We start from the raw sequence: 57671 nt of genomic DNA on the forward strand, positions 1-57671 counted from the left end.
GTACTTTGGAAAATAAATGACTAAGTGAGATCATAAAAAAAGAATTTCATGCTTTAAATGGAATTTACGGTTCTAGAAGAATGACTCTTCTTATCAATCGAAAGTATCAAAAACAATATAACTTCAAACGTATTCGTCGCAAACGCCGAGGTTGTACTCGTTCAGAACATTTAAACTACGAAGAAAATACTTTAGGTCGTGATTTTTCCGCTACTGGACCTAATCAAAAGTGGGTGACTGATGTCACTTATTTAGAGTATGGCTTAGGACAAAAAGCTTATTTAAGTGCGATCAAAGATCTATACGATGGATCTATCATAAGTTTTGAAATTAGTAAAAGAAATGATAATCGGCTTGTCATGAAGACTTTGGAAAAAGCATTCACGCATTTAAATGAAGCTGATCTACTTCTTCACAGTGACCGTGGATTTCAATATACTTCAAGAGAATATCTCCGGTTGACCTCAAGGCATGGTGTTACAAAAAGTATGTCTCGAGTGGGAAAATGTATCGATAATGCACCAATGGAAAGTTTTTGGAGTCATTTCAAGACAGAATGTTATTATTGGCTAAAATGTGAAACATATGGAGAACTTGTAGAAATGATCGAAAACTATATCAAGTTCTACAATACCCAACGTTACCAAATAAAACTAAACAGCCTGACCCCAGAAGAATACCGGAATCAGGCTGCCTAGAATTTTAATTATTTAGTTGTTCACTTGACGGGACTCAGATCATCAAGTAGGCTTCTTTTTTTACTAAAATTTAGAGGGGAAGAGTACAAATGCTCGAAATAAAAGGTTTGACCAAAAATCCAGGGGTGACGGCGTTAGTGAACCTAAGTGAGTAGCTTAGGTGCATTTTTAGTTATGTGTCAGTCGATCTTGGAGTGCCTTGATCTTGCGTCGGGAAAGCGGGCAAGTTAGTCCGTTTTTTAAATAGATCAACTTCTCTGACTTATTGATGCTCTCAATATTATCTACGTTGACCAGAAAACTTTGATGGACTCTAAAGAAGCGTGGATCGGTCTGTTCGATTTCATGAAGATTTTTAGAGATCTGGAGCGAGCGATTATCTGATAATCGAAGGATAGAGGCATGACTATTAGTTAGATCTGATTCGAAAAAATCGATATTGGCGAATGCAATATTCAAAAAGCATTTGCCATATGATAAAGTATACATATCTTGGGCGGTATTTCTAGCATGAGTCATCACGTATTTAAAATCGTTTAAAAGATCTTCTTTAAGTGTAGGACTATCTTTTACAATGAAGTCTAAAGCAAGAACTTTGTAATTATGAATCAATGATAGAAGGTCTTCATGATTGGTAAAGAAGATAATTGATGCGTAAGCGTCTTGTTCTCTAATTATCTGACCTAGTCTAAAACCAACCTCTGGATTACCGTTTATTTCAAGATCAAGTAAGTAAATATTTTGGTTACTAGGAATAAAAAGCTTTTTTTCTATCTCTGCTACATATCGGTAATTTACGACATTTGGTTGTGGAATCATGAGTTGTTTTGATATTTGGTAGACCAATTTAATTAAATTGAATTGATGGACATGATTATCTGTAAGAATTGCAACGTTCATTATTTAATTTTCCCCTCTTAAAATTAATTCCCCTTTTAAGTAATTGTAACATTTAATATAGAAGGTATTAAAGTGATTGATCTTGAATTATAATTTATATAGTAAAAATAATTAAAAAGATGCCAAATGCTGAAATAAAGATGAGTTTACTGAATATATATTGTTAAGGAACTATATATAGATTTACTATTGAATCGTAGAAAGGAGAAAGGCAAATGGAACATACAAAAGATTTCAGAGAATTAAACAACGAGGAATTGTTTATGGTAGTAGGTGGTGGACTTTCGCCGTGGTCAGTTGCAATGTCATTGGCGTGGAACGTTGCTAAATCTGGGTATAAGCATCGTAATGATATTATGCGTGGGTTTGAAAAGGGGTTTAAATAGGAGGTTTTAAAATGACGGGAAATGTAAGCGTTATCTCGAATGAGGAAGAGTTAAAATTAATTTTAGGTGGTAGTGATTTCGAGAAGAAGGCCTGGTATGGATATGGATATCAACTAGGTTGGAGGAGTAAGTGGAATCTCAACCATCCATATTTTCCACTATAATATAAAATGTAGCAGAAGGTTTGTGGGGTAGTTGTCTTGTATAGGAAGAGTGTCTTAAAATTTCTAATTCTGAAATTTAAGACACTTTTTATTTGGATTGTTGCCACATAACTAATTCTATTTATGTATGGAAATTTACAGTCTTAACTAGTCCGATTAATTATGAATTAATAAGGAATTATCAAAATAGCCGAATATTGAGGAAAAGTACTATTTAGTGAAATATTATTGTTGTAGTTTTTATTAGTATTAATATTGAAACGAGAGTATAAATATCAACTATTTGTTAAGGGGGAAGATAAAGTGAAACGATTCTACAGATACTACATTCCACAAGTTGATGAAATGGATTGTGGAGTGGCTGCCTTGGCAATGCTCTTAAAAAAGTATGGTTCAACGATCTCCTTGGCACAATTAAGAAATCTTGCCAAGACTGATTTAGAGGGGACGACGGCTTATGGTTTGATCAAAGCAGCTCAAACTTTGAATTTTGAAACGAAAGCTATTCAAGCAGATATGTCGCTATTTGAAATTAAAGAGCTGACCTATCCATTTATCGTCCATGTTGTAAAGAATGAAACACTACTTCATTACTATGTAGTAGTGAAGGCTACTAAAAACTATATTTTGATTGCTGATCCAGATCCATCAGTTGGAGTTACTAAAATGTCTAAGCGACATTTTGAAAAAGAGTGGAGTAAAATCGCAATTTTTATCACACCTAGTCTTTCATACGAGCCTATAAAAGAGAAACATCAGGGACTATTAGCTTTATTTGCTAAGCTATTTAAACAGACAAAGTTGATCGTAAACATCATTATAGCTGCGTTTCTTATAACGTTAATAAGTATCATAGGATCTTATTTTTTGCAAGCGATCATTGATACATATATTCCAAATGGAATGGATAAAACCTTGATGTTGGTCACCTTGGGATTAGTTATTATTTATATCTTTAATGCGCTTTTCTCCTATACACGTGACTTTTTATTAGCTATTTTAGGGCAACGCTTATCGATAGAGATAATTCTAAGTTATATTCGTCATATTTTCGAATTACCGATGGAATTTTTCTCGACGCGAAAAACAGGTGAGATCATCTCACGCTTTAATGATGCTAGTAAGATCATTGATGCTTTAGCAAGCGCAGTCATCTCAATGTTTTTAGACGTGGGGATCGTTATTATTATGGGTGTTGTTTTAGCTCTTCAAAATATGACGCTCTTTTTATTGACATTAATATGTTTACCTTTATATATAGTGATTATTTTAGCTTTTACTAATAGCTTTGAACGTTTGAATCAAAAGCAAATGGAAAGTAATGCACTATTAAGTTCATCGATTATTGAGGACATTCAAGGGATCGAAACTGTTAAATCTCTAAATAGTGAAGAACAACGTTATAAAAAGATCGATAGTCAATTTGTTGATTTCTTGCGCAAGAGTTTAGCATACACAAAAGCAGATATTCTTCAACAATCAATAAAAGGATTTATTCAACATTCACTAAGTGTAGTTATTTTGTGGATCGGAGCTAAAGCTTGTCATTGAAAATCAATTTTCACTAGGACAGTTGATGGCGTACAATGCACTTTTAGTATATTTTACAGATCCGCTTCAAAATATCATCAATCTTCAGCCTAAATTACAAAGTGCACGCGTTGCTAATACGCGGTTGAATGAAATTTATCTTGTTGAAAGTGAATTTAAAGCTAAACGAATGTCTTTTAATAAAGAACAACTTCAAGGTCCTATATTGTTAACCGATGTGTCTTACCGTTATGGGTATGGAGCAGATACTTTGAAACAGATCAACCTTGAGATCAAATTACATGAAAAAGTAACGATTGTTGGTATGAGCGGTTCAGGTAAATCAACTTTGGTTAAATTATTAGTTGATTTTTTTGAGCCAAATGAAGGGGAAATTACTTTTAACAAGCATCAAACAAAAATGATCGACAAACATTGTTTACGTAGCTATGTCAATTATGTTCCACAAACACCTTATATATTTTCAGGTACGGTTATGGAAAATTTGACTTTAGGAAGTCGTCCTCAAATAACATTAGATGAGATTCAAAAAGCGTGCCAATTAGCTATGATCGCAGACGATATCGAACAAATGCCACTCCAATATGAAACCAAGCTTGATGAAAATGGAAGTGTTCTATCAGGTGGACAAAAGCAGCGGCTGACGATCGCAAGAGCCTTACTGTCGCCGGCGGAAGTATTAATATTCGATGAATCGACTAGTGGTTTAGATATGATTACTGAGAGAAAGCTGGTCGATAATTTGCTTTCACTTGATTCAAAAACGATTATTTTTATCGCTCATCGTTTATCGATCGCTAAAAGGACCAACAATATCGTTGTGCTAGACCATGGCATGATAGTCGAACAAGGCTCGCATGATAGGTTAATGGAAAAGAAAGGGTATTACTTCCGTTTAGTTAATACTTGAGGAAAAGAAGATGAAAACGAAATTTTTAGAGAGTAGTGAGTTTTATAATGCACGTTTCAAAAATTTTTCGACATTATTATTGATACCATGCGTACTTTTGCTATGTTTGGGAATTATTTTTTCGTTGTTTGGTTACAAACAGATCGTAGTTAAAGGGAGCGGAACGGTTGAACCGATTTCCAAAGTAGCTACGATCCAAACAACGGTCGCAGGAAAAATAATTGAAAAAAATCTTAGTGAAGGAAAAAGTGTAGATAAGGGAGATGTATTATTAAAACTCAATGATGTTAAATTATCACAAAAAATTGAAACGTTACAAAAGAAGAAAAATTTACTAGTAAAAAGGCAACAAGATGTTCAAACATTACAAAATGGAATTGCAGAATCTAAAGATACATTTTTGGAGAATAATAAATCTGATTATCATGATCGTTTATTGGGATATTTAGCTCAAAAAAATATATATCAAATTGAATTTGAAATGTCACGAGCAAAAATTCAAAATAGACAAGAGAAAAATAGACAATTAACGATAATTGTAAATGAACAAATTCAAAGAAATACTAGACAGTTGAAAGAATATATGGATATTTATCAAGCAATAAAAAGTGGAAAAAACTATCCATCAAGTGATCTAGGAAATTTATATCGAGAAAAATTGGCTAGAGCAGAACCAGAAATAAGAGAAGATATGAAGTTAGAGCTGTTATCTGAAGTTGAAAAGCAAATCGATACATTCAACGGACAACTAGAGGAGCTAAAGGTTCAGCAAATACAACAAGATAATGATAATTCACTTGAAGCTGAGAAGAAAAATTATGAAAATAAATTAGTAATATTCCGTTTGAATCAACTAGAAAGTACCAAGCAAATATTAGAAAAAATCACACAAGAACTACTAGATCTCAATGAAGAACTTCAGAATTTACAAGCACAACTAAAAGAATATACCATCAAAGCGCCGATTGCTGGTGTGATTCATATGGGCGAACAGTCTGATGAAGTAAATTATTTGAGCGGACAAACACAAGTAGCACAGATATATCCTAAGATCAATACTTTGACTCGAGTACGAGTCAAAACTTATATTAATACGGATGATATCGCTTCTCTCACAAAAGGTCAAAAATTGAGATTCAAGATTGAGAGAAATTTACCACGACCAATAATTTTATTTGGTAAAGTTACTAATATCTCAGTTGCGCCAAGTGAAGTAAATAAAAATAGTTATTATGCTGTAGAAGCACAAGTAGATGTACCACAAACAAAAAGAAAATATTTGAAATATGGAATGCCAGGAGAAGTTTCGATAATAACAGGACAAAAGACTTACTGGAATTATTTTAAAGAAAAAATATTTGATAAGTAAATAATGAAGTGCTTTAAAATTTTTGAAAATTAGTATTCATGTATTTAAAGCCGATATTAATAACCTAACAATCTAACAACTTTAATCAAAAATTGTCAGACGGTTAGGTTATTTTAAGTGTCTAAAAAGTTCTTTAAATATTAAGCTTAGCAGGATCAAAGATAGTAAAAGTGATACTAACGTAAAAAATAAATTAGTTTGTGGATCAAATAGCAGATATAAATCAAATGCAATGATAAACGGTAAATAAAGAGTAACAGGGACGGAACTGAAGAGTGAATAAAGGGTATCAAGTAGCAAGAGTAGATCAGGTTTAAAAACAAGAATTAGAACTGGCTGAAACACTCAAAAAACTTGATCAAAAAGCTAAACTGATCTTTATCACAGAAAATAGAGAGCTTGCCTTTGAACTCTTTGGGCGTCGTTTACCAGTTTTTGATTTTCTGATCAAGTTGCGCTCAAAGACGCTTGACTGAAATGTTGACCCTAGTCGTTGCAGAATTTAATAAGTACTATCTAGTAGAAAAAATACTTTTTTGTTATCGCAATGGGCGACAGATCTATAATATCGATATCGATGAGGTCGTTTGAACGTCCGCATCATCTCCGATCACATTTACTGGATAAAACGGTCGAGTTTACAGGAACGTTACATGAAGTCAGAAAACGCGCTAGTTTTTTAGCACCATTGTCATGTTCTTGTTTAGTCAATGTCAAAAATATCAGGCAGATCGATCTGAGAAAACGCGAAGTGATCTTTGTCACAGGGCAAAGCGAATCTTTTTCCAAACGAGCAAGCAAAAATATCTAAACTAGTTGATCTTTTAACGATAACTACAGCTGATCTCGCGGGAAAATGAGCCCTAATTTGAAATTTGTCATAAAATAGCGAGAATACCACCACTTCTATAAGTGGTGGATGAATTGTCCCATTCTGAAGCACTAAAAGTACGTCTTTTTCTTGATAATTTTAATTCAGATAATATAATAAAGGAATATAAATATGGAATTAGATAAAAATCAACATTCAAGATACTCTATTAACTATCATCTAGTAATGGTAGTTAAATATCGAAGAAAAATAATATCTGATGAAATTTCAGGCTATTTAAGAGCTACTTTTGAACAAATTGGAGTTCCTGAATTGAAAGAATGGGATCATGATAAAGACCGTGTTCACGCTCTGTTTAAATGCGATCCACAGATTGCTCCTGCGAAGTTTATTAATGCTTATAAATCAGCTAGTTCAAAAGACTGAAATTAAACAATATCTTTTGGATATATTGCTTAATTTCAACTGGTGGAGTGTCAATCGACGTAATTAAAAACTATATTGAAAGGCAAGGGCAAAAATAAATGGTTTTTAAAGCGTTCAAATTAAGATTGTATCCTAATAAAGCCCAACGCAATCAAATTCACGTTAATTTTGGTTGTGTTCGTTTTGTGTGGAATCAAATGCTTAATATGCACATTGAGCGCTATAAGAACAACAAGAAAGCACCATTTCAAAACGCCTTTGCTATGAATAATATGCTAAAAGCCATGAAACTAGAGTATCCTTGGTTAAAACAAGCAGAATCTACTTCATTACAAGTGTCTAATCGCGATTTAAATGACGCGTTTCAAAGATTTTTTGATCCGAGTCTACAAAATGGATTTCCTAGATTTAAATCAAAGAAGAATGCCAATCAAAGTTACACTTCTAAATTTGTTAACAATAATATTCAAGTTGTCGATAATCATCATATTAAACTGCCTAAGCTTGGCTTAATGTATTTTAGAGGTGGTAGAATTTTAGAAGGTAAAATCAAGGCGGTTACAATTAGTGTCAATTCAAGAAATCAATATGAAGCTAGTGTCTTAGTAGAAAACGAAAATCAAGTTTTCAAAAAAACTAAAAAAGTTGTCGGTATTGATTTAGGATTGAAGAACTTAAGTATTACTTCTGATGGTCAAAAAGAGGATATTCTTAAAATTAGTGATAAACTTAATAAGAAATTAAAAATCTGGGAACGCAAAAAGTCTAGACGCCTTGAAAATGCTAAAAAAGCTATGGCTTTTGACGAACATGAAAAAGTCTTGTTTCCTAGAACTGAATTAACCCAATTTCCTAGATACCAACAGGCTAAAAGAACGGTTGCCAAGATCAAGAAGATTGCTAACCGAAGAAAAGATAATCTCCATAAATTAACAACAAAGTTAGTTAAGGAATATGATGTAATTGTAGTTGAAGATCTAAGCGTTAAAAACATGATGAAAAATCACCATCTATCAGCTTCGATCGCTAATGCTTCTTGGGGTACTCTAGTTAGTCAATTAAAATACAAATGTGAATGGCATGGTAAACAATTGATCATTGTAGATCCTAAAAATACCAGCCGTATTTGTCATGAATGTAAACAAAAAAATCATGAATTTGATGATCTAACTCAAAATGAGTGGTTAAATACTCGTGAATGGGATTGTCCTAACTGTAATTCACATCTCGATCGAGATGTTAACGCAGCTAAAAATATCTTAGCTAGAGGATTAGAAACTCTATTCTGATAATAAAACGGTATGGAACGTACCATGGTAACAAAGCAGTGACCTCTACCGACTTAGTGAAAAGCTAAACTGGCAAGTTTACTGTGTTCCCAGAATCCCCAACTTCAAACCGTTAAGAAACGATAGTTTTAGGTTAAATTGGGGTAGTTCAAGTTACATTGGAAAATTTTGCTATAATTTAGCTCTCAATTGGTGTAAAATGCAAATGTTACTTTTAAAAAGAAGACAAATTTGCAAAAATTAAAGGAGAAATTTTTAATGTATCGGTATTTAAAAAGGTTATTGATCGGCCAACCGTTGAAAACGGTCGAAGAGGGCGGTCAATCACTGACGAAGTTCAAGGCGTTAGCCTTACTTTCCTCAGATGCGTTATCATCTGTTGCTTACGGGACTGAGCAGATCACAACTGCTTTGTTCGTTTTATCAGCCGCTGCGACTTGGTATGCTTTACCAGCCGCCGGGATCGTTTTGATCTTGTTATTTGCGATCACAATGTCATATCGTCAGATCATCAATGCCTACCCTTCTGGTGGGGGCGCGTATGTCGTGGCTACTAAAAACTGGGGCACGGGTGCTGGTTTAGTAGCAGGGGGCTCACTATTAGTCGACTATATGTTGACTGTGGCCGTTTCAGTCACTTCAGGGACCGAAGCGATCACGTCTGCGATCCCAAGTTTACGAGCTCACAGTGTTTTGATCTCGATCGTGATCGTGTTGTTTATCATGACGTTGAATCTGCGAGGGATGCGGGAATCAGCTTCATTTTTGACGATCCCAGTTTACTTTTTCGTGATCATGATCGTTTCGATGGTCGTTTGGGGACTTTTTAACATCATGACGGGAAATATCGAATATAATGCAGCGGCTCGAGTCGGTGATGCTGTGCCAGGCATGTCGCTCTTACTGTTCTTAAAAGCTTTCTCAGCTGGTTCTTCATCCCTGACTGGGGTCGAAGCCATCAGTAATGCAGTGCCAAATTTCAAAGAACCAAAGAAGAAAAATGCGGCTAATACATTAGCGATCATGTCATTGATCTTAGCGATCTTTTTCAGTGGGATCACTTTCTTGAGTTATTATTTAGGCGTTTTGCCAGACCCAAAACAAACTGTGCTTTCGCAGATCGCAGAAGCCGTCTTTGGACATGGTGTGCTATACTACTTACTCCAACTCTCAACTGCAATGATCTTGGCAGTGGCAGCCAATACTGGTTTCTCAGCTTTCCCGATCTTAGCTTATAATTTAGCAAAAGATAAGTTCATGCCACATATGTTTATGGATAAAGGGGATCGCTTAGGGTATTCGAACGGGATCATCGCGTTAGCTGTGGGTGCGATCATTTTGATCTTATTATTCAACGGGCAAACGAATCTTTTGATCCCGCTTTATGCAGTCGGGGTCTTCATACCTTTTACGTTATCACAATCAGGGATGTTAGTTCACTGGAAACGGCATAAAGGTAAACACTGGCTCTTAAATTCATGCTTTAACTTTTTAGGAGCTGTGATCTCATTTGCCTTAGTCGTCTTCTTGTTCTTCTTACATTTTGATAATGTTTGGCCTTACTTAGTGATCATGCCCGTCTTGCTCTTTGGTTTTTACAAAGTTCACAGCCACTATGTCATGGTCGCTGCTCAGTTACGGTTGAATGAAGAACAACAACTCCATGATTATGATGGTGCGACTGTGATCGTTTTAGTCAGTTCCGTGACACACGTGACGACTGGTGCGATCAATTATGCACGTTCGATCAGTGATAATGTGATCGCAATGCACGTCTCATTTGACACAAATCCACAAAAAGAACATGAGACAGCAGAAGAGTTCAAGTTAGCCTTCCCAGAAGTGCGCTTTGTCGATCTGCACTCTTCCTACCGCTCAGTCGTGCCACCAGTTTTGCGTTTTTGTGATGTGATCGCTAAAGATGCAGCTAAACGCAATTTCTCGTTGACTGTTTTAGTACCGCAATTTGTTCCCAAAAAACCATGGCAACATATTTTGCATAATCAGACTAACTTGCGCTTGCGTTCAGCCCTTGGATCACGTGAAAATATCATTGTTGCGACATATAGTTACCATTTGAAAAAATAATTTTCTTAGATAGACCGGCATTTTGTCGGTCTATTTTTAGATAGCAAATGACCGTAGTCTGATGTTATGGTAAAATAATAATGTATTTTGAGGCTTTAGGCCGAGAAGAGATCTAAGACAAACTTAGATCTGACGGAAAGAGGACGATCTATGTATAAAATCCTTACGTCACTGATCGCAACTTGTTTATTTGCGCTGATCTTAACGCCTTTAGTGCGGAGATTATCATTTAAGATCGGAGCTGTGGATGATCCTAATGCTCGCCGCGTCAATCGTGTTCCGATGCCGACGATGGGAGGCTTAGCGATCTTTGTTGCTTTTAATACGACAAATTTCTTTTTGCTACGCGATCAATATCCAGCTAAGCAATTATGGGCTTTGTTTATTGCACAATGTATCATTGTTTTAACAGGGATGATCGATGATATCTATGAATTAAAACCACGACAGAAAGTTTTAGGCATCACTTTAGCGGCTTTAGTCGTTTACTTTGTTGCTAACATAAAAATGACAACTTTGACACTCCCATTTTTAGGCGTCGTTCCTTTAGGCTGGTTGAGTTTACCGATCACTTTGATCTGGATCTTAGCGATCACCAATGCGATCAATTTGATCGATGGTTTAGACGGACTAGCGACTGGGGTGGCGATCATTGCCTTAGCGACTAGTGCCTTGACCGGTTATTTCTTTTTGAATGTGACCAATACGTTTGTTTCGATCTTGATGGCAACGTTAGTTTTTGCCCTATTAGGTTTTTTGCCGTATAATTTTCATCCGGCAAAGATCTATTTAGGCGATACAGGTTCACTGTTCATTGGTTTTATGATCTCGGTCTTTGCTTTATATGGTTTGAAAAATGCGACATTTATCACAGTGATCATCCCAGTGATCATCTTAGGTGTTCCGATCACTGATACAGTTTATGCGATCTTACGACGTTTACTCAATAAAAAACCGATCTCACAAGCTGATAAGCACCATTTGCATCACCGGCTGATGCAGATCGGTCTGACACATCGGCAAACAGTCTTAGTGATCTATGGGATCGCTTTGATCTTTTCTTTTATTGCACTGCTCTATCCGTTATCGAATTTTTGGGGCTCGGTCTTATTGACGATCGCCACATTATTTGGGTTAGAATTATTCGTTGAAGCGATCGGACTAGTAGGTGAGACGAGACGACCACTGTTAAATTGGATCAAGAAACTCGTCTTAGCTTTGAGCCATTCAGTCAATAAAAAAAGATAGTACATATGCAGCTCGTTTTTCGAGCTGTATTTTTTTAGAAAAAATTGTCGGCTTTGCGTATTTATAAAGCAAAGGAAGTGATCAGATGAGCGAAAAGAGATTATATGGACGCCAATTAGTAGAAAGTGAGTTGACTTTGGCTGAACAAGATCTGGCCTTGATCAAAAGACCAGCTTTGATCTTAACGAAACTGTTTTTAGTGTGCCAGCGATGTGGACAAAAAACACGCCTAAAAGACTGTCGTTTGCCAAATGGAAAGCATTATTGCCCACACTGTCTGCGATTTGGACGGTTGACTGAAGGAGATGTCTTATGTTCGTTAAAAGAGCCTAATGCATTTTTACCTGTAACATGTGGCTCGTTACCAAAGCTTTCTTTGTGGCAAGAAAAATGTGCCCAAGAATTAGTAGCCGCGCTACGACCAGCTAATAGACATTTATTGTGGGCTGTGACCGGTGCAGGTAAGACTGAGATGCTGTACCCGCTAATAGCAAAAGCCTTACAAAACAAGCTACGGATCTGTTTAGCAACGCCTCGGATCGATGTCTGTAATGAGCTTTATCCACGGCTATCAAAAGTTTTTCCAGAAGTTGAATCAGTTCTTCTATACGGGGCTAGTGTGCAAAAATATCGGTATACGCAAATAGTTTTGTGCACAGTTCATCAATTATTTCGCTTTTATCGGGCTTTTGATCTACTTATTTTGGATGAAACAGATGCCTATCCATTTATCGATAATGCAAGCTTGCATTACGCAGTAGCTAACGCTTGTAAACAAGAAGCAACACAGATCTATCTGACTGCTACTCCTGACGCAAAACTAAGAAAAGCTGTCCGGACTAAAAAAATGGGTCTGACGTATTTACCGCTGCGCTTTCATGAGCAACCGCTCCCCAGTCTCCAGATCAACTATATTAAAGATCTATCACAAAAGCTTCAACGCAAGCGTCCGTTTAAACAATTAGTTCTTCCTTTAAAACGGTGGAGCAAGAATAAAGAACCTTTTTTGATCTTTGTTCCTAAGTTAGCGCTGTTAGCCCCTGTTTTGCAGCTTGTGCAAACTTTAGTCCCGACTTTGAACGGAACGACTGTTCATGCCAGTGATCCTTTGCGTTTAGACAAGGTTCGCCTCCTTCGTCAAGAAAAATACCGTTATTTAGTTACGACGACGATCTTAGAGCGGGGGGTGACTTTGCCTAAACTAAATGTAATGGTTTTTTATGCCGAACTTTTCAAGGAGACGACTCTAGTTCAGATCGCCGGTCGGGTTGGTCGAAGTAAAAAACACCCAACCGGAGATGTTATTTTACTATGTCAAAAACATGCTGAAGTTATCAAAAGAGCTAGATGGCAGATCGATCATGCTAATAAACAAGCAAAGAAGATGCTACGTTATGGCTAAATGTCTTTTATGCGGAAAAACAAGTGATCAAACGCTTGGACTCAAAGAATTGCTATGTTTTGTTCCCTTATATGTGCCACCGATTTGTTTGACTTGTGAGCAAACTTTTGTAAAGCTTCAAGGTCCAGTTTGTCCTAACTGTGATAAACAACAAATGACGCATAAACTATGTAAAGATTGTCAAAAATGGCAGAGCCATTATGGATATTTGATCGCTAACAAAAGTTTTTATCGCTATGACACGCAAGCGATGAAAGATTACTTCGAACGGTATAAATTTTTAGGTGAGTATCGATTGTATCAAGTGTTTGCCCCACTTTTAGTGCAGTATGTCAAAACTTATTTGCGTCTGGGTTGGGGGCTAGTTGTGATCCCAAGTGATGAAGAGACTTTAAAAAAGCGTGGTTATGATCAGGTCAAGAGTTTTTACCAAGGCCTTGAATTTGAAGAGTATTTTTACCATAAGCAAAATTTTGGACGAAAAAAGCAATCACATAAAGCTCGAGCTGAGCGTTTGAGTTCTAACTGTCCTTTTATATATAAAGGTCCAGCCGATCTAAAGCAAAGATCATTTGTGATCGCAGACGACATTTATACGACAGGTAGTACGCTTTATCATGCTGCCTCGTTACTAAAAGCACATAATTGTGGAACGTTACGCTTTGTGACGTTGGCTCGGTAATTTATAAAAAAATCTAAATAATCTGAGTGTATTAATTGTTAATTTAACCGCTTTCCATTATACTAAAGATAGAGATCAGGAAGAGTTAAGAAACTTCCTTGGATCTTTTAAGCATGCTGAATGCTTAGTTGTGAAAGGAGAGGTTATCATGTTAAAGATTAATGTTCGTGGTGAAAATATTGAAGTTACAGGTGCAATTCGAGAATACGTTGAAAAGAAGCTTTCTAAGCTTGAAAAGTATTTCGAAGATACATCCAACTCAACGGCTCATGTAAATTTAAAAGTTTATTCAGATAAAAACAGTAAGGTCGAGGTCACGATCCCGTTACCATACTTAGTTTTAAGAGCTGAAGAAACTTCACCTGATATGTATGCAAGCATTGATCTGGTGACAGATAAGCTTGAGCGTCAGATCAGAAAATACAAAACAAAACTCAACCGTAAGTCGCGTGAACGTGGCTTCAAGAACTTAGGTTTCGTACCGACAGCTGATCCAAAACAAGCTGAGGCCGAAGATAAGAAGTTTGAAGTCGTTCGAACAAAGAACATCTCATTAAAACCGATGGATGTTGAAGAGGCGATCCTTCAAATGGATATGCTAGGGCATGACTTCTTTATCTATGAAGATGCTGAATCTGAAGGCACAAACATCGTATATCGCCGTAAAGACGGACGTTACGGTCTGATCGAAGCTAATAACTAAAAATGATAATCAACGTGATCGCTAGCCTAAAGGTTAGTCGGTCTAGTAATAAACTTTAAAGGTGTTTGCGAAGAGCTTCTTTGTCAAACACCTTTTTGTTGACTAAAAACTTAAGAAACACTTGCTTGGTGATTGTTTACTAATTAATAAAATGATAAAATAAGAAGAAGTATCTTTTTTCCAAAGTGACGCTCAATGTCAGGAATATTCAAAAAAGAATACAGGAAAAACTATTGGACACACTCGTATTGACCTTAAGTGGCTTAAGGGGGATACAAGTGTGTCCAAACAAGATAAATTAAGTGAAGAAAGGGATTATTGATCAAATGGCAAATATCCTCAAAAAATGGGTCGAAAGCGATAAACGTGAATTAAAACGTTTAGGTAAGATCGCTGATAAAGTCGAATCCTATGCTAGTGAGATGGAAGCTTTATCTGATGAAGAGCTACAAGCGAAAACCCCTGAATTTCAACAACGATATAAAGATGGTGAGAGTTTAGATGCGCTTTTACCAGAAGCTTTTGCGGTCGCTCGTGAAGGTGCTAAGCGTGTTTTAGGTCTCTATCCTTACCGAGTACAGATTATTGGGGGGATCGTTTTACATGAAGGTAACATCGCAGAGATGCGGACGGGTGAAGGAAAAACTTTAACAGCTACGATGCCGGTGTATTTAAATGCGATCTCTGGTGAAGGTGTGCATGTCGTAACTGTTAATGAATATCTTTCAGGGCGTGATGCGACTGAGATGGGTGAATTATATAATTGGTTAGGTTTATCTGTTGGGTTGAATATTGCAGATAAGACACCTGAAGAAAAACGAGCTGCTTATGCATGTGATATCACCTACTCGACTAATAGTGAACTTGGCTTTGACTACTTACGCGATAACATGGTCGTTTACCGCGAAGATATGGTCCAACGCCCATTGAACTTTGTTATTGTCGATGAGGTCGATTCGATCTTGATCGATGAAGCAAGAACCCCCTTGATCATTTCAGGACAGGCTACGACACCAACACAACTTTATACGCGTGCCGATCGCTTTGCTAAAACTTTAGTCAAAGATGAAGACTTCAAGATCGATCTAGAATCAAAAACAGTCGCTTTGACTGAAGACGGGATCCGCAAAGGTGAGAAATATTTTGGTTTGACGAACTTATTTGATCCTGATAATACAGCTTTGAACCATCATTTAGATAACGCTTTGCGGGCTAACTACATTATGTTACGGGATAAAGACTATGTGGTCCAAAATGATGAAGTTATGATCGTTGACCAATTTACAGGACGGATCATGGACGGACGTCGTTATTCTGATGGATTGCATCAAGCGATCGAAGCTAAAGAACATGTTAAGATCGAAGAAGAAACAAAGACGATGGCAAACATCACTTACCAAAACTTCTTTAGAATGTATAAAAAACTTGCTGGGATGACTGGGACGGCTAAAACAGAAGAAGAAGAGTTCCGTGAGATCTACAATATGGAGGTTATCACGATCCCGACAAACCGTCCGATCCAACGTGAAGATCGCCCAGATTTATTATATGGAACGCTAGAAGGTAAATTTAGAGCTGTCGTCCAAGATATCAAAGAACGCCACGCTAAAGGTCAACCAGTCTTAGTCGGGACCGTTGCAGTCGAGACTTCTGAACTTCTTTCGCATATGCTTGACCAAGAAAAGATCCCACATGCTGTTTTGAACGCTAAAAACCATGCCAAGGAAGCTGAGATCGTTGTGAATGCTGGTCAACGTGGAGCAGTTACGATCGCAACGAACATGGCTGGGCGTGGGACTGATATCAAACTGGGACCAGGTGTGCGTGAATTAGGTGGATTGGCGGTTATCGGAACAGAGCGCCACGAATCTCGCCGGATTGATAATCAGTTGCGCGGTCGTTCTGGACGCCAAGGTGATGTAGGGCTTACTCAATTTTATCTTTCACTGGAAGATGATCTGATGTTACGCTTTGGTTCTGAACGGATCAAGCGTTTCCTTGAATCGATGAATTACGAAGATGATGATGATGCATTAGTTCAATCAAAATTGATCACACGACAAGTTGAATCAGCTCAAAAACGGGTTGAAGGTAACAACTACGATACGCGGAAACAAGTTTTGCAATATGATGATGTGATGCGTGCTCAGCGTGAAGTCATCTATGATCAAAGACAACAAGTCATCATGGAAGAAAAGTCACTTAAAAATGTGATCATGCCAATGATCAAGCGGACAGTCGAGCATAACGTGCAAATGAATACGGCTGGTGACAAAAAAGATTGGAATTTAGATGGGATCGTTGATTTTGCGATCGGAGCAATGGTCAAAGAAGATAGTCTAAAGAAGAACGATCTTTTAGGCAAATCGGCGCAAGAGATCACAGATCTTTTGATGCAAAAGGCCGAAGAAAACTACGCTACAAAAGAATCTCAACTTGCAGATCAAGCTCAGATGCTCGAGTTTGAAAAAGTTGTGATCTTACGAGTTGTTGATGCACGCTGGACAGACCATATCGATGAGATGGACCAATTACGGCAATCGATCGGGTTGCGTGGTTATGGACAATTGAACCCGTTAGTCGAGTATCAAGCAGATGGTTTTAGAATGTTTGAACAAATGATCGGTGATATCGAATATGATGTGACGCGTCTCTTTATGAAAGCAGAGATCAGACAAAATATTAGCCGCTAAGCACCAATTTTAGGAGATTTTTATGGAATTTAGTGAATATAAGAAAGAGATCGAAATGATGGGAAATAAGATCTCGGACTTTAGGGGGTCTCTTTGACTTAGAAAGTCTAGAAGAGATCATTTCAGAAAATGAGATGAAGATGGCTGAACCAGGTTTTTGGGATGACCAAGAAGCTGCTCAAAAGATCATCAATGAAAATAATGAGCTCAAAGCTAAATATGATAATTTCCATCAATTAGCGACTGGTGTTGAGGAACTCGAGGTATTGCTCGAATTAGTACAAGAAACACCAGATGATCAAGATAGTTTAGCTGAATTAGCTCAAGTTTATGAAAAAACGACTAAACAGCTCGAAGCCTACGAACTATCCTTACTATTGAACGAACCATATGATAAAAATAATGCGATCTTAGAGATCCATCCCGGAGCTGGGGGGACAGAGTCGCAAGATTGGGGTTCGATGCTACTAAGAATGTATATTCGTTGGGCTGAACAACATAATTTTAAAGTAACGACAGAAGATTACCAACTAGGTGACGAAGCGGGGATCAAGTCAGTCACTTTGACGATCTCAGGACATAATGCATATGGCTATTTGCGTAGTGAAAAGGGTGTTCATCGGCTGGTGCGGATCTCGCCTTTTGACTCAGCTGGGAGAAGGCATACTTCATTTGCTTCTATCAATGTGATGCCTGAACTAGAAGACGATGTTTCGATCGAATTACGTCCAGAAGACATCAAAATGGAAGTCTTTCGGGCTAGCGGTGCTGGAGGACAACATATCAACAAGACTTCTTCGGCAGTTCGTTTGATCCATATCCCAACGGGGATCGTTGTTTCTAGTCAAGCGCAACGGTCGCAATTTCAAAACCGAGCAACGGCGGAAAAGATGCTACGGTCAAAACTCTATCAGATCGAATTAGAAGAGCAAGAAAAAAAACGTGCTGAGATCCAAGGTGAACAACTGGATATTGGGTGGGGCTCACAGATCCGTTCTTATGTCTTTCATCCTTATTCAATGGTCAAAGATCACCGCACAAATTATGAGACTGGGAATACTCAAGCGGTAATGGATGGAGACTTAGATGGATTCATCAACGCATATTTACAATGGAAATTACAACGGTCCAATCCAAGCTAAGCTAGATTGGGCAGAAGGGAGCAAAATTTTGATAGAATTTAAAGATGTTGTCAAAGAATATCCAAACGATACTTTGGCGACAGATCATATCTCACTTAAGATCGACCAAGGTGAGTTTGTTTATGTGGTTGGTCCTAGTGGTGCTGGTAAGTCGACTTTTATTAAGATGATGTATCGGGAAGAAGTTCCAACTTCCGGTCAGATCAAAGTCAATGACTATGAACTTGAGACGATGAAACATAATCAAGTGCCTTTTTTGCGACGTGAATTAGGCGTCGTTTTCCAAGATTTCAAACTTTTACCGCGGTTGACAGTCTTTGAAAATGTGGCTTATGCACTTCAAGTTATCGAAAAGACCCCTGATGAAGTCAAAGAACGGGTCGAGTATGTGCTTGAATTAGTTGGGTTAGCTGATAAACGCGATAGTTTCCCAGATGAATTATCTGGTGGGGAACAACAACGGGTCGCTATTGCTCGTGCGATCGCAAATAAGCCAAGTATCGTGATCGCTGATGAACCAACGGGAAATCTTGATCCAGATACAGCGCGTGAGATCATGGAGATCTTCGAAAAAGTCAACGCACAAGGAACAACGGTCGTTATGGCAACGCATAATAGTTTTATCGTTAACGGATACAAACATCGCGTGCTCGAGATCGCAAATGGAAAGATCGTCCGCGATCAAGAGAAAGGAGAATACAACGATGAAAGCAGTAACGGTTAAACGCCATCTGACTGAGAGTTTAAAGAGTTTAAAACGCAATGGTTGGATGTCTGTTGCCGCAGTCAGTGCTGTCACTGTGACGCTGATCTTAGTAGGGGTCTTACTTTCGATCCTTTTAAATATCAATAAAGTTGCGCATGACGTTGAAAATGACGTTCAAGTTCGCGTGATCATCGATCGTGGGACAAATAAAGATCAACAAGCTGAGTTAAAACAAAAATTACAAAAATTAACAGGTGTTAAAAGCGTTAAATACTCGAGTCGTAAAGACGAGTTGGATAATGTTGTTGGAACTTATGGAAAAGAATTTCAACTCTTCAAAGGTGATGACAACCCGCTTTACGACGTTTATATCGTAAATACGACTTCACCAGAACAAACGATCCAAGTTGCTAAAAAAGCTAAAAAATTGCAATATGTTTATGATGCTCGCTATGGGGGAGCTTCGGCTAAGAAACTCTTTAAAGTCGTAGCGTCGATCCAAAGCTGGGGACTTGTGATCAGCCTCTTGTTATTGTTTGTCGCAGTCTTTTTGATCTCAAACACGATCAGGATCACGATCTTATCACGTGAAAATGAGATCTCGATCATGCGTCTTGTTGGGGCAACGAATAGCTATATTCGCTGGCCGTTTATTTTAGAAGGTGCTTGGACTGGATTTTTTGGGGCTTTATTGCCGATCATTTTAGTTGACGTGGCTTATATTTGGCTCTACAACGTTATGACAGGTGCATTAGTAAGCACAAATTATCATCTGTTGACACCAGGGATGTTCTTATGGCAGATCGACCTTCTCTTAGCTGTGATCGGGATCGGGATCGGTGCGATCGGTGCAGGGCTTTCAATGAGTCGTTTCTTGAAGATCTAAATTATCAAGGTATTAGCTAAAATTATTTGGCTGATGCCTTTTTTATTTGAAAGGGTCAAAATGTGTTTCTCACTCAAAAAATTGGTATAATAGAAGCAAATTGTTTAGAAAGGAATTGAAGTTGTTGCAAGTTATCCAAACTCTAGGTCTATTTTTGATCCAACCACTTTTTTTGTTAGGCCTCTTTATGACAGTTGGAAGTTATTTTTTACGTTTGAAAAATGAACGTCAAAACTTCCGGATCGCGATCGATCGTGATTTTTATGAAGGTAGACATTTTATCAAACAAGGACTTTTATTTTTAGTATTTGGCTCGATCGCGACTTTGATCTTCCATTATACTTTACCACTAGAGATCTTTTATCTTTACCAAGCTTTAGCCTTAGTGGCTTTGTTATTGATAAATTTTTGTGACCTGAGTTTATGGGCTCTCCTTCTTTCGGGAGCAACACCCTTAGTTCTCCAAATATTTGCGATAAAGACAACAAATATGTTTATCCCAACCACGCTACCTACAAATTACGGGCTGATGCTTTTTTTGTTAGTTGCTTTACTGGCTTTGTTCCAAGCTCATTTGACACGTTTAGACCGTGCAGAATGGTTTAGCCCAAAGATCAGCCAAGGTAAACGTGGACGTCGGATCGTCGGCTATTTTTGGCGGACTTTCACGGTCTTTCCACTAGTGCTTTTTATGCCCCAAACTCCGTGGAGTGCTCTAGGAGATCTCAATAGTTATGGAACAAAGATCTTGATCGTCCCATTTTTGGTGGGCGCTGTTTGTCATATTTACAAGCAAGTTCCAGCAGCAGCGTTAAAATTTCGGCGAGGTCAAAGCCTAGTAATTGCAGGTTTAGCGTTGCTTTTAGGGGGGCTCAGTTACTTTTTACCTGAGACGACTCTATTCGGATTAGCTTTGCTAGGGGGCGTTTTACTTTGGCAAGCATTTAAACGACGTCAAGTCGACCGTCAAGCTAAACGGTGGTATGTTGAAACATCAGAAGGTGTTCGGATCGTAGCGATCAAGCCAGAGACACCTGCAGCGAAGATGAAGTTAGAAATTGGAGATATCATTTTAGAATGCAATGGGTCAAAAGTTGCAACGAGTGATGAATTATATAAAGCACTCCAAAAAGATCCAGCTTATTGCCGTTTAAAAGTCAAAAATTTTGAGGGTGAACTAAAATTAGCTGAAAGTGCGATCTACTCCGATTCACCACATGAGATCGGACTTGTGCTATTTGGCTAAAATGAAATTACAAGGGGGCCTATCTAGATAATGATAGGACAAGAACAGTGAAAAAAATATTAGTAGTTGAAGATGATGTGGCGATCCAATTGTTATTAAAGTATAATTTGACTCAAGCCGGTTATGAACCAACGATCATCGCAGATGGAAAAGAAGGTTATTTAGCGGCACTTAAAGGTAATTACGCACATATTTTACTTGATGTGATGTTACCTAATTTAGATGGCATCGAGATCACTAAAAAATTGCGTCAAGAAAAAGTTAAAACTCCGATCATGATCATCACTGCTAAAAATCAGGAGTATGATAAGATCATTGGTCTTGAGTTAGGCGCTGACGACTATTTGACGAAACCTTTTTCGCCTCGTGAAGTGATCGCTCGCTTAAAGGCCATCGAGCGTCGGATGGAACTTACTAAAGAAGAACAATATGTAGCGCCCAAAGAAGAGTTGAACAATGTCTATGTTTTCGAAGATTTTACACTTGATCTTGATCAAGTCAAAGTTTTAAAAGACGGTGTTGCAGTCAAATTGACCCCAAAAGAATTTGAACTGTTAGCATATTTCGTCAAACGCGCAGGTAAAGTTTTGAGTCGCGAAAAGCTCCTCAATGGTGTTTGGGGGTACGATTATGTTGGTCAAACCCGGATGGTCGACATGCACGTTAGCCATTTGCGTGAAAAGATCGAACCAGATCCAAAAGCTCCTCGCTATATTCAAACTTTACGCGGTTTTGGGTATCGTTTCAATGGAAAAGAAAAAACTTTGGTCTGATCATTTGTTCCGATATTTTTGGTATGCTTTAGCTGAATTGATGCTAGTCGTCACTATTTATGGCGTGATCTTTCATGAGCATTTTTGGGCGGTTTGGCGTAAAGAAGGCGTTGCTTGGATCTTACTTGCGATCGTTATCGTAAGTGGGGGTAATTTTTTGATTTTTGAATATCAAAAAAGAGAACGTCAAAAGAGTAGCCGATTATTGGAACAAAAATTAGAAGAATTGATCATAGGTCGACCTTCACGGCACGTTTTATTAAATCCAGCAGATGAATATTACGAATTAGCCAAGCAAGTCAACCGCCTGCAGTCGAAACAACGACAAAGGAATCGGCGTTTCGAGCAACAAGGTCGTGATTACTTGACTTTGCTCCATTCTTTGAAAGGTGGCGTGGCAGTTTTTGATCAAAATAAGCAGTTGAACTTGACAAACCATGTTTTTCGTAATGAACTCCAAAGTATGATCGAACCTTTAGGAAAACCATTTTATTTGATCTTTTTAGATGCTAAATTGATCGCTTTGACTGAAAAAGTTTATCAAACTAAGCAAGATCAGCACACTTTATGGTATGATCGTGGACGAGACTCTTGGTTTGATGTGCAATTTATCTATGTACCATTGAGTAGTTCTCATTATTCTGTGATGGTGATCTTTAATGATATTACGAATACTAAACGTTTAGAACAAAAGCAACGTGATTTTATGGCAAATGCAAGTCATGAGTTACGCACGCCTTTGACGGCGATCCAAGGTTTTAGTGAGACTTTGCTTGATGGAGCTTTGGCAGATGAAGCGACTGCGCGTGATTTTTTAGAGATCATTTTAGCGCAAAGCAACCATTTAAAAGAATTGATCGATGATATCTCGGCTTTGGCTAAAGATGACCCACAAGCTGAGTTGCAATTGACGCAGTTGCAGATCGCCGACCTCTGTCAGCAACTTTTGGCCGGCTATACTGCTCAGATCGAAGCAAAAAAATTAACAGTTATGTTAGAGATCGAACCTGGGCTCAAGGTTACGACCGATCGACGTTACTTACAACATATCATGACCAATCTTTTTCAAAATGCAATACGTTATAACACTTTGGGTGGTCAGATCAAGATCGTGGCTAAGAAGGCTGAGACAACTTGGTCGTTAGCAGTCACTAATACAGGTCCAGCGATCAAGGAAACTGATAAGGCTAAGATCTTTGATCGCTTTTATCGAGCTGAAAGCTCACATACGACGAAAGGCAGTGGCCTTGGACTTTCGATCGTCAAAGAATCTGTTCAGATATTAAGGGGCAAGATCACAGTTATGAGCGCTGAAAATAAGCCGACTTGCTTTGAAGTTACTTTGCCCCTAGACGAAAATTATCTTAAAATAAAGAAGGACAATGAATATTATGAAAAAGAAATTATATCGTTCAAATGATAGTGTGATCTGTGGTGTTTGTGGTGGGATCGCTGAATATTTTGGCCTTTCACCCTGGGTCGTACGGATCACATATTTAGTGGTCGCGATCTTATGTAAGTTCATTCCACTATTAGTTTACGTTCCGATCATTATTTATGCAGTGCTAGCTTTTACACTACCTAAAAAACCAGGTAAAAGTTATAATGATCTGATCACTTTACTTGAAAGCTGGAATAAAAAAGCTGATGGTGAGCGTAAAGAAGTGGTCGATGCTAAAGAAAGAGATGTCAAACAAAATAAAAATAAGTAAAGAAAGGAAAAGCTATCGTAGCACAACAGAATTTGAAAGTCAGTGCACAGGATAGTCGCAACAGAAAATGAATTTTTGGCAACGAACATTGATAAATGTATTGGTCTTTTTAGCAACAGCTGGTTTTTTCCCAGATTACTTCCATGTTTCTAGTGTTTGGGTCGCATTTATCGCCGCAGTTGTTTTAGGACTTTTAAATATGTTCGTCAAACCGTTATTAGTAGTATTGTCGTTACCGATAACGGTCATGACTTTGGGTGTTTTTTATCTTTTTATCAATGGATTTATGCTCGAGATGACTTCATTTTTAGTCGGGTCATCTTTTGAATTTTCGAGTTTTGGTTCTGCGTTGTTAGTTGCGATCATTTTAAGTGTCGTTAATTTGATCATTACAAATTATGCAACGCAAAATCGTATTTAAATAAGGAAGGTGTATCTGATGGAAAATGCAGTCAGTGTTAGAGAACTTGTATTAGAGACGAGTAATCTAGAAGTATATTCTGGAATGCAGTATTTGGATGAAAGAATGGTCACAACGGAAGATATCTCTCGTCCTGGACTTGAGTTGACAGGTTATTTCGATTATTATCCCGAAGAACGCATCCAACTTTTTGGAATGACTGAGATCTCATATGGAAATAAGATGTCAAAAGAGGATCGAAAAAAGATCATGGAACGTTTATGCGGTAAAGATACGCCTTGCTTTGTCGTTTCACGTTATTTGGTCGTTCCAGCCGAAATGAAAGAAGCTGCTGATGAACACCATATTCCGATCTTACGTTCAAAATTACCGACAACGCGGGTCTCTGCTAAGTTGACTGATTACTTGAGTGGACGGTTGGCACCTAAAAAATCTCTGCATGGGGTCTTGATGGATATTTACGGTCTGGGGGTCTTGATCACAGGTGATTCAGGTGTCGGTAAATCAGAAACAGCTTTAGATCTGATCAAACGTGGGCATCGCTTGATCGCAGATGATCGGGTCGAAGTCCACCAACAAGATGAACAAACTTTAGTCGGCGAAGCACCTAAGATCTTGCGCCATCTGTTAGAGATCCGAGGAGTCGGGATCATTGATGTGATGAATCTCTTTGGGGCTGGAGCAGTTCGAGCCAAAACAGATATTTCTTTGATCATTCACTTGGAAAATTGGGAAAAAGACAAGCAATTCGATCGCTTAGGCAACGGTGAACAAAAAGAGCTGATCTTTGATGTTGAGATACCTAAGATCTCGATCCCTGTTAAGGTCGGACGCAATATGGCGATCATCATTGAAGCGGCTGCGATGAATTATCGTGCTAAAACAATGGGATATGATGCCACAAAAGCTTTTGAACGTAATTTGAATGCTTTGATCGATGAAAACTCGAAACAAAAGAAGTAGAGGAAAGAGACAGTGAGTGAGATTTTAGGGGTGATCGATCCGATCGCCGTTCGATTTTTAGGAATAAAAGTTCATTGGTATGGAGTCATCATTGGGCTAGCGATCATGTTGGCGCTTTATCTAGCAGTGAGTGAGGGAAAGCGCCAAGGGCTTAGACCAGATGATTTCTATGACTATCTTCTTTATGCTTTGCCGATCGCTTTGATCTGTGCTCGGATCTATTACGTTATTTTTCAATGGGATTATTACAAGAAGTTTCCAGCTGAGATCTATCGCATTTGGGATGGAGGGATCGCGATCTATGGTGGCCTTTTAGGTGCTTTGCTTGTTTTAGTGATCTTTTGTAAAAAGCGTCAGCTCTCACCGTGGCTCTTTTTAGATGTGATCGCTCCAACCGTGATCTTAGCACAAGGGATCGGACGTTGGGGAAATTTTATCAACCAAGAAGCCCATGGTGAAGCAGTTAGTCGGATTTTCTTAGTCCAGATGCATTTACCCAACTTTATTATCGAACAGATGAATATCGGAGGCACATATTATCAACCGACCTTTTTATACGAATCTGTTTGGGATATTTTAGGTTTTTTAGTTTTGATCTTATTACGACATCGAAAAAAACTTTTTAAACAAGGTGAGATCTTTTTGACATATGTTGCTTGGTATTCTTTTGGACGTTTCTTTATCGAAGGGATGCGGACAGATAGTCTGATGCTTTTGGGCTTAAGAGTTTCGCAATGGCTCTCAGTCATATTGTTTATTGGAGCGCTTAGTACGATCATTTATCGTCGCTTAAATAACAAGCATCTCCCATGGTACTTAGTGGTACAAAAGGAAGATGATCAGGCATAGCTATTTAGAAGATGATTATTGCCGCTCTGATCTCAGATCTTATCTATGATTGGATAAAAGACCGGCACTAGATGAAAAATGCCACACTTGAAAAAGATCAAGTTGTGGCATTTTTCATTTTAGTAGGCCAAATTCTTCTGCTAGGAAGAAATTTTACCTGAAAATACTCGGCAAGTCAGTCAAATATACAGTCACAATTACACACTGAAGTCAAAATCATTGATAGATAAAGGATTTTTTAAGTGTCTTCGAATAGCGCAGTATTTTTTATTAAAAATAAATAGAAATCTGATATCATATTAAGAGAGAAAAATCTTGATATATAGTATACTGTACTTGATAGAGATAATTGAGGTGATATTAATGAGTTGGAAAGATACTTATAAGATCTGGAATGAACAAACAGAGCTTGATGCAGATGTTCGTGCTGATCTTGATCGTTTAGTTACTGATCAAACACAGCTTGAGGACGCTTTTTATGCTCCTCTTGAATTTGGAACGGCTGGAATGCGTGGAGTGATCGGCGCTGGGATCAACCGAATGAACATTTATACAGTTCGGCAAGCGACTGAAGGTCTAGCACGTTTGATGGATACTTTAGATGAAAAAACACGTTTACGTGGGGTAGCGATCAGTTATGATTCACGTCATAAGTCACAAGAGTTTGCTTTTGAAGCTGCGAAAGTTTTAGGTGCACACGGGATCCCAACTTTTGTATTTGAAAGTTTACGTCCAACGCCTGAGCTTTCCTTTGCAGTGCGTCATTTACACACTTATGCTGGGATCATGATCACAGCTAGCCATAATCCAAAACAATATAATGGCTATAAGATCTATGGTGAAGATGGGGCTCAGATGCCACCAAAAGAGTCAGATTTGATCACAGGTTACATTCGAGAAGTAACAGATCTTTTTGATGTTGCAGTTGAAACTAAAGAACACTTGATCGAAGCAGGACTTTTGAAGATCATCGGTTCTGAAGTTGATCAGGCCTACTTAGAAAATGCTAAAGAAGTTACGATCGATCGTGAATTGGTAGCTGAAGAAGGTAAGACGATGAAGCTCATCTTCACACCACTTCATGGGACTGGTGGGATGTTAGGTGAAAAAGCTTTGCGTCAAGCCGGCTTCGAAGATTTTACTTTAGTGCCAGAACAGGCGTTACCTGATCCTGATTTTTCAACAGTTGAGCATCCAAACCCAGAATTTACAGAAGCTTTTGATCTAGCCATTAAATTAGGTAAGGCTGAAAAAGCCGACCTATTAGTTGCGGTAGACCCAGATGCTGACCGTTTAGGTGCTGCTGTTCGTCAACCAGACGGTGAATATAAACTTTTAACGGGTAATCAGATCGCTGCTGTTATGTTGAATTACATTTTGACAGCACGCAAGAAAGCTGGTACTTTGCCTGCTAATGCTGCTGTTGTCAAATCGATCGTTTCGAGTGAATTTGCTACTAAAGTTGCAGAAGATTTTGGAGCAAGTGCGATCAATGTTTTGACAGGCTTCAAGTTTATTGCTGAACAGATCCAACACTTTGAAGAAACAAATGAACATACCTTTATGTTAGGTTTTGAAGAAAGTTATGGTTACTTAGTGCGTCCGTTCGTACGTGACAAAGATGCGATCCAATCATTAGTTTTACTAGCCGAAGTTGCTGCTTTCTACAAGAAACAAGGTAAGAACTTATATGATGGCCTGCAAGAGCTCTTTGAAAAGTATGGCTATTTTGCTGAAAAGACGATCGCTTTGACTTTTGATGGGGTCGAAGGTGCACAAGAGATCAAGAATCTGATGGTCAAATTCAGAGAAGATGCTCCAGCTGATTTTGCAGGACAAAAGGTCGTTGCTGTAGAAGATTATGCGTCATCAGAACGAAAAGTTACTGACGGACAAGTTGAAGAGATCAAACTGCCAAAATCAAATGTTTTGAAGTATATTTTAGCTGATGGAACATGGATCGCAGTTCGACCTTCAGGGACTGAACCAAAAATCAAGTTCTATATTGGAACTCAAGGCAAGACTTTAGCCGAAGCTAATGAAAAATGTCAAAGCTTTGAAGAGGCGATCAATGCCTTTATCAAAGGCTAATATCTAAACTATAAAAAGGATCTCTGTTTCAATTTGAAATGGAGGTCTTTTTTTTGCGAAAATATGTTCTTTTTTTGGGTGCAAAAATACGTTTGGTGTAGTATGATAGATAGAGCGAAATAAGTTTTTACACAAGGGGGTATAGATCAGATGATCGAACGTCAAGCTGATAAGGAGTTCAAATTAGTTTCAAAATATGAACCAACTGGAGATCAACCTACTGCGATCGCAAGTTTAGTTGATGGGATAAAAGCAGGAAAAAAAGAACAGATCTTACTTGGAGCGACTGGGACGGGGAAAACCTTTACCATCTCAAATGTGATCGCAAAAGTTAATAAACCGACGCTCGTTTTAGCTCATAATAAGACGCTTGCCGGTCAGCTCTATGGGGAATTCAAAGAATTCTTCCCAGAAAATGCAGTTGAGTATTTTGTTAGTTACTATGATTACTACCAACCAGAAGCTTACGTCCCCTCAAGTGATACGTACATTGAAAAAGATTCAAGTATAAATGACGAGATCGATAAATTGCGCCACTCAGCTACTAGTTCGTTGCTCGAACGAAATGATGTGATCGTAGTTGCTTCGGTCTCGTCGATCTTTGGTTTAGGTGATCCAAATGAATATCGCGATCAAGCTCTTTCTTTGCGTGTTGGGCAAGAACTTGAACGCGACAAATTATTACAACAATTGATCGAAGTTCAATTCGAACGAAATGATATCGATTTTCAACGGGGGCGTTTTCGTGTCCGAGGCGATGTAGTCGAGATCTTTCCAGCTTCACGAGATGAACAAGCATTGCGTATTGAATTTTTTGGCGACGAGATCGATCGGATCCGTGAAGTTGATCCTTTGACAGGCGAGATCTTAGGAGATCGCAGTCATGTTGTGATCTTCCCAGCGACCCACTTTTTAACGAGTGGTGAAAGGTTAGAAAGTTCGATCCAAAGTATTGAAGCTGAACTCAAAGAACGCTTAGAGGTTTTACGTGAAGAAGGTAAACTTTTAGAAGCTCAGCGACTTGAACAACGTACAACTTATGATATCGAGATGTTGCGTGAGATGGGATATTGTTCAGGGATCGAAAATTACTCTCGCCATATGGATGGACGCAAGCCAGGGCAAGCACCGTATACGCTACTTGATTTTTTCCCAGATGATTTTTTGATCGTTGTCGACGAATCACACGTGACGATGCCTCAAGTACGCGGGATGTATAATGGTGACCGCTCGCGCAAGCAAATGTTGGTCGATCATGGTTTCCGTTTGCCAAGTGCCTTAGATAATCGGCCGTTAAAATTAGCTGAATTTGAAGACCATGTCGATCAGATCGTCTATATGTCAGCTACTCCTGGTGAATATGAAAAAGAGCATACTGATGAAGTTGTGCAACAGATCATTCGTCCAACAGGGCTTTTAGATCCAGACGTTGAAGTTCGCCCGATCATGGGGCAAATGGACGATCTTGTTTGCGAGATCGAAAAACGAGTCAAACGAGATGAGCGTGTTTTTGTAACAACTTTGACCAAAAAGATGGCTGAAGACCTAACTGACTATTTCAAGGAAATGAGTATCAAAGTCAAATATCTACATTCGGATATCAAGACACTTGAACGAACAGAGATCGTTCGTGACTTACGTTTAGGTAAATTTGACGTCTTAGTTGGGATCAACTTATTGCGTGAAGGGATCGATGTGCCAGAAGTTTCCCTTGTTGCGATCTTAGATGCTGATAAAGAAGGATTTTTACGCAATGAACGCTCCTTGATCCAAACGATCGGGCGGGCAGCACGTAACGAAAATGGACATGTGATCATGTATGCTGATAAGGTGACAGATTCGATGCAAGCTGCGATAGATGAAACAAAGCGGCGGCGAACGCTCCAAATGCAATACAATGAGGAGCACCATATCAAACCAAAAACAGTCAAAAAAGCGATCCGTGATGTGATCACGATCACAGCTAAACCAGAAGAGCACCTAAAAGATCTTGATCGAGAGATCGCTTTTGATGAATTAGATAAGAAAGAACAGTTAGAGATGATCGCACGTTTAGAAGAACAAATGCGGACCGCGGCTAAAAACTTAGAATTTGAAGATGCAGCTGCATTGCGGGATACTGTTTTAGAGTTAAAAACACAGATCGGACAGTAATAGAGGGGGAATTATTGTGGCTAAAAATAAGATCACGATCCGAGGAGCACGTGAACATAACTTAAAGGATATCAATGTTGAGATCCCAAAAGATAAATTAGTCGTGATCACGGGTCTTTCAGGTTCAGGTAAAAGTTCTTTAGCGTTTGATACGCTCTATGCTGAAGGACAAAGACGTTATGTTGAAAGTCTGTCATCTTATGCTAGGCAATTTTTAGGACAGATGGATAAACCAGACGTCGATTCGATCGACGGTCTTTCGCCAGCGATCTCGATCGATCAAAAAACAACTTCAAAAAATCCACGTTCGACTGTTGGAACAGTAACTGAGATCAATGATTACTTGCGTTTGCTGTGGGCACGGGTAGGCACGCCGATCTGCCCCAATGATGGAAATGTGATCACAAGTCAATCAGTTGAACAAATGGTCGATCGGGTCTTAAGTTTGCCAGAACGGACGAAAGTACAGATCTTAGCTCCGATCGTGCGTGGCAAAAAAGGACAACATAAAAAACTTTTAGAAAAGATCAAACGTGAAGGTTTTGTGCGTGTGCTCATTGATGGTGAGATGCATGATATCGAAGAAAACATCGAGCTAGATAAAAATCAAAAGCATGATCTGGCTGTTGTTGTTGATCGGATCGCATTGCGTTCTGGGATCAGGTCACGGTTATTTGACTCATTTGAAGCGGCTTTACGTTTAGCTGATGGCTATGCAACAGCTGATATCATCGGAGGTGAAACGCTACAATTCTCTGAGAATTTTGCTTGCCCGTACTGTGGATTTACGATCGGTGAATTAGAACCACGTTTGTTTTCTTTTAATGCTCCTTTTGGGGCTTGTCCAGATTGTGATGGCCTGGGTGTCAAATTGGAAGTCGACGTTGATCTAATTGTGCCAGATCGCACTAAAACGTTGAATGAAGGCGCAATGGAGCCTTGGAATCCGATCAGTTCAAAATATTATCCGACTCTTTTAAAGCAAGCTTGTGACGCCTTTGGGATCGATATGGATACGCCTTTTGAAGATCTTTCAAAAGAACAACAACAGTTAGTTTTATATGGGGCAGGTGAGCAAACATTTCATTTTACCTATGAAAATGACTTTGGTGGGATCCGTGATATCGATACGACCTTTGAAGGGATCATTCCTAATATCGAGCGCCGTTATCGGGAAACAAATAGTGATTTTACCCGTGATGTGATGCGAAAATATATGACAAGTCTGAAATGTAATACTTGTCATGGTTATCGTTTAAACCAAAAAGCCTTAGCTGTCAAGATCGCAGGTAGACATATCGGAGAAGTTTCTGAATTGCCGATCGCTGAAGAATTAGCCTTTTTTAAAGAGTTAAACTTTGATGAACAAGCAGAACAGATCGCTCGTCCGATCTTAAAAGAGATCATTGATCGCTTGACTTTCTTAGTCAATGTTGGCCTAGATTATTTGAATCTTAGTCGCTCAGCCCGAACGCTCTCTGGTGGTGAGGCTCAACGGATCAGATTAGCAACTCAGATCGGCTCCAACCTTTCTGGTGTCTTATATATTTTAGATGAACCGTCGATCGGGCTGCATCAACGCGATAATGATCGGTTGATCGCTTCTTTAAAAGCAATGTGTGAGTTAGGCAATACGCTAGTTGTTGTGGAACATGATGAGGATACGATGCGTGCAGCTGACTATTTGATCGATATCGGTCCTGGAGCTGGAGCACATGGTGGACAAGTGATGGCGGCTGGTACGCCTAAACAAGTGGCACGTAGTACTAGATCATTAACAGGTCAATATTTAGCTGGCAAAAAGTATATTCCGATCCCAGCTAAACGGCGCACAGGCAACGGCTTAGCTTTAAAACTTTATGGAGCTTCTGAAAATAACTTGAAAGATGTTGATGTAACGTTCCCGTTGGGCGAGTTTATCGCTGTTACAGGTGTTTCTGGTTCTGGAAAATCGACCTTGGTCAATATGATCTTAAAACGTGCTTTAGCACAAAAACTACATCATAATTCTGAAAAACCAGGTAAATATAAAAAGTTAACAGGTATAGAAGCGTTAGAAAAAGTCATCAATATCGATCAAAGTCCGATCGGACGCACACCAAGAAGTAATCCAGCAACATATACAGGAGTCTTCGATGATATTCGTGGTCTTTTTGCGCAAACAAACCAAGCCAAGATGCGCGGTTATGGTAAAGGACGCTTTAGTTTCAATGTTAAAGGCGGACGGTGTGAGGCTTGTAAAGGTGATGGGATCATCAAGATCGAGATGAATTTCTTACCAGATGTGTATGTTCCATGTGAAGTTTGTCATGGCGCTCGTTATAATTCAGAGACGCTTGAAGTTGAATATAAAGGGAAAAATATTGCAGAAGTTTTAGAAATGAATGTTTTAGAAGCACTTGATTTCTTTGAAGCGGTCCCTAAGATCAGACGGAAATTACAAACGATCGTGGATGTTGGTTTAGGCTATGTTTCTTTAGGACAACCGGCGACGACTCTTTCTGGGGGTGAAGCCCAACGCATGAAATTAGCTTCTGAATTGCATCGGAAATCGGCTGGAAAAACATTTTATATTTTAGATGAACCGACGACAGGACTACACACAGACGATATCAAACGCTTATTAGAAGTTTTGCAGCGCTTAGTCGATAAGGGAAATACTGTGCTTGTGATCGAACATAATCTAGATGTGATCAAATCGGCCGATCATTTGATCGATCTTGGGCCTGAAGGTGGCAAACTCGGGGGGCAGATCGTAGGAACTGGAACACCAGAAGAACTTGCCCAGTTATCTGAAAGTTATACTGGTCGATATTTGCGCCCACTACTTGAAAATGGACACTATGAAGAGCGGATCGAATAAAGCACTTGATTTTTAGTAAGAAAATGCTAGAGTTAAATTAGTTGATCGACGACGATCAAGTCATAAAGAAAGGAAAAACTGTTTAAAAAGGCTTTAGACTATGTTTTAAACAGTGGTGAAGAACTTGGCAGAAGTAGAAAGTTTTACACTAGACCATACAGCAGTCAAAGCACCTTATGTGCGGTTGATCACAGTTGAAGAAGGAGCTAAGGGCGATCAGATCTCTAACTTCGATCTGCGCTTAGTTCAACCAAATGAAAATGCGATCCCAACTGCTGGCTTACACACGATCGAGCATATGCTAGCGGGGTATTTACGCGACCATATGGATGGTGTGATCGATTGTTCACCGTTTGGATGCCGGACTGGTTTTCATTTGATCATGTGGGGAGAGCATGATACAGTCGAAGTAGCTCAAGCGCTTAAAGCTTCTTTGAATGATATTTTGAATGCATCTTGGGAAGATGTTCAAGGAACAGACATCAAGAGTTGTGGAAACTACCGTGACCATTCACTTTTCTCTGCAAAAGAATGGTGTCAAAAGATCTTAGCTGAAGGTATCTCAAGCGATCACTTTGAGCGAAAAGTTATCTAAAATAAAACAAGCTTTCCTGAAAAATGGAAAGCTTGTTTTTTTATTGGAATGGGTTATAAAAACGCCCATGATCAACGTGAAATAGATATAAGCTACATAAAAAGAGGAAAAGTGCTAGTAAAACAATGCCACGATCTTTTGCAGTAAAAGGCTGCTCAGTATACCAAGTACGTTTGCTTTTAGAACCAAAGCGACGTAATTGCATAGCTGTGCTGATCGTATTGATCCGATCTAAACTTGAAAAGATCAAAGGAATGATGATATTGAGCATACCTTTAGCTCTTGTTAGTAATGATGCTTTTTTGGAAAGCTCGTTACCGCGCGCTTGTTGCGCAAGTGAGATCTCCCAATAAGTAGTTTGGATATCAGGAATATATCGTAGAGCTAAGGCCACAGCATAGCTGACTTTATAACTGATCTTGAGCTTGTTCAAGCTCGAAGCAAAGGCGCTTGGATCTGTAGTCAGTAAAAAGAGTAACGCCAGTGGTACAGTGCAGATATATTTTAAAGCGACATTAAAGAGGTAGAAAAGCTCTTCAGCTGTAACTGTAAAATATCCAGCTGCAAGCAAGACATGCCGTGAACCGTAGAGCGTTTCTCCGTAAGTCGGTTGAAAGAAAAAGATCGCAACTAAATTCAAGAGTGAAAAGAAAAAGATAAATTTAACAACAAAAGCGACTTGGGCCCACTTGATCTTAGCAAGTCTAAAGAGTGCTAATGACAAAACACTGACAACGACTAAAAAGCGTGTATCAAAAGTAGTCATGCATGCAAGTGAGACAAGGAAAAAGAAAAAAAGTTTAGCTGAAGCATTGAGTTGATGGAGATAACTTGTCCCTGGACGAAAGCCAAGGATATTTTGCTCAGGCATAAAGCATGTTTGCCAGACAAATATAGCACTGCCAAGTGAGAAAGTCGTCTAGCATTCCTTTCTTAGATTTGAATCAAAAAAGATACACGTTCACCCTATATTTTTCTTTCTGATGAACGAATTAAGCTCAAGTTTCTTCGTGATAGAGACTAGAGAGCATTGCTTTAGCTGAAAGGTCGTATTTTTTAGCTAATTGATATAAGCTCGTCTGGCGTAAAGAAGCTTTTTCTAGTAGTTTAGGGCGCGCTAAAAGTTCACTTGGATGAAGATCGGCTAATAAACGGCCGTGACTGATCACTAATGAGCGGGTCGTATATTCGAGCATCAAATGCATGTCATGTGTAACGATCACGATCGTACAGTTCTTTTTACGGTTAAGATAACGTAAAAATTGCATGATCTCGGTATACGTGCGGTAGTCTTGCCCTGCTGTCGGTTCATCTAGGATCAAGATCTGAGGTTCAAGAACTAAGATCGAAGCGATCGTGACGCGCTTTTTTTGTCCATAGCTCAAAGCTGTGATCGGCCAATTTCGGTAAGCATAGAGCCCACAAACTTTCAAAACTTGCATGACTTTTTCTCGCACGCTCTGCTCGTCTGCTCCACGTAAGCGCAATCCTAAAGCGACTTCGTCAAAGATCATTTTTTGTGAGATCATCTGATTTGGATCTTGCATGATATAGCCGATCTGTTCAGCGCGTTCTTTGATCGATGTCTTAGAAAGATCTGTTTGATCAAGCGCGATCGAACCAGTGCCATTTAAAAAACCACAGATCAATTTGATCAAAGTTGTTTTACCGGCTCCGTTTTGACCAACTAAGCTGACAAAATCGCCCTTATTGAGCGTAAAGCTGATCTGTTGGAGCAAAGGTGAATTTACTTCGTAACTAAACGAAAGATCTTTGACTTTTAAAAGTGGGACTGAAGGACTTTTCTCAGATGTTTTTGGACTGAGATAACTTTTAGCGAGTGCTTTTTTGATCTGCAGATCGTCTGGTAAGGCCGACACGTTCGTCAAATCTGGAAAATTTGTCACATCGATTCCAGCTTTGATCAAAGCTTCTAAAAATAAAGGGCGCCGTAGTCCGACTTGTGGCAGAAGAGCGGTCTTGAAAAGCTCTGTTGGGGTTTGATCTGCGACGATCTGACCGTTTGCCATAACGATGATCCGATCGGGCTGGCAAGCTAAAACATCTTCGAGCCGATGTTCGATAATGATCACAGTTGCTTTTGTCTTAGACTGAAGCTTATCGATAAGTTCCATCGTCTGTAAGCTAGCAACAGGATCAAGATTGGCTAGTGGTTCATCAAACAAAAGGATCGGTGAACCATCAACTAAAACACCCGCTAAGGAGACGCGTTGCTTTTGCCCCCCAGAGAGCTTTTGAGGGGAATGGGTGAGTAATTCAGTCAAATTCAGCTCTTTAGCCCATTTTGCAACTTGTACTTGCATTTCATTTTTAGGTAATGCATCATTTTCTAAAGCAAAGGCGATGTCTTCGGCAACAGTCAAGCCTACAAATTGGCTATTTGTATCTTGTAAGATCGTTGAAGTTGTGAAAGAAAGCTCAAAGATATCAGTAGTCGTGATATCTTTTCCGTTGATCAAGCATTTTCCAGTAAGTTCACCGCGGTCCTCATTTGGGATCAATCCGTTTAGACACTTAGCTAAAGTAGATTTACCACTTCCTGAAGGACCAGCGATCAAAATTTTTTCGCCAGCTTGGATCTCTAGCTCGATCTGTTTAAGCGTTGGTTCGGCCTGACTCAAATATTGAAATGAGAAATTATTAAATGAAATGATCGGTTTTTCCATAATCTATTCCTTACGTAAACTTCCTTTTTTAGTTTGTGAACTTGCATAAGCTTTGATCAAAAGAGTACCTAAGATCCCAACAGAAAGACTATTCGATAAAGCTGAAATGGCTCCTTGTAAAAAAACTTTATTAGCAGTTCGCTATAGATCAAAATGTCTAATAGGGGTGCAAATAAGCTCCAGGTGAGGAAATTGGCTAAGATCTGAGATAAATTAAATAAAATGATATCTTTAGTTGTAAAGCGACCTTGGGTGATCTTGAGGCGCTTACCGATCAAACCAAAGAATGCCCCAATGATCCCTGAACAAATGACCCAACTCCACCAAGGATTACCATAGCTGATCAAGTCTTTTAAAGTATGACCAATAAAGCCAGTCAGAAAGCCAACAAGAGGACCAAATAAAACGGCAAAGAAGGCTAAGAATGGATATGTTGTTTCAAGGTTTGTGTTTGGGATCCCAGTTGGGATCGAAGCAAACCGACCTAAAATAACAAAGATCGCTGAGCCGATCCCGATCGCGACAACACTTTTGACAGATAATTCTTGTTTCATTTTAAAACTTCCTTTCATTTATATATATTATTCAACTTTTTGTAATGTGACAGTCCAATCGCTTCCAGTTTCGATATGATAAGCGGCCGAAAAAGAAGCCTGATTCAAAGCGATCCCAACATTTAGAAGCGAATTGATGTAGAGCAAAGGTGCATTGACGGAAACTTCAGCAAAAGAGCGCACAAAGGGGAGCTTGGCACGATAGACTTCTTTTTCCTTAAAGGAGATCGTGACTAAAATAAGATCACCACGTTTGATCTTGAGCTCTTTTAATAGCTGGAGCGAAATGTTCGTCCAAAGTGAACCGAAACGAACATCTAAAATATCGACCATACCTGAGATCTGCTCATTTTTTAGTGTAGGTTCAAGTAATGGTAAGGTCGTGAGTTCTGATCGAGAGATCTCTTGGCCAAGTTCAGCTAGTGTTAATTGGCCGCTAGCTAATTTGGCGCCATTATAAGCATAGACATCGCGCCCATGAAAAGTATGGCTTTCTGCTGAATCGGGTAAGCGACGCGTATTTTCATCGATCCGATAAACTTTGACTAGACCGAAGTAGTGGGCCACATGAGTCAAGGTCCCATTATCTGGTGTGAGGATATAATGCCCACTTTTAGTTAAAGCACAGACGCTTTTGCGCTCACTGCCGACTCCAGGATCGACGACAGAAACAAAAACAGTTCCTTTGGGCCAGTAGTTGAGTGTTTGATATAGCCGATATGAGCCTTCCCAAATATTATACGGAGAGATCTCATGTGTCAGATCGGCGATGAAAAGGTCCGTTGCAACAGCCTTAGCAACGCCATACATCGCGCTGACTGCTCCATCGCCCAAACCAAAATCTGTTTGTAAGACAAGTTGTTTATTTGTCATAAAAAAGCTCCTTTCTTTACTAAAAAAACGCCCAATACGAACTAAGTCGTAAAGGACGTTTGCACGTGGTACCACCTTAAGCTTTGTGGGTAATTCACATGACCCACCTCAGTAACTGTTTACCAGTTTAGATGTTAACGATTCTCATCGATCTATCAGCTTACACCGCTAGATTGCTCCGAGTTCATCTGTAACTATATTCTAGTACTCTCAGCTATTTACTAGTCTCTGTCATCGCATAGTTACTCTTCTCATCAACGCAGTAGTTTATAAGTTAATGAGATTATAGCTATTTTTTTAAAATTCGTCAACGTTTTTTTAATTGATTTTTTTTGTGCAAATTATATAATTTTTGTCTTATTTAAAAGTATAATGTAAATAAGTGATCTTGGCTCCTACTATAACTTAGTTTAGCTAAAGATCAAACAATTAAAACAATATTTAGTTAAAAACGATCAAACTAGATCATTTAAGTGAGGGTGAGCGATCAGTGAGTGAAAATTATAAAAGTGTTTTTGATATTATTGGACCAGTGATGGTCGGTCCGTCAAGTTCGCATACAGCTGGTGCTGTCATGATCGGTCAAGTGGCACATAAGCTCTTTTTAGTACCATTAAAAAAGATCACAGTCGCTTACTATGAATCTTTTGCTCAGACACACCAAGGACATGGAACGGATTATGCGATCGTGGCTGGTATTTTAGGGATGCAAACGGATGATCTTAGAGTTCCGAATGCGGTCGAACTTGCAAGAGATCAAGGGATCGAGGTCATTTTCAAGGAAATGCCTGGAAATAGTCCGATCAAGCATCCAAACACAGCGATCATTACGCTGGAAAATGAATTTAAAAAGATCACAGTTGCTGGTTGTTCGATCGGTGGTGGGACGATCGAGATCCGTAAACTTGAGATCGATGGGCAAACATTTACGCCACTTGGGCCGTTACCGATTATGTTATGTTGGGGCGTCAAAGATATTCCAAAAAGTATCAAAAAGAGCCTTGATCAAGGAAATGTCAAGATCAGGAAAGCTGTTGCGCCAGTCAAACTAAAAGAAGATTATCTGTGTGAGTTTGATCTAGATAAGATCCCACATCAAAACATATTAGAGCAGATCAAAGCTGTTAGTAAAAATCTGATCTGTTTGTAAGTAAGGTGAGTAAATGTATCAAAGTGTAGCTGAGATCGTCGAACAAGCTGAAAAGAAGGGGTGTCCTATCTGGCAGTTGATGGTCGAACAAGAGATGGAATATTCCAACTTGAGTTTTGAAGAAGTCTGGCTCAAGATGAAAAAGCAATTAGCTGTTATGAAAAATGCAGCTAAACGTGGATCGAAAGGTGAGGGCGTCTATTCGCCCACTGGCTTGACAGGTGGTGAGGCCGCTAAGATGCGCAAGTATCGAGAAGCTGGGCGTGGTCTAACAGACGAGACCGTTTTATTGGCGATCGAAAAATCACTAGCCACAAATGAAGTCAACGCAGCGATGGGTTTGATCTGTGCGACTCCAACAGCCGGTTCATCAGGAACGATCCCAGGGGTCTTGTTTGCTTTAGAAAAAAAACGAGATCTGACAGAAGATCAAATGGTCGCTTTTCTCTTTTGTGCAAGTGCTTTTGGTATGGTGACTGCTAATAACGCAATGATCGCAGGAGCAACTGGAGGGTGTCAAGCAGAAGTCGGAAGTGCTTCTGGGATGGCAGCAGCTGCCGCAGTTGAGATCTGTGGCGGAACGCCGACACAAGCAGCTGAAGCTTTTGCAATGGCTCTTAGCAATCTTTTAGGACTTGTTTGTGATCCTGTTGCTGGCCTAGTTGAGATCCCATGTGTTAAACGTAATGTTGTTGGTTCAGTCAATGCTTTGGCAGCTGCCGATATGGCCTTAGCTGGCTTGACGAATAAGATCCCAGCGGATGAAGTTATTCTAGCAATGAAACGGATCGGAAAAAATTTACCTGCACAATTACGCGAGACTGGTCTAGGTGGTTTAGCAGCAACTCCGACTGGGATCCAAATGAAAGTTAAGATCTTTGGCGAAGATCTTGATCTAAATAAAGATTAAAGGGACTACAGTAAGTGTAGTCTCAGAATGTAGACTAAGTCATCAGAGTATGTGCTCTGGTGACTTTTTTTGTATAATTAAAGAAAACGATTACGGAGGTATTTGTCATGCTTCGCAAGAGTGATCCCAATCTCAAACGCCGTGAATATGCTCGTACTTCTCTAGATGATTTGGTCCCAAAAGATCATTTACTCCGTAAAATTGATCAAATTATTGATTTCTCTTTTATTTATGATCTTGTCGAAGATTCCTATTGTAAAAATAATGGCCGTCCCAGTCTTGATCCTGTATTACTCATAAAGATTCCTTTGATTCAAAATCTATTTGGTATTCGTTCTATGCGTCAAACGATCAAAGAAATTCAAGTTAATGTCGCTTATCGATGGTTTCTAGGACTGGGTTTAAATGATCCTGTTCCTCATTTCTCTACTTACGGTAAAAACTATAAAAGAAGATTTGCTGAAAATCATGTAATAGAAGCCATTTTTGCTCATATCTTGAAACTCTGCTTAGAAAATGATCTTATCGACACAACTGATATTTTTATTGATGGAACTCATTTGAAAGCTGCTGCTAACAGCCGTAAATATACTACTGAAGTTATTGAAACTAAGTCAAAATTTATGAGTGAAGATCTCGAAAAAGAAATAAATGTAGATAGAGCTAAACATCAAAAGAAACCCTTAAAAGAAGAAAAACCTAAAAAAAAACTAGACAAGTAAAAATATCTAAAACTGATCCTGATAGTGGATGGTTTCATAAGGGTGAACACAAACAGGTTTTTGCCTATAACGTTCAAGCTGCCTGTGATAAAAATGGGTGGCTCTTAGCTTATGTGGTCGGTGCGGGAAATATCCATGATACGCAACTTTTTCCTGAAATATTTGAAAAAGTACGGAAGTACGACCCACAATATATTATCGCTGATTCTGGCTATAAAACACCCACGATCGCACACTTTTTACTATCTCAAGGCATAATTCCCATTCTTCCTTATAAACGCCCAAGGGGCAAAGTTGGTACGCTTAGACCCAAAGATTTTGTTTATGATGAATATTATGATTGTTATTTATGTCCTGGCGATCAAATCTTAATGTACTCCACAACTAATCGAAGTGGTTATCGTGAATATAAAAGTGATCCTACAATCTGTGAAAAATGTCCTTTACTGCACAAATGTACACAAAGTAAAAATCATCAAAGAGTTATCGCTCGTCATGTTTGGCAAGATAGTATGGAAAAATGTGAGGATATCAGGCATCAAACTGGCTCAAAATTAAAGTATGAAGCGCGAAAGGAGACGATCGAAAGAAATTTTGGTTCGGCAAAAGAATATCACAACTTGAGATACGCCCGAGAAGTAGGAATTGATAAAATTCTAGCTCAAGTCGGGTTGATATTTGCGTGCCTAAATCTAAAAAAACTGGTAAAAATACTGGGGAAAAAACCTGTTATATTCGTATATTTCAAAGTATATAGTTATAAAAATACATAAAAAAACAAACTCTATCCGATTTGAATAGAGTTTGTCTACGTTCTGGGACTACAGTAAGTGTAGTCTTTTTTACTATTTGCGAAGCTAACTTTACTAGTCGACACACCTGGTGTGTTATAATATAGTAATTGGATTTAATTGGGGGGAAGTTCAATTGGCAGAAACAATACAATTAGTAGTCGTAACTGGAATGAGTGGAGCTGGTAAAACAGTAGCTATGCAAAGCTTTGAAGATCTTGGGTATTTTTGTGTAGATAATATGCCTCCAGCTTTACTTGGAAAATTTTGGGAATTAGTCAAAGAATCTGGTAAGATAACGAAAGTTGCGCTTGTAATGGATCTTCGTTCGCGAGCTTTTTATGATGAGATCTTTTCAATGCTACAAGCTTTAGATGATGGTGACGAAAACTTTGTGCCTAAGATCCTCTTTTTAGATGCATCTGATGAAGAATTAGTTGCCCGCTATAAGGAAACAAGACGCGCTCATCCATTAGCGATGGAAGGACGGATCTTAGATGGGATCCAACGTGAGCGTGAACTTTTAGCGCAGATCAAATCCAAGGCTCAACTTGTGATCGATACAAGTACGATCTCCCCGCGACAGTTACGAGAAGAGATCTTTCATAATTTTGAAAGTAACGAGCACACAGCTTTTCATATCAATGTGATGTCGTTTGGTTTTAAGTATGGAGTGCCGATCGATGCTGATATCGTGATGGATGTTCGCTTTTTACCTAATCCGTATTATGTAAAGGAATTACGGGAAAAGACTGGGCTCGATCAGGCAGTTTATGATTATGTTATGAATTCTCAGATGACAGAAGGTTTTTATCAAAAATTTATCGAAACATTACGCTTTGTCATACCGGGTTATAAAAATGAAGGAAAATCAAGTGTTACGATCGCGATCGGCTGTACTGGTGGGCAACATCGCTCAGTTGCCTTAGCCAAACGGATCGGTGAAGCGCTTGCTAAAGATCATCCTGTCAATGTGACCCATCGTGATATGAATAAAAGAAAGGAAACAGTCAATCGGTCATGACCCACATAAATCTCAATCGAAATCGCCCTAAGATCGTTGTTATCGGTGGAGGAACAGGCTTACCTGTTATTTTGACTGGTCTTCACCAGTATAATGTTGATATCACTGCTGTTGTTACAGTAGCAGATGATGGTGGCTCGTCTGGGGTGATCCGTGATTATATCAATGTGGTCCCTCCAGGGGATATTCGCAATGTTTTAGTGGCGTTATCTAACATGCCAGAGATCTATAAGCAGATCTTTCAGTATCGCTTCAACTCAAATGATCAATTCTTTTCAGGACATGCGATCGGAAATTTGATCATTGCTGCTTTATCTGAGATGGATGATCGGGGGATCTTTGATGCGGTACAAGAGCTTTCAAGTTTGATGCAGATCGACGGTCATGTCTATCCGGCTTCAGATACACCGTTGATCTTGAATGCTAAATTTACTGATGGTAGCCAATTGGCGGGAGAATCGCATATTTCTGCTGCTGGTAAAACGATCGACCATGTTTGGGTGACTTCTGTTGATGGGAAGACACCAGAAGCCAAACAAGAAGTCATTCAAGCGATCATGGAGGCTGATCAGATCGTTTTAGGACCGGGAAGTTTATTTACGAGTATTTTACCTAATTTGATGATCTCAAATGTTGGTCAAGCAGTAAGAGAGACAAACGCAGAAGTCATCTATATTTGTAATATTATGACGCAAAAGGGCGAAACAGAACGTTTTACAGACGCTGAACATGTCCGCGTTTTAAATAGACATTTAGGAAAAAATTTTATCGATACAGTTTTAGTTAATACTGAACCTGTGCCTAAAGATTATCTCGATCGGCAAAAGTATGATGAATATCTTTATCAAGTAGCTTATGATTTTAAAGGATTACGCGAACAAGGGTGTCGAGTGATCTCAGATAACTTTTTGAAGTTACGTGATCGTGGTGTCTTTCATAATGGTGAGCAAGTGGTTGAAGAACTGATGCGTTTACTAGGACGCCCTCGTTCATGGGATGCAAATGAATTGAATTAAAGGATGAACTTTGATGTCTTATGCAAGTGATGTAAAAAAAGAATTAACGACACTTGAAGTCCATTTTGGAAATGCTAAAGCTGAATTGATGGCTTTGATCCGAATGAATGGCGCTTTAAGTATCGTTAATCATCAATTTGTTTTGAGTGTGCAAACTGAAAACCCTGCGATCGCTAGACGGATCTACGTTTTATTGAAACAGTTTTATGATGTGGAAAGTGAACTTTTAGTGCGGAGAAAAATGAAGTTAAAAAAGAATAATTTCTACATCGTGCGTTTAAAAACGGGAAGTGACCACGTTTTGAAAGATCTAGATATTTTAGATGGTTTTCAAGTCAAAGAGACTGTTCCTTTAAATTTTTTAGATGATGATGCTAAAGTCCGTTCATATTTGCGAGGCGCATTTTTAGCGACTGGATCAGTCAACAATCCTGAAAAAAGTCGCTATCATCTGGAGATCTATTCGCTTTATGAAGATCATAATAAGACGATCTGTGAGATGATGAATCGTTATGGATTAAACGCTCGAATGACAGAAAGGCGCAGTGGTTATATCACCTATTTGAAAGAAGCAGAAAAGATCGCTGATTTTCTTTCTTTGATCGGAGCCACAAATGCGATGTTAAAATTTGAAGATATTCGGATCGTTCGTGATATGCGTAACTCAGTCAATCGGATCGTCAATTGCGAAAATGCGAATATGAACAAAGTGGCAGATGCCGCTAACCGACAGATCGAAAATATCCATTTTATCGAAGAGCAAGTTGGTTTAAATAGCCTGCCTCCAAAACTACAGGAGGTGGCACAGGCGCGTTTAGCTCATCCTGAAGTGAGTTTAAAAGAACTTGGTGAATACGTTGCTAGTGGACCGATCTCAAAATCAGGGGTCAATCATCGGCTACGGAAATTAAATGAATATGCACAAAAACTAAGGGCAGAGGTCGTATCATAAGGATACGGCCTTTTTGCTTGCAAAAATAAAGAAGACATAGTAATTTAATTACTAACTATCAAACGGATAGGATGTCACAATTAAAAAATACGAGGGGGAAAAGAGATGAAGTTTACTTATCGCGAATATATGTTTCATATCTTAAACGGGATCAGTATGGGCGTGATCGTAGCCTTGATCCCTTCAGCTTTATTGGGGCAATTGATGCAAGCTTTGAGTGGGATCTGGCCAGGATTTTCTAGCTCGATCTTAACGATCACGACCTTCAACATGAGTTTATTACCGGCCATGGCTGCTTTTAGTGTGGGGTATCTGTGTCAAATGAACATGGTCCAGATGAGCTCATTAGCTGGGGCGGCCATGGTCGGCTCAGGGGTCATGCACCAAACAGCACAAGGTTTTCTATTAGCCGGAACAGGCGACGTGATCAATACTGGGATAACGATCACCTTTGCAGTTTGGTTAGCACGATTAGTAGGGGAACGTTTCAAAAATTATACAGTCTTGTTACTACCGATCATTGTGATCGTCGGAGCTGGTGCTTTTGGCTTATTCACTTTACCATACGTTCAAGCCTTTACAGGTTTGATCGGAGCGGGGATCAAGACTTTTACCGAGCTCCAACCGCTTTTGATGGGAATTTTGATGGGGATCACCTTTGCTGTTTTGATCTGTTCACCGATCAGTTCAGTCGGGATCGCCACTGCGATCGGGATCACTGGTATTGCATCTGGGTCAGCTAATCTAGGGATCACAGCTGGAGCCTTTACGCTTGCGATCATGGGGAGTTCTGTTAATAGTCTCGGAACTGTGTTTGCTCATTTCTTAGGGACGCCAAAGCTTCAGATGGGAAATATGCTTGAAAAACCAAAACTTTTTTTGCCAGTGATCATCAGTGCTGGGATCATGGGTGGTTTAGGCGCACTATGCAATATTCAGGGAACAAAGATGAGTGCAGGTTTTGGTTTCAGTGGGTTAGTCGGACCTTTGGCGGCTTATCAAGCAATGCCGGCTGGTCTAGTTAGTGTGGGGCTGGTTACACTTCTATTTGTGATCTTGCCACTTATTTTAGGATATAGTTTACGTTATCTTTTTATTACACGGTTTAAATTATTCAGTGCAAATGATCTTTTGATCGAAACTAAATAAAAAAATGAGGTCACACCTTTGACCTCATTTCAGAACGTAGACAAACTCTATTCAAATCGGATAGAGTTTGTTTTTTTATGTATTTTTATAACTATATACTTTGAAATATACGAATATAACAGGGTTTTTCCCCAGTATTTTTACCAGTTTTTTTAGATTTAGGCACGCAAATATCAACCCGACTTTAGCTAGAATTTTATCAATTCCTACTTCTCGGGCGTATCTCAAGTTGTGATATTCTTTTGCCGAACCAAAATTTCTTTCGATCGTCTCCTTTCGCGCTTCATACTTTAATTTTGAGCCAGTTTGATGCCTGATATCCTCACATTTTTCCATACTATCTTGCCAAACATGACGAGCGATAACTCTTTGATGATTTTTACTTTGTGTACATTTGTGCAGTAAAGGACATTTTTCACAGATTGTAGGATCACTTTTATATTCACGATAACCACTTCGATTAGTTGTGGAGTACATTAAGATTTGATCGCCAGGACATAAATAACAATCATAATATTCATCATAAACAAAATCTTTGGGTCTAAGCGTACCAACTTTGCCCCTTGGGCGTTTATAAGGAAGAATGGGAATTATGCCTTGAGATAGTAAAAAGTGTGCGATCGTGGGTGTTTTATAGCCAGAATCAGCGATAATATATTGTGGGTCGTACTTCCGTACTTTTTCAAATATTTCAGGAAAAAGTTGCGTATCATGGATATTTCCCGCACCGACCACATAAGCTAAGAGCCACCCATTTTTATCACAGGCAGCTTGAACGTTATAGGCAAAAACCTGTTTGTGTTCACCCTTATGAAACCATCCACTATCAGGATCAGTTTTAGATATTTTTACTTGTCTAGTTTTTTTTTAGGTTTTTCTTCTTTTAAGGGTTTCTTTTGATGTTTAGCTCTATCTACATTTATTTCTTTTTCGAGATCTTCACTCATAAATTTTGACTTAGTTTCAATAACTTCAGTAGTATATTTACGGCTGTTAGCAGCAACTTTCAAATGAGTTCCATCAATAAAAATATCAGTTGTGTCGATAAGATCATTTTCTAAGCAGAGTTTCAAAATATGAGCAAAAATAGCTTCTATTACATGGCTTTCAGCAAATCTTCTTTTATAGTTTTTACCGTAAGTAGAGAAATGAGGGACAGGATCATTTAAACCTAGTCCTAGAAACCATCGATAAGCGACATTAACTTGAATTTCTTTGATCGTTTGACGCATAGAACGGATACCAAATAAATTTTGAATCAAAGGAATCTTTATGAGTAGTACAGGGTCAAGACTAGGACGACCGTTATTTTTACAATAGGAATCTTCGACAAGATCATAAATAAAAGAGAAATCAATAATTTGATCAATTTTACGGAGTAAATGATCTTTTGGGACCAAATCATCTAGAGAAGTACGAGCATATTCACGGCGTTTGAGATTGGGATCACTCTTGCGAAGCATGACAAATACCTCCGTAATCGTTTTCTTTAATTATACAAAAAAAGTCACCAGAGCACATACTCTGATGACTTAGTCTACATTCTGAAATGAGGTCACACCTTTGACCTCATTTTTTTTATTATTTGATCTTCTTTTTATTTTTCATGATCCCATCGATCAGCCCATAGTCGACTGCTTGTTGAGCCGTCATGAAATTATCACGTTCAGTATCACGATCGATCGTTTCGATATCTTGACCAGAATGTTCAGCTAAGATCTCGTTGATCAATTTACGTGTCTTCAAGATATGTTCAGCTGCGATCTGGATCTCAGTTGATTGACCTTGAGCGCCACCTAAAGGTTGGTGGATCATGATCTCTGAGTTAGGTAGAGCAAAACGTTTGCCTTTAGCCCCAGCTGTTGCTAAAACGGAAGCCATTGAAGCTGCCATCCCCATCACGATCGTTTGAACGTCAGCATTTACAAAATTCATTGTATCGTAGATCGCAAGGCCAGCCGAAACAGAACCACCTGGAGAATTGATATACATATAGATATCTTTTTCGGAATCTTGGGCATCAAGGAAAAGCAATTGTGCGATGATCGCATTAGCCATATCGTCGTTGACTTCACCTGAGACCATGATGATCCGATCTTTTAATAAACGCGAATAAATATCATAAGCGCGTTCCCCTTGTGAGGATTGCTCGATGACTGTAGGAACTAAATTCATAATGAGAACCTCCGCAAATATAATATTGTCGTAATTGACTACGTAATGCTATTTTAACTTATTGGTCAAAAATGGTCAAACAATTAACTATATCTTTTTAAGACCTCGATATGTAAAAAATCCCGTACTCGATCAAAGTACGGGATCAATGGTTCGATTTTCTTCTGATGCATCACCTGGGAGTCGAACCCAGATTACAAGAACCGGAATCTTGCGTGCGATCCATTACACTAGCGATGCGTACTTTATTATATTAAAATATATTCAAGGAAATTACAAGTAAAATTTTTTAGAAAGGCTAAAAAAATGAGATTGCAACAACAAAACAAGCTGCAACAAAGGCAATTGCCTAAGCTAGTTATGAATCAAAAAATGCAACAATCGATCCAAATGCTGAAATTCAATGCAAGTGAATTGAATGAATATTTGACTCAGGTCGAATTGGAAAATCCTTTTATCAAAGTTTCAAATCAACATGTTGGTGTCAGTTCAGTCAAAGATCAAGTTGATCTTTTGAGTTTTGTGCCTGATAAAAAGACGCAATCATTATTTGATTATTTAATGGATCAAGTCAATCTGACGATGCGAAAGACGATCTTGCGTGACTGGGTCGTTTATTTTATTCAACATTTAGATCAAAATGGTTATTTGAAACTAGATACAGCCAAGCTCGTTTCAGAAGGCAAGCTCGATCAAACGACTTTAGATGATGCTTTAACTTTACTTTGGCGTTTAGATCCGCCAGGTGTCGGAGCACGTGATCTACGAGAATGCTTATTATTACAATTAGAAAATGAAGGTGATCGCACAGATCTTGCATATCAGATCGTTTGTAATGATTTTGATGACTTAGTACAACATGCTTGGGAAAAAATAGCCCAAAAATATGCTTTGACGTTAGCCGAAGTTGATGATATCCTGACGCAGATAAAAAATTTATCAGCAGCGCCAGGAAAAGCGTATGATCAAACTGAGATCAATTATATCGCTCCTGATCTGGTCGTGACAAAAAAAGAAGACAGATACGTAGTTGAACCAACTAAATTATTGTGCCCTCAGATCACATTTCGCAAAGAATATTATGATAGTTTAGTAGGAAGTTTAGATCAAACAGTTGTAAAATATCTCCAAGAAAAGAAAAAACAATATGCAACATTACTAGCCGAATTAGAGGCTAGACAAAATACAGTCGCGCGGGTCGGGCAAGAGATCGTTTCACGGCAACACGAATTTTTTGCTAATAAAGAACACCCCCTAAGGCCTTTGTTGTTGCGAGATATTGCTCAAAAGCTCCAATTACATGAGTCAACGATCAGTCGAGCTGTCAATGGTAAGTATCTTCAAAGTGATTTTGGGATCTTTGAACTACGGAGTTTCTTTTCACATGTCGTTAGCTATACAGAAACAGGAGAAGCGATCGGAGTTGAGCCGATCTATACACGCTTGCGTCAGATCGTGGCAACTGAAAATAAGCAAAAGCCACTTTCAGATCAAAAAATTGCTATGCAACTTGCACATGATGGACTAAAAGTGTCCCGTAGAACAGTTGCAAAATATCGTGAAAAGTTAAATATCCCAGCGTCAAGCCAGAGAAAACGTTTTTAAAAAATAATTTTTATTAGAATTGAAATTCGGAAATTGTTCCTTTTTTGGCTTATTTAAATCGGTGTTTTGAGCGAAAGTTCGGTCCTTGTTGCTTTGTAAACAAATAAAGCAAAATAAATTTCGGATAACCACTAAAAATCATTTGATATGCATAAGGATTTCTCAGTTTTTTTCTGGTATTTTCACGTGTAAGACCTTGCAAAAGAAAAATATAGTTGTTATAATTTCATTGTGCTTGGGAAGGCGTGAACGATTTGATCGTGGGATCAAATTTTGTGAACGTACCTTAAAGATAGAAGGTTTTGAACTTTCCCTTGGACGTTTCGTGTCCCAAAGAAAGAGAGACGTTGCAGTTATGCACCAAGAGATCGAGTGGATCGAAAGGATAATTCCTGATGTGATCGATACCATTAGTGAAAGATATGCAATATTAAAGGATATTGCAGCATCTGGTCCGATCGGACGACGCTCGTTAGCACAAGCTTTAGGTGTGAGTGAACGTGTCTTACGGACCGAGGCAGATTTTTTAAAACAACAAGAACTCATCACTGCAACAAAAGCAGGGATGGTCTTGACAGATAAGGGTAAAGAAGTCATTCAAGGACTATCTAGTTTTATTGATCAGTTTTTGGACTTAAAGCAGCTAGAGTTGCGTTTGAGTCAAAAGTTAGGGATCACAAATTGTCTCGTTGTTGCTGGCGATAGTGATCTCCAACCAGAAGTCATCGCTGAGATGGGGAAACTGGTCACTAATACCTTAAAAACATTATTACCACATGGCCTAAATATTATTGCGGCTATGGGTGGAACAACGATGGCACAGATTGCCTCGTGTTTGACACCTGAGATCGGAAAAGAACGAGAATTACTTTTTGTTCCGGCTCGTGGTGGCTTGGGAGAAAGGATCGATATCCAGGCTAATAATGTTTGTGCGCGCATGGCACTTTGTACGGGAGGAAAAAGCCGTTCGTTATATGTGCCTGAGCAGGTAAGCGAGAGTACGTACCGTCCTTTATTAAAGGAACCGGCTGTTCAAGAAGTCGTCACTTTGATCAAAAAAAGCAATGCAGTGATCCATAGTATCGGAACTGCAAAGCATATGGCTGATCGACGTGCAATGCCAAAAGAGATCGTTTCTTTGCTTGACCGAGGTCATGCAGTGGGCGAAGCTTTTGGATACTTCTTTGACGAAGCTGGGCAGGTCGTGTACAAGATCCCTCGGATCGGGATCCAGTTAGAAGACCTCGCTTCTATGAAATGTGTAGTCGCTGTCGCAGGTGGCCATTCAAAGGCTAAAGCGATCGTGGCTTACATGAAACACGCTCCAAAACAAACGTGTTTGATCACGGATGAAGGAGCAGCAAAAGCGATTTTAAAAGAGTAGTGCTTGCATTACTTTTTAAAATAAATTTTTATTTCCTAAAGGAGGAAATTTTAGTATGACTACTAAAGTAGGTATTAATGGTTTTGGTCGTATCGGCCGTTTAGCATTCCGTCGTATTGCTGAAACATCAGAAAACTTGGAAATCGTTGCTATCAACGATTTGACATCTCCAGCAATGTTGGCTCACTTATTGAAATATGACACAGCTCATGGTCAATTCAAAGGTGAAGTTTCTGCTACAGAAAACGCACTTATCGTTAACGGTAAAGAAATCCCTGTTTACGCAGAAGCAGATGCTCGTAACATTCCTTGGGTTAAAAATGATGGCGTAGACTTGGTTCTTGAATCAACAGGTTTCTACACATCTCCAGAAAAAGCACAAGCACACATCGATGCAGGTGCTAAGAAAGTTCTTGTTTCAGCTCCAGCCGGCAAGATGAAGACGATCGTTTACGGTGTTAACGATGATACATTGACACCAGAAGACAAGATCGTTTCTGCTGCTTCATGTACAACAAACTGCTTGGCACCACTTGCTAAAGCTGTTAACGATGCATTCGGTATCAAAGCGGGTACAATGACAACGATCCACGCTTACACAGCTACACAAAAATTACAAGATGGTCCAGATCGTGGTGGTAACGTACGTAACGCACGTGCTGCTGCTCAAAACACGATTCCTCACTCAACAGGTGCTGCTAAAGCTATCGGTATGGTTGTTCCTGAATTGAACGGTAAATTAGATGGTCATGCACAACGTGTGCCTGTTATCACAGGTTCATTAACAGAATTAGTTGCAACTCTTGACAAAGAAGTTACAGCTGAAGAAGTTAACGAAGCAGTTAAGAAAGTTACAGAAGGTAACAACTCATTTGGTTACAATGCTGACGGTATCGTTTCATCTGATATCATCGGTACAGAATTCGGTTCTGTCTTTGACCCAACACAAACACAAGTTGTTGGTTCAGGTGATGGCCAAGTTGTTAAGACAGTTGCTTGGTACGACAACGAATCTGGCTTTACAGCTCAAATGATCCGTACATTAGAAAAATTTGCAAGCATGCTTTAAGATTTAGCTGACGCTAATTTTTAACTTGTTATGCAGGTTATGAGGCGGGGGGAGGCAACTCCTCCTGCCTTTTTAATTTTTGATATCTCAAACTCATGGAGGGTTACTTTATGTCTAAACTTATTGTTTCAGATTTAAAAGATCTTAAAGGTAAAAAAGTTTTAGTTCGTGTTGACTTTAATGTTCCGATCAAAGATGGTGTGATCGGTGACGATAACCGTATGGTAGCAGCTTTACCAACGATCAAATACATCATCGACAACGGTGGCAAGGCTATCTTGTTCTCACACCTTGGTCGGATCAAGACTGAAGAAGATAAAGAAAAGTTATCTTTAAAACCAGTTGCAGAACACTTAGCTGATCTTTTGAACAAACCAGTTACATTTGTTCCAGCTACACGTGGTAAACAATTAGAAGATGCGATCGCTGACATGAAAGATGGCGACGTATTAGTTGTTGAAAACACACGTTTTGAAGACTTAGATGGCAAGAAAGAATCTGGCAATGATCCAGAACTTGGCAAATACTGGGCTTCACTTGGTGATGTTTTCGTAAATGATGCTTTTGGGACAGCCCACCGTTCCCACGCTTCTAACGTAGGTATCGCAAGCAACATGCCACAAACAGCTGCTGGTTTCTTATTAGAAAAAGAGATCAAGTTCTTAGGTGAAGCAGTTGACAACCCACAACACCCATTCGTTGCGATCTTAGGTGGTGCTAAAGTTTCTGATAAGATCGGTGTGATCGAACACTTATTAGATAAGGCTGACAAGATCATCGTTGGTGGTGGGATGACATACACATTCTACGCTGCTAAAGGTATCAAGATCGGTAACTCTTTAGTTGAAGAAGATAAGATCGAATTAGCTAAAGAATTACTTGAAAAAGCTGGTGACAAGATCGTCTTACCAGTTGATAACGTATGTGCAACAGAATTCAACAATGATGCTCCTTCTAAAGTTTTTGAAGGCGACATTGAAGATGGCTACATGGCGCTTGATATCGGACCAAAATCTGTTGAATTATTCAAGAGCGTCTTGAAAGATGCTAAGACAGTTGTTTGGAACGGACCTATGGGTGTCTTTGAAATGCCTAACTTTGCTAAAGGTACACTTGGCGTAGGTGAATTCTTAGGTACATTGTCTGATGCAACAACGATCGTTGGTGGTGGGGACTCTACAGCCGCAGTTAATGAATTAGGCGTTGCTGAAAAATTGACTCACATCTCAACTGGTGGTGGCGCATCCCTTGAATATCTTGAAGGTAAGACACTTCCTGGTATCGCTGCTGTTTCTGATAAATAAGAGATAAGATAACTGACAGGGGTGCTCTCATCCCTGCCAGTTTGTTTAAAGAATTACTTTGAAAGGATGATTTTAGTGCGTACACCAATTATCGCAGGTAACTGGAAAATGAACATGAATCCAGAACAAACTGCTGAATTTGTAAAAGCTGTAAAAGATAAATTACCAAAGGCAACAGAAGTTGAAGCAGTGATCGCTGCTCCAGCTGTTGACCTACCAGCTTTATTAGAAAATGCTAAAGGTTCAGAACTAAAAGTTGCAGCTGAAAACTGCTACTTTGAAGATGAAGGTGCCTTCACTGGTGAAACTTCACCAAAAGTTTTAAGTGAAATGGGCGTTGACTATGTTGTTATCGGTCACTCAGAACGTCGTGATTACTTCCACGAAACAGATGAAGATATCAACAAAAAAGCACATGCGATCTTCAAGAACGGCATGACACCTATCATTTGCTGCGGTGAATCTTTAGAAACACGTGAAGCTGGTCAAGCTGAAGAATGGGTCGAAGCTCAAGTAAAAGCTGCTTTAAAAGATCTTACAGCTGACCAAGTAGCTAGCCTTGTGATCGCTTATGAACCAATTTGGGCGATCGGTACAGGTAAAACAGCTACATCAGATCAAGCAGAAGAGATCTGTGCAGTTGTAAGAAAGACTGTTGCTGATTTATACGACCAAACAGTGGCTGACAAAGTTCGCATCCAATATGGTGGTTCTGTTAAACCAGCTAATGTGAAAGAATTGATGTCTAAAGAAGACATCGACGGTGGTTTAGTCGGTGGTGCTTCTTTAGATCCAACATCATACTTGGAATTAGTTAATTTCAATAAATAATCGATAAAATTTTGCTTGAACCTTCATTAAATAGATTGAAAGTCAGGCGCAAAACCTTTAAAATATCAATGAGGACAATATTTCTCAAATGTCAATCAAACTAAAAGGAGAGTAATATTTTATGTCTGCAATTACAGAAATTTATGCTCGCGAAGTCTTAGACTCACGTGGTAACCCAACAGTTGAAGCTGAAGTTTATACAGAAGATGGCGGCTTTGGTCGCGGTATCGTACCTTCTGGTGCATCTACTGGTGAACACGAAGCTGTTGAATTACGTGACGGCGACAAATCTCGTTACATGGGCAAAGGCGTTACAAAAGCCGTTGCTAACGTTAACGATGTGATCGCTAAAGAAATCGTTGGCTACGAAGTAACAGACCAAATTGCGATCGATAAAGCTATGATCGCTTTAGATGGTACACCAAACAAAGGTAAACTTGGTGCTAACGCTATCTTGGCTGTTTCTATCGCTGTTGCACGTGCAGCTGCTGATGAATTGCAAGTTCCATTGTACAACTACATGGGCGGTACAAACGCACACGTATTACCAACACCAATGATGAACGTTATCAACGGTGGTGCACACTCAGATAACAAAGTTGACTTCCAAGAATTCATGATCATGCCTGTTGGTGCTTCTTCTATCAAAGAAGCTGTACGTATGGGTTCAGAAACATTCCACAACTTACAAAAACTTCTTGCTGCTGACGGCAAGGTAACTTCTGTTGGTGACGAAGGTGGTTTCGCACCTGACTTTGCAAACAACGAAGAACCATTACAATACTTGATCAAAGCTATCGAAGCAGCTGGTTACAAGCCAGGTAAAGATATCTCTATTGCTATCGACGTTGCTTCTTCCGAACTTTGGGATGCTGAAACAGGCAAGTACAAACTTCGTTGGTCAACAGGTGAAGAATACACAACTGCTGAATTCATCAAGTACCTTGAAGGTTTAGTTGCTAAATACCCAATCATCTCGATCGAAGATCCTATCGATGAAAACAACTGGGATGACTGGAAAGAAATCACAGCTGAACTTGGCAAGAAAGTTCAATTAGTTGGTGACGACTTCTTCGTTACAAACACACAATACTTAGCTAAAGGTATCCGCATGGGTTGTGCTAACTCGATCTTGATCAAAGTTAACCAAATCGGTACTTTGACAGAAACTTTCGAAGCTATTGAAATGGCTAAGGAAGCTGGTTACACAGCTATCGTTTCTCACCGTTCTGGTGAAACAGAAGATACAACGATCGCTGACTTGGTTGTTGCTACAAACGCAGGCCAAATCAAGACAGGTTCTATGAGCCGTACAGATCGTATCGCTAAGTACAACCAATTGATGAGAATCGAAGACCAATTGACAAGCGGTGTTGCTCAATACAAAGGTATCAACTCCTTCTACAACTTGAGCGAACAAGCACGTCAAGCAATCGAAGAAAAATAATTAGTTGATTGACTGTTTAGTAGTGTTAGCTACTAAAAAAGAGGCCTGTTTTGCAGGTCTCTTTTTATACATAAAAATAGAAAGTATTTGGGGATAATAATAAATCGAGTTCAGTTAGTATTTTTGAACATTTTCTTTAGATAGTAGGTGGATGCAACGAATAAATTGTTGAATTTTGGAAAGAAACTAAACTATATTCGCTTTAATTTCATCTTACGGGGAGTCCTTGTCGGGATCGTTGCGGGGTTTATCGTAAGTTTATTTCGATTAGCGATCGAAGCTCTTTTAGAAGGAATGAAAAAATTATTTGGGCAGTTACCAAGTACACCTAGCCTATGGAGCATCGTTATTGTTTTTTTCTTGATAGTGATCTTTGTTAATGCTAAATTTTTGAAAAAAGAGCCACATATCAGTGGTTCTGGGATCCCACAAGTTGAAGGGCAGCTTTTAGGAATGTTGGAGCTCAAGTGGTGGCCAGTCTTATGGCGAAAATGGTTAGGTGGGGTCCTTGCGATCGGTTCGGGTCTTTTTTTAGGACGTGAGGGACCTTCGATCCAGTTAGGAGCGGCGGCCGGGCAAGGTCTAGCAGAACACTTTAAACTGGATCAAACAGCACGAAGGTGTTTGATCGCCGGGGGAGCAGCGGCTGGATTATCAGCAGCTTTTAATGCTCCGATCGCAGCTTCATTATTTATCGTAGAGGAAGTTTATCATAATTTTTCACCATATATTTGGACGACTGCGCTTTCAGCCGCAGTTACAGCCAATTTTGTGGCATTTAATTTTTTTGGACTGACACCAGTTCTACACATGCAACAAAAAGTTACTTTTCCGATCGCAGCGTATGGACATTTAATTGTCTTGGGCGTTGTCTTAGGTTTTTTAGGCATACTGTATGAATACTTGACGCTTAATTGTTCTAAATTTTATCAGCGCCTATCTTTTTTACAGCCACGTTTTTACAGTGTGATCCCTTTGTTATGTTTACCTTTGATCGGGATCTTTTGGCCAATTGCTTTAGGGGGAGGCAATGGTTTGATCGTTGCCTTACCAACGCTTGATCTAACAACTAAAGCACTTTGTTTTCTATTTATTTTACGGTTGCTTTTTTCAACTCTATCATATGGTTCGACTTTGCCAGGCGGCATTTTTCTGCCGATCTTGACTTTAGGCGCTTTGATCGGTGCGCTTTATTTTAAGGTAGCACATGCAAGTGGACTTTTAGCTGATGGCTTGATGATCAATTGCATCATTTATGCTATGGCAGGGTATTTTGCTTGTATTGGTAAAGCACCTTTCACTGCGATCTTACTAGTGACAGAGATGGTCGGGACACTTGAACATTTGATGCCTCTAGCACTAGTTTCTTTAACAGCCTATACTGTTTGTGATATTTTCCATGGGCGTCCGATCTATGAAGCGATGTTAGCTAAAATGACTAATGAACCTAAAGTTTTAGCTTTACGAAGCGGTCAACAAGATCGGTTTGAATATCCGATCTTTGCTGGTTCGAAATTGCAAGATCGAGCTGTCAAAGATATTGCGTGGCCTAAAGATTGTTTGATCTTGGCATTGCGTCGGGGCGAAACAGAGTATATCGTGCATGGTGATTCGGTCATGAAAGCAGGCGATACGTTAGTCATTTTAACGACGCAAAGTGCACGAATGCGGATAAATGAAGAATTGACACGGCTAAGTGCACTTGGTGAAAACTAAAAGTAGATTTGTGACTGGAAAATTGTGTGTAAATATGCTAAATTAGAGTAGATATAGATTATCATAGCGAAAGGTATATAGTAGATATCAGTGTTTGAGCTAGAAAGAAAAAAGTGTGTGGCCAAGTACTGAAGATAAGGACTATATTTCTTGTGCTATTAGAGCCATTATGTCATTTTGTATGGCATAAAGACGAAGGTCGGCAGTAATAAATAAGTTTAGGAAAGGAAGCTCTATATTTCTTTCTCAGATAGATCTTTAACCATCTGAACACATTTGATATAGTAGGTACAAAAGATTGTATAATATACTTTTAACACTATTATTGATCGTTTCTGTCTTGATCATTATTTCTGTTTTGATGCAACCAGCTAAAACGGATAATGCTTCAACTGCATTATCTGGTGGTGCCACTGACTTGTTCAGTAAACAAAAACCACGCGGCTTTGAAGCGTTTATGCAAAAGGTAACGGCAGTTCTTGGAGTTATTTTCTTTGCGCTTTCATTAGCTTTAGTATATATCTCAGCACACTAGTTTTACTGAAAAGCCTCCTGCGTGTTAAAGTTCGA

The 57671-nt window shown here is 39.1% G+C and carries 43 protein-coding genes and 6 pseudogenes (1 of these 49 running past the window's edge); 42 read left to right on the forward strand and 7 right to left on the reverse strand.

From position 1 onward, the window contains the following. A pseudogene (locus QFX10_RS07210) lies at window positions 1-698 on the forward strand (IS3 family transposase); it begins 840 nt to the left of the window's first position. A gap of 168 nt (window positions 699-866) precedes the next feature. Here the strand turns inward: QFX10_RS07210 and QFX10_RS07215 are convergent. Further along, window positions 867-1598 (reverse strand): LytR/AlgR family response regulator transcription factor, encoded by a 732-nt coding sequence (locus QFX10_RS07215; RefSeq protein WP_280605574.1) that lies wholly within the window; start codon window positions 1596-1598, stop codon window positions 867-869. A 215-nt stretch (window positions 1599-1813) separates the two neighbouring features. Here QFX10_RS07215 and QFX10_RS07220 point away from each other — a divergent pair, with 215 nt between their 5' ends. The 26 genes and pseudogenes from QFX10_RS07220 to QFX10_RS07345 all read left to right on the forward strand — a co-directional run bounded on the left by QFX10_RS07220 (window position 1814) and on the right by QFX10_RS07345 (window position 33742). Beyond that, window positions 1814-1984: a hypothetical protein gene (locus QFX10_RS07220; RefSeq protein WP_280605575.1), complete on the forward strand. Its 171-nt coding sequence runs from the start codon at window positions 1814-1816 to the stop codon at window positions 1982-1984. 509 nt (window positions 1985-2493) lie between these two features. Further along, a pseudogene (locus tag QFX10_RS07225) lies at window positions 2494-4609 on the forward strand (peptide cleavage/export ABC transporter). Between the two features lie 10 nt (window positions 4610-4619). Continuing rightward, window positions 4620-5978: a bacteriocin secretion accessory protein gene (locus QFX10_RS07230; protein WP_280605576.1), complete on the forward strand. Its 1359-nt coding sequence runs from the start codon at window positions 4620-4622 to the stop codon at window positions 5976-5978. Window positions 5979-6555: 577 nt separating this feature from the next. After that, on the forward strand, window positions 6556-6789 hold the full coding sequence (locus QFX10_RS07235; protein WP_280605577.1) for a LytTR family transcriptional regulator DNA-binding domain-containing protein: 234 nt from the start codon (window positions 6556-6558) through the stop codon (window positions 6787-6789). A gap of 192 nt (window positions 6790-6981) precedes the next feature. After that, window positions 6982-7334: pseudogene (gene tnpA, locus QFX10_RS07240) on the forward strand (IS200/IS605 family transposase). Further along, window positions 7335-8525: an RNA-guided endonuclease TnpB family protein gene (locus QFX10_RS07245; RefSeq protein WP_280605578.1), complete on the forward strand. Its 1191-nt coding sequence runs from the start codon at window positions 7335-7337 to the stop codon at window positions 8523-8525. It abuts the pseudogene before it with no gap. Window positions 8526-8783: 258 nt separating this feature from the next. Continuing rightward, window positions 8784-10613, forward strand: coding sequence for an APC family permease (locus QFX10_RS07250; protein ID WP_280605579.1), 1830 nt, complete (start codon window positions 8784-8786; stop codon window positions 10611-10613). 150 nt (window positions 10614-10763) lie between these two features. Continuing rightward, the gene (locus QFX10_RS07255) at window positions 10764-11861 is read left to right on the forward strand and encodes a glycosyltransferase family 4 protein (protein ID WP_280605580.1); all 1098 of its coding nucleotides are present in this window, start codon (window positions 10764-10766) and stop codon (window positions 11859-11861) included. A gap of 85 nt (window positions 11862-11946) precedes the next feature. Then, window positions 11947-13263, forward strand: coding sequence for a DEAD/DEAH box helicase family protein (locus QFX10_RS07260; protein WP_280605581.1), 1317 nt, complete (start codon window positions 11947-11949; stop codon window positions 13261-13263). After that, a complete protein-coding gene (locus QFX10_RS07265) occupies window positions 13256-13945 on the forward strand; it encodes a ComF family protein (protein ID WP_280605582.1) in 690 nt (229 codons plus the stop codon). The genes QFX10_RS07260 and QFX10_RS07265 overlap by 8 nt, the downstream gene beginning before the upstream one ends. 148 nt (window positions 13946-14093) lie before the next feature. After that, on the forward strand, window positions 14094-14648 hold the full coding sequence (gene hpf, locus QFX10_RS07270) for a ribosome hibernation-promoting factor, HPF/YfiA family (protein WP_280605583.1): 555 nt from the start codon (window positions 14094-14096) through the stop codon (window positions 14646-14648). Window positions 14649-14974: 326 nt separating this feature from the next. After that, window positions 14975-17341: a preprotein translocase subunit SecA gene (secA, locus tag QFX10_RS07275; RefSeq protein WP_280605584.1), complete on the forward strand. Its 2367-nt coding sequence runs from the start codon at window positions 14975-14977 to the stop codon at window positions 17339-17341. Window positions 17342-17363: 22 nt separating this feature from the next. Next, a protein-coding gene (prfB, locus tag QFX10_RS07280) for a peptide chain release factor 2 (RefSeq protein WP_280605585.1) occupies window positions 17364-18483 on the forward strand; the annotation gives its coding sequence in 2 pieces (ribosomal slippage) (window positions 17364-17435 and window positions 17437-18483; 1119 coding nt in all). Window positions 18484-18511: 28 nt separating this feature from the next. Continuing rightward, window positions 18512-19207: a cell division ATP-binding protein FtsE gene (gene ftsE, locus QFX10_RS07285; protein WP_280605586.1), complete on the forward strand. Its 696-nt coding sequence runs from the start codon at window positions 18512-18514 to the stop codon at window positions 19205-19207. Continuing rightward, window positions 19188-20075: a permease-like cell division protein FtsX gene (gene ftsX, locus QFX10_RS07290; protein WP_280605587.1), complete on the forward strand. Its 888-nt coding sequence runs from the start codon at window positions 19188-19190 to the stop codon at window positions 20073-20075. Before ftsE ends, ftsX begins: the two co-directional genes overlap by 20 nt. Before the next feature lie 121 nt (window positions 20076-20196). After that, window positions 20197-21321 carry a PDZ domain-containing protein gene (locus QFX10_RS07295; RefSeq protein ID WP_280605588.1) on the forward strand — a complete coding sequence of 375 codons (1125 nt, stop codon included), beginning with the start codon at window positions 20197-20199 and terminating at the stop codon, window positions 21319-21321. Between the two features lie 47 nt (window positions 21322-21368). Further along, the gene (locus QFX10_RS07300) at window positions 21369-22094 is read left to right on the forward strand and encodes a response regulator transcription factor (protein WP_280605589.1); all 726 of its coding nucleotides are present in this window, start codon (window positions 21369-21371) and stop codon (window positions 22092-22094) included. Beyond that, window positions 22069-23514: a sensor histidine kinase gene (locus QFX10_RS07305; protein WP_280605590.1), complete on the forward strand. Its 1446-nt coding sequence runs from the start codon at window positions 22069-22071 to the stop codon at window positions 23512-23514. The genes QFX10_RS07300 and QFX10_RS07305 overlap by 26 nt, the downstream gene beginning before the upstream one ends. Beyond that, on the forward strand, window positions 23486-23806 hold the full coding sequence (locus QFX10_RS07310) for a PspC domain-containing protein (protein WP_280605591.1): 321 nt from the start codon (window positions 23486-23488) through the stop codon (window positions 23804-23806). Before QFX10_RS07305 ends, QFX10_RS07310 begins: the two co-directional genes overlap by 29 nt. A 67-nt stretch (window positions 23807-23873) precedes the next feature. Further along, the gene (locus QFX10_RS07315) at window positions 23874-24227 is read left to right on the forward strand and encodes a phage holin family protein (RefSeq protein ID WP_280605592.1); all 354 of its coding nucleotides are present in this window, start codon (window positions 23874-23876) and stop codon (window positions 24225-24227) included. A gap of 18 nt (window positions 24228-24245) precedes the next feature. Continuing rightward, window positions 24246-25190: an HPr(Ser) kinase/phosphatase gene (gene hprK, locus QFX10_RS07320; RefSeq protein WP_280605593.1), complete on the forward strand. Its 945-nt coding sequence runs from the start codon at window positions 24246-24248 to the stop codon at window positions 25188-25190. A 12-nt stretch (window positions 25191-25202) separates the two neighbouring features. After that, on the forward strand, window positions 25203-26039 hold the full coding sequence (lgt, locus tag QFX10_RS07325) for a prolipoprotein diacylglyceryl transferase (RefSeq protein WP_280605594.1): 837 nt from the start codon (window positions 25203-25205) through the stop codon (window positions 26037-26039). Between the two features lie 363 nt (window positions 26040-26402). Continuing rightward, window positions 26403-28130 (forward strand): phospho-sugar mutase, encoded by a 1728-nt coding sequence (locus QFX10_RS07330; RefSeq protein WP_280605595.1) that lies wholly within the window; start codon window positions 26403-26405, stop codon window positions 28128-28130. Window positions 28131-28280: 150 nt separating this feature from the next. Further along, window positions 28281-30284, forward strand: a complete 2004-nt coding sequence (uvrB, locus tag QFX10_RS07335) for an excinuclease ABC subunit UvrB (RefSeq protein ID WP_280605596.1) — start codon at window positions 28281-28283, stop codon at window positions 30282-30284. 16 nt (window positions 30285-30300) lie between these two features. Next, window positions 30301-33147, forward strand: a complete 2847-nt coding sequence (gene uvrA, locus QFX10_RS07340) for an excinuclease ABC subunit UvrA (RefSeq protein WP_280605597.1) — start codon at window positions 30301-30303, stop codon at window positions 33145-33147. 124 nt (window positions 33148-33271) lie between these two features. Then, window positions 33272-33742 (forward strand): S-ribosylhomocysteine lyase, encoded by a 471-nt coding sequence (locus QFX10_RS07345; RefSeq protein ID WP_280605598.1) that lies wholly within the window; start codon window positions 33272-33274, stop codon window positions 33740-33742. Between the two features lie 40 nt (window positions 33743-33782). Here the strand turns inward: QFX10_RS07345 and QFX10_RS07350 are convergent, their stop codons facing one another. The 4 genes and pseudogenes from QFX10_RS07350 to QFX10_RS07365 all read right to left on the reverse strand — a co-directional run bounded on the left by QFX10_RS07350 (window position 33783) and on the right by QFX10_RS07365 (window position 37856). After that, the gene (locus tag QFX10_RS07350) at window positions 33783-34613 is read right to left on the reverse strand and encodes an energy-coupling factor transporter transmembrane component T family protein (protein ID WP_280605599.1); all 831 of its coding nucleotides are present in this window, start codon (window positions 34611-34613) and stop codon (window positions 33783-33785) included. A 127-nt stretch (window positions 34614-34740) separates the two neighbouring features. Further along, window positions 34741-36429 (reverse strand): ABC transporter ATP-binding protein, encoded by a 1689-nt coding sequence (locus QFX10_RS07355; protein ID WP_280605600.1) that lies wholly within the window; start codon window positions 36427-36429, stop codon window positions 34741-34743. Window positions 36430-36432: 3 nt separating this feature from the next. After that, window positions 36433-36983, reverse strand: a pseudogene (locus QFX10_RS07360) (ECF-type riboflavin transporter substrate-binding protein). Between the two features lie 27 nt (window positions 36984-37010). Beyond that, the gene (locus QFX10_RS07365; RefSeq protein WP_280605601.1) at window positions 37011-37856 is read right to left on the reverse strand and encodes an SAM hydrolase/SAM-dependent halogenase family protein; all 846 of its coding nucleotides are present in this window, start codon (window positions 37854-37856) and stop codon (window positions 37011-37013) included. A 490-nt stretch (window positions 37857-38346) separates the two neighbouring features. Here QFX10_RS07365 and QFX10_RS07370 point away from each other — a divergent pair, with 490 nt between their 5' ends. From QFX10_RS07370 to QFX10_RS07400, 7 genes and pseudogenes are all read left to right on the forward strand, one after another. After that, window positions 38347-39006 (forward strand): serine dehydratase beta chain, encoded by a 660-nt coding sequence (locus QFX10_RS07370; RefSeq protein ID WP_280605602.1) that lies wholly within the window; start codon window positions 38347-38349, stop codon window positions 39004-39006. Window positions 39007-39019: 13 nt separating this feature from the next. Further along, on the forward strand, window positions 39020-39916 hold the full coding sequence (gene sdaAA, locus QFX10_RS07375; RefSeq protein WP_280605603.1) for an L-serine ammonia-lyase, iron-sulfur-dependent, subunit alpha: 897 nt from the start codon (window positions 39020-39022) through the stop codon (window positions 39914-39916). Window positions 39917-40023: 107 nt separating this feature from the next. Beyond that, window positions 40024-41439 (forward strand): annotated as a pseudogene (locus QFX10_RS07380) (IS1182 family transposase). A gap of 126 nt (window positions 41440-41565) precedes the next feature. Then, window positions 41566-42453 (forward strand): RNase adapter RapZ, encoded by an 888-nt coding sequence (gene rapZ, locus QFX10_RS07385; protein WP_280605604.1) that lies wholly within the window; start codon window positions 41566-41568, stop codon window positions 42451-42453. Then, the gene (locus QFX10_RS07390) at window positions 42450-43469 is read left to right on the forward strand and encodes a gluconeogenesis factor YvcK family protein (RefSeq protein ID WP_280605605.1); all 1020 of its coding nucleotides are present in this window, start codon (window positions 42450-42452) and stop codon (window positions 43467-43469) included. Before rapZ ends, QFX10_RS07390 begins: the two co-directional genes overlap by 4 nt. Before the next feature lie 13 nt (window positions 43470-43482). Next, window positions 43483-44421 carry a DNA-binding protein WhiA gene (gene whiA, locus QFX10_RS07395; RefSeq protein ID WP_280605606.1) on the forward strand — a complete coding sequence of 313 codons (939 nt, stop codon included), beginning with the start codon at window positions 43483-43485 and terminating at the stop codon, window positions 44419-44421. A gap of 105 nt (window positions 44422-44526) precedes the next feature. Then, window positions 44527-45570, forward strand: coding sequence for a PTS sugar transporter subunit IIC (locus QFX10_RS07400; RefSeq protein ID WP_280605607.1), 1044 nt, complete (start codon window positions 44527-44529; stop codon window positions 45568-45570). A 47-nt stretch (window positions 45571-45617) separates the two neighbouring features. Here the strand turns inward: QFX10_RS07400 and QFX10_RS07405 are convergent. Next, window positions 45618-47033: pseudogene (locus QFX10_RS07405) on the reverse strand (IS1182 family transposase). Between the two features lie 118 nt (window positions 47034-47151). Then, entirely contained in the window at window positions 47152-47745 is a 594-nt protein-coding gene (clpP, locus tag QFX10_RS07410; RefSeq protein WP_280605608.1) for an ATP-dependent Clp endopeptidase proteolytic subunit ClpP, read from the reverse strand. 306 nt (window positions 47746-48051) lie between these two features. On the opposite strand from clpP, the gene rpoN reads away from it, so the two are divergent. The 8 genes from rpoN (at window position 48052) to secG (ending at window position 57636) form a co-directional block, all read left to right on the forward strand. After that, window positions 48052-49350, forward strand: a complete 1299-nt coding sequence (gene rpoN, locus QFX10_RS07415) for an RNA polymerase factor sigma-54 (RefSeq protein WP_280605609.1) — start codon at window positions 48052-48054, stop codon at window positions 49348-49350. A gap of 355 nt (window positions 49351-49705) precedes the next feature. Beyond that, window positions 49706-50734: a sugar-binding transcriptional regulator gene (locus tag QFX10_RS07420; RefSeq protein ID WP_280607254.1), complete on the forward strand. Its 1029-nt coding sequence runs from the start codon at window positions 49706-49708 to the stop codon at window positions 50732-50734. Between the two features lie 55 nt (window positions 50735-50789). Continuing rightward, window positions 50790-51803 (forward strand): type I glyceraldehyde-3-phosphate dehydrogenase, encoded by a 1014-nt coding sequence (gene gap, locus QFX10_RS07425; RefSeq protein WP_280605610.1) that lies wholly within the window; start codon window positions 50790-50792, stop codon window positions 51801-51803. A gap of 110 nt (window positions 51804-51913) precedes the next feature. Continuing rightward, window positions 51914-53107 carry a phosphoglycerate kinase gene (locus QFX10_RS07430; RefSeq protein ID WP_280605611.1) on the forward strand — a complete coding sequence of 398 codons (1194 nt, stop codon included), beginning with the start codon at window positions 51914-51916 and terminating at the stop codon, window positions 53105-53107. Window positions 53108-53182: 75 nt separating this feature from the next. Beyond that, window positions 53183-53938 carry a triose-phosphate isomerase gene (gene tpiA, locus QFX10_RS07435; protein ID WP_280605612.1) on the forward strand — a complete coding sequence of 252 codons (756 nt, stop codon included), beginning with the start codon at window positions 53183-53185 and terminating at the stop codon, window positions 53936-53938. Window positions 53939-54059: 121 nt separating this feature from the next. Then, on the forward strand, window positions 54060-55385 hold the full coding sequence (gene eno / locus QFX10_RS07440) for a phosphopyruvate hydratase (protein WP_280605613.1): 1326 nt from the start codon (window positions 54060-54062) through the stop codon (window positions 55383-55385). Between the two features lie 165 nt (window positions 55386-55550). Further along, window positions 55551-57101 (forward strand): ClC family H(+)/Cl(-) exchange transporter, encoded by a 1551-nt coding sequence (locus QFX10_RS07445; protein WP_280605614.1) that lies wholly within the window; start codon window positions 55551-55553, stop codon window positions 57099-57101. Window positions 57102-57399: 298 nt separating this feature from the next. After that, on the forward strand, window positions 57400-57636 hold the full coding sequence (secG, locus tag QFX10_RS07450) for a preprotein translocase subunit SecG (RefSeq protein ID WP_280605615.1): 237 nt from the start codon (window positions 57400-57402) through the stop codon (window positions 57634-57636). Window positions 57637-57671: the final 35 nt, after the last annotated feature.

The sequence above is a fragment of the Ligilactobacillus faecis genome (assembly GCF_029889745.1).
Classification (GTDB): Bacteria; Bacillota; Bacilli; order Lactobacillales; family Lactobacillaceae; genus Ligilactobacillus; species Ligilactobacillus faecis.

Bases quoted from the DNA above. Each gene is read 5' to 3' on its own strand.
- QFX10_RS07245 (WP_280605578.1), top strand. From the start codon at position 7,335: ATGGTTTTTAAAGCGTTCAAATTAAGATTGTATCCTAATAAAGCCCAA.
- QFX10_RS07315 (WP_280605592.1), top strand. From the start codon at position 23,874: ATGAATTTTTGGCAACGAACATTGATAAATGTATTGGTCTTTTTAGCA.
- QFX10_RS07365 (WP_280605601.1), bottom strand. From the start codon at position 37,856: ATGACAAATAAACAACTTGTCTTACAAACAGATTTTGGTTTGGGCGAT.
- QFX10_RS07235 (WP_280605577.1), top strand. From the start codon at position 6,556: ATGAGGTCGTTTGAACGTCCGCATCATCTCCGATCACATTTACTGGAT.
- QFX10_RS07355 (WP_280605600.1), bottom strand. From the start codon at position 36,429: ATGGAAAAACCGATCATTTCATTTAATAATTTCTCATTTCAATATTTG.
- clpP (WP_280605608.1), bottom strand. From the start codon at position 47,745: ATGAATTTAGTTCCTACAGTCATCGAGCAATCCTCACAAGGGGAACGC.
- QFX10_RS07390 (WP_280605605.1), top strand. From the start codon at position 42,450: ATGACCCACATAAATCTCAATCGAAATCGCCCTAAGATCGTTGTTATC.
- hpf (WP_280605583.1), top strand. From the start codon at position 14,094: ATGTTAAAGATTAATGTTCGTGGTGAAAATATTGAAGTTACAGGTGCA.
- QFX10_RS07215 (WP_280605574.1), bottom strand. From the start codon at position 1,598: ATGAACGTTGCAATTCTTACAGATAATCATGTCCATCAATTCAATTTA.
- QFX10_RS07305 (WP_280605590.1), top strand. From the start codon at position 22,069: ATGGAAAAGAAAAAACTTTGGTCTGATCATTTGTTCCGATATTTTTGG.
- whiA (WP_280605606.1), top strand. From the start codon at position 43,483: ATGTCTTATGCAAGTGATGTAAAAAAAGAATTAACGACACTTGAAGTC.
- ftsX (WP_280605587.1), top strand. From the start codon at position 19,188: ATGAAAGCAGTAACGGTTAAACGCCATCTGACTGAGAGTTTAAAGAGT.
- QFX10_RS07430 (WP_280605611.1), top strand. From the start codon at position 51,914: ATGTCTAAACTTATTGTTTCAGATTTAAAAGATCTTAAAGGTAAAAAA.
- QFX10_RS07255 (WP_280605580.1), top strand. From the start codon at position 10,764: ATGTATAAAATCCTTACGTCACTGATCGCAACTTGTTTATTTGCGCTG.
- rpoN (WP_280605609.1), top strand. From the start codon at position 48,052: ATGAGATTGCAACAACAAAACAAGCTGCAACAAAGGCAATTGCCTAAG.
- sdaAA (WP_280605603.1), top strand. From the start codon at position 39,020: ATGTATCAAAGTGTAGCTGAGATCGTCGAACAAGCTGAAAAGAAGGGG.
- QFX10_RS07220 (WP_280605575.1), top strand. From the start codon at position 1,814: ATGGAACATACAAAAGATTTCAGAGAATTAAACAACGAGGAATTGTTT.
- eno (WP_280605613.1), top strand. From the start codon at position 54,060: ATGTCTGCAATTACAGAAATTTATGCTCGCGAAGTCTTAGACTCACGT.
- QFX10_RS07260 (WP_280605581.1), top strand. From the start codon at position 11,947: ATGAGCGAAAAGAGATTATATGGACGCCAATTAGTAGAAAGTGAGTTG.
- QFX10_RS07310 (WP_280605591.1), top strand. From the start codon at position 23,486: ATGAAAAAGAAATTATATCGTTCAAATGATAGTGTGATCTGTGGTGTT.
- gap (WP_280605610.1), top strand. From the start codon at position 50,790: ATGACTACTAAAGTAGGTATTAATGGTTTTGGTCGTATCGGCCGTTTA.
- QFX10_RS07350 (WP_280605599.1), bottom strand. From the start codon at position 34,613: ATGCCTGAGCAAAATATCCTTGGCTTTCGTCCAGGGACAAGTTATCTC.
- QFX10_RS07265 (WP_280605582.1), top strand. From the start codon at position 13,256: ATGGCTAAATGTCTTTTATGCGGAAAAACAAGTGATCAAACGCTTGGA.
- secA (WP_280605584.1), top strand. From the start codon at position 14,975: ATGGCAAATATCCTCAAAAAATGGGTCGAAAGCGATAAACGTGAATTA.
- QFX10_RS07400 (WP_280605607.1), top strand. From the start codon at position 44,527: ATGAAGTTTACTTATCGCGAATATATGTTTCATATCTTAAACGGGATC.
- QFX10_RS07330 (WP_280605595.1), top strand. From the start codon at position 26,403: ATGAGTTGGAAAGATACTTATAAGATCTGGAATGAACAAACAGAGCTT.
- QFX10_RS07420 (WP_280607254.1), top strand. From the start codon at position 49,706: ATGCACCAAGAGATCGAGTGGATCGAAAGGATAATTCCTGATGTGATC.
- QFX10_RS07230 (WP_280605576.1), top strand. From the start codon at position 4,620: ATGAAAACGAAATTTTTAGAGAGTAGTGAGTTTTATAATGCACGTTTC.
- uvrB (WP_280605596.1), top strand. From the start codon at position 28,281: ATGATCGAACGTCAAGCTGATAAGGAGTTCAAATTAGTTTCAAAATAT.
- hprK (WP_280605593.1), top strand. From the start codon at position 24,246: ATGGAAAATGCAGTCAGTGTTAGAGAACTTGTATTAGAGACGAGTAAT.
- QFX10_RS07250 (WP_280605579.1), top strand. From the start codon at position 8,784: ATGTATCGGTATTTAAAAAGGTTATTGATCGGCCAACCGTTGAAAACG.